51 protein-coding genes and 4 tRNA genes (2 of these 55 cut by a window edge) are annotated in these 57,208 nt (G+C 71.4%); 19 read left to right on the forward strand and 36 right to left on the reverse strand.

What is annotated here, in order from left to right:
• The 8 genes from EV372_RS08180 to EV372_RS08215 all read right to left on the reverse strand — a co-directional run.
• On the reverse strand, positions 1–461 hold the 5' end (the start) of the coding sequence (locus tag EV372_RS08180; RefSeq protein ID WP_130395509.1) for a tetratricopeptide repeat protein. It extends 1,885 nt beyond the left edge of the window; the window shows 461 of its 2,346 coding nt (coding positions 1–461); the start codon lies at positions 459–461; its stop codon lies off the left edge, out of view.
• Entirely contained in the window at positions 458–1,726 is a 1,269-nt protein-coding gene (locus EV372_RS08185; protein WP_130398817.1) for a hypothetical protein, read from the reverse strand. The genes EV372_RS08180 and EV372_RS08185 overlap by 4 nt, the downstream gene beginning before the upstream one ends.
• A 251-nt stretch (positions 1,727–1,977) precedes the next feature.
• The gene (locus EV372_RS08190; RefSeq protein WP_130395510.1) at positions 1,978–2,532 is read right to left on the reverse strand and encodes an AAA family ATPase; all 555 of its coding nucleotides are present in this window, start codon (positions 2,530–2,532) and stop codon (positions 1,978–1,980) included.
• A 209-nt stretch (positions 2,533–2,741) separates the two neighbouring features.
• Positions 2,742–3,911, reverse strand: coding sequence for a macrolide family glycosyltransferase (locus EV372_RS08195; protein ID WP_130395511.1), 1,170 nt, complete (start codon positions 3,909–3,911; stop codon positions 2,742–2,744).
• A gap of 426 nt (positions 3,912–4,337) precedes the next feature.
• Entirely contained in the window at positions 4,338–5,189 is an 852-nt protein-coding gene (locus EV372_RS08200) for an HdeD family acid-resistance protein (RefSeq protein WP_130395512.1), read from the reverse strand.
• A gap of 229 nt (positions 5,190–5,418) precedes the next feature.
• Positions 5,419–6,708 carry a citrate synthase gene (locus tag EV372_RS08205; protein ID WP_130395513.1) on the reverse strand — a complete coding sequence of 430 codons (1,290 nt, stop codon included), beginning with the start codon at positions 6,706–6,708 and terminating at the stop codon, positions 5,419–5,421.
• An 806-nt stretch (positions 6,709–7,514) separates the two neighbouring features.
• On the reverse strand, positions 7,515–9,140 hold the full coding sequence (locus tag EV372_RS08210) for a peptide chain release factor 3 (RefSeq protein WP_130395514.1): 1,626 nt from the start codon (positions 9,138–9,140) through the stop codon (positions 7,515–7,517).
• Between the two features lie 124 nt (positions 9,141–9,264).
• On the reverse strand, positions 9,265–10,023 hold the full coding sequence (locus EV372_RS08215; RefSeq protein ID WP_130395515.1) for a TetR/AcrR family transcriptional regulator: 759 nt from the start codon (positions 10,021–10,023) through the stop codon (positions 9,265–9,267).
• 146 nt (positions 10,024–10,169) lie between these two features.
• On the opposite strand from EV372_RS08215, the gene EV372_RS08220 reads away from it, so the two are divergent.
• Positions 10,170–11,324 carry an acyl-CoA dehydrogenase family protein gene (locus EV372_RS08220; protein ID WP_130395516.1) on the forward strand — a complete coding sequence of 385 codons (1,155 nt, stop codon included), beginning with the start codon at positions 10,170–10,172 and terminating at the stop codon, positions 11,322–11,324.
• 264 nt (positions 11,325–11,588) lie between these two features.
• Here EV372_RS08220 and EV372_RS08225 read toward each other — a convergent pair whose 3' ends face one another.
• The 5 genes from EV372_RS08225 to EV372_RS08245 form a co-directional block, all read right to left on the reverse strand.
• On the reverse strand, positions 11,589–13,055 hold the full coding sequence (locus tag EV372_RS08225) for a hypothetical protein (RefSeq protein WP_130395517.1): 1,467 nt from the start codon (positions 13,053–13,055) through the stop codon (positions 11,589–11,591).
• Positions 13,052–14,413 carry a KGGVGR-motif variant AAA ATPase gene (locus EV372_RS08230; protein ID WP_130395518.1) on the reverse strand — a complete coding sequence of 454 codons (1,362 nt, stop codon included), beginning with the start codon at positions 14,411–14,413 and terminating at the stop codon, positions 13,052–13,054. Before EV372_RS08230 ends, EV372_RS08225 begins: the two co-directional genes overlap by 4 nt.
• Positions 14,410–14,850: a hypothetical protein gene (locus tag EV372_RS08235; protein WP_130395519.1), complete on the reverse strand. Its 441-nt coding sequence runs from the start codon at positions 14,848–14,850 to the stop codon at positions 14,410–14,412. Before EV372_RS08235 ends, EV372_RS08230 begins: the two co-directional genes overlap by 4 nt.
• Positions 14,851–14,936: 86 nt before the next feature.
• Entirely contained in the window at positions 14,937–15,749 is an 813-nt protein-coding gene (locus EV372_RS08240; protein WP_130395520.1) for an NAD-dependent epimerase/dehydratase family protein, read from the reverse strand.
• Between the two features lie 88 nt (positions 15,750–15,837).
• Positions 15,838–16,077, reverse strand: coding sequence for a hypothetical protein (locus EV372_RS08245; RefSeq protein ID WP_130395521.1), 240 nt, complete (start codon positions 16,075–16,077; stop codon positions 15,838–15,840).
• 161 nt (positions 16,078–16,238) lie between these two features.
• Between EV372_RS08245 and EV372_RS08250 the strand changes: the two genes are divergently transcribed.
• The 3 genes from EV372_RS08250 to EV372_RS08260 all read left to right on the forward strand — a co-directional run bounded on the left by EV372_RS08250 (position 16,239) and on the right by EV372_RS08260 (position 19,138).
• Positions 16,239–17,390, forward strand: a complete 1,152-nt coding sequence (locus tag EV372_RS08250; protein ID WP_130398818.1) for a sensor histidine kinase — start codon at positions 16,239–16,241, stop codon at positions 17,388–17,390.
• The gene (locus EV372_RS08255; protein WP_026338057.1) at positions 17,369–18,067 is read left to right on the forward strand and encodes a response regulator transcription factor; all 699 of its coding nucleotides are present in this window, start codon (positions 17,369–17,371) and stop codon (positions 18,065–18,067) included. The genes EV372_RS08250 and EV372_RS08255 overlap by 22 nt, the downstream gene beginning before the upstream one ends.
• A gap of 144 nt (positions 18,068–18,211) precedes the next feature.
• Entirely contained in the window at positions 18,212–19,138 is a 927-nt protein-coding gene (locus EV372_RS08260; RefSeq protein WP_130395522.1) for a glutaminase, read from the forward strand.
• Between the two features lie 13 nt (positions 19,139–19,151).
• Here the strand turns inward: EV372_RS08260 and EV372_RS08265 are convergent, their stop codons facing one another.
• The 11 genes from EV372_RS08265 to EV372_RS08315 form a co-directional block, all read right to left on the reverse strand.
• Positions 19,152–20,840: a serine/threonine-protein kinase gene (locus EV372_RS08265; protein WP_130395523.1), complete on the reverse strand. Its 1,689-nt coding sequence runs from the start codon at positions 20,838–20,840 to the stop codon at positions 19,152–19,154.
• A gap of 330 nt (positions 20,841–21,170) precedes the next feature.
• Positions 21,171–22,433: a cytochrome P450 family protein gene (locus EV372_RS08270; protein ID WP_130398819.1), complete on the reverse strand. Its 1,263-nt coding sequence runs from the start codon at positions 22,431–22,433 to the stop codon at positions 21,171–21,173.
• Positions 22,434–23,004: 571 nt separating this feature from the next.
• Positions 23,005–25,299, reverse strand: coding sequence for a heavy metal translocating P-type ATPase (locus tag EV372_RS08275; protein WP_130395524.1), 2,295 nt, complete (start codon positions 25,297–25,299; stop codon positions 23,005–23,007).
• Between the two features lie 178 nt (positions 25,300–25,477).
• Positions 25,478–25,693: a heavy-metal-associated domain-containing protein gene (locus EV372_RS08280; RefSeq protein ID WP_013155418.1), complete on the reverse strand. Its 216-nt coding sequence runs from the start codon at positions 25,691–25,693 to the stop codon at positions 25,478–25,480.
• 372 nt (positions 25,694–26,065) lie between these two features.
• Positions 26,066–26,665, reverse strand: a complete 600-nt coding sequence (locus EV372_RS08285; protein WP_013155419.1) for a GNAT family N-acetyltransferase — start codon at positions 26,663–26,665, stop codon at positions 26,066–26,068.
• A gap of 255 nt (positions 26,666–26,920) precedes the next feature.
• Positions 26,921–28,414, reverse strand: coding sequence for an alanine/glycine:cation symporter family protein (locus EV372_RS08290; protein ID WP_130395525.1), 1,494 nt, complete (start codon positions 28,412–28,414; stop codon positions 26,921–26,923).
• Between the two features lie 162 nt (positions 28,415–28,576).
• Positions 28,577–28,864, reverse strand: coding sequence for a GNAT family N-acetyltransferase (locus EV372_RS08295; protein WP_013155421.1), 288 nt, complete (start codon positions 28,862–28,864; stop codon positions 28,577–28,579).
• Between the two features lie 202 nt (positions 28,865–29,066).
• On the reverse strand, positions 29,067–29,819 hold the full coding sequence (narI, locus tag EV372_RS08300) for a respiratory nitrate reductase subunit gamma (RefSeq protein WP_130395526.1): 753 nt from the start codon (positions 29,817–29,819) through the stop codon (positions 29,067–29,069).
• Positions 29,816–30,550 carry a nitrate reductase molybdenum cofactor assembly chaperone gene (narJ, locus tag EV372_RS08305; protein ID WP_130395527.1) on the reverse strand — a complete coding sequence of 245 codons (735 nt, stop codon included), beginning with the start codon at positions 30,548–30,550 and terminating at the stop codon, positions 29,816–29,818. The genes narI and narJ overlap by 4 nt, the downstream gene beginning before the upstream one ends.
• The gene (gene narH / locus EV372_RS08310) at positions 30,547–32,319 is read right to left on the reverse strand and encodes a nitrate reductase subunit beta (RefSeq protein ID WP_130395528.1); all 1,773 of its coding nucleotides are present in this window, start codon (positions 32,317–32,319) and stop codon (positions 30,547–30,549) included. The genes narJ and narH overlap by 4 nt, the downstream gene beginning before the upstream one ends.
• Complete coding sequence (locus EV372_RS08315; protein ID WP_130395529.1) at positions 32,319–35,996, reverse strand: nitrate reductase subunit alpha; 3,678 nt, start codon at positions 35,994–35,996, stop codon at positions 32,319–32,321. Before EV372_RS08315 ends, narH begins: the two co-directional genes overlap by 1 nt.
• 162 nt (positions 35,997–36,158) lie before the next feature.
• On the opposite strand from EV372_RS08315, the gene EV372_RS08320 reads away from it, so the two are divergent.
• On the forward strand, positions 36,159–37,355 hold the full coding sequence (locus EV372_RS08320) for an MFS transporter (RefSeq protein WP_130395530.1): 1,197 nt from the start codon (positions 36,159–36,161) through the stop codon (positions 37,353–37,355).
• A 178-nt stretch (positions 37,356–37,533) separates the two neighbouring features.
• Here the strand turns inward: EV372_RS08320 and EV372_RS08325 are convergent, their stop codons facing one another.
• Both EV372_RS08325 and EV372_RS08330 read right to left on the reverse strand, forming a co-directional pair.
• Positions 37,534–38,265 (reverse strand): rRNA methyltransferase, encoded by a 732-nt coding sequence (locus tag EV372_RS08325; RefSeq protein WP_130395531.1) that lies wholly within the window; start codon positions 38,263–38,265, stop codon positions 37,534–37,536.
• Positions 38,266–38,346: 81 nt separating this feature from the next.
• A tRNA-Asp gene (locus tag EV372_RS08330) sits at positions 38,347–38,421 on the reverse strand.
• 96 nt (positions 38,422–38,517) lie between these two features.
• Between EV372_RS08330 and EV372_RS08335 the strand changes: the two genes are divergently transcribed.
• Entirely contained in the window at positions 38,518–38,934 is a 417-nt protein-coding gene (locus EV372_RS08335; RefSeq protein WP_130395532.1) for an RNA-binding S4 domain-containing protein, read from the forward strand.
• Positions 38,935–38,954: 20 nt separating this feature from the next.
• On the opposite strand, the gene EV372_RS08340 is transcribed toward EV372_RS08335, so the two are convergent.
• Both EV372_RS08340 and EV372_RS08345 read right to left on the reverse strand, forming a co-directional pair.
• Positions 38,955–39,752 (reverse strand): alpha/beta fold hydrolase, encoded by a 798-nt coding sequence (locus tag EV372_RS08340; protein WP_130395533.1) that lies wholly within the window; start codon positions 39,750–39,752, stop codon positions 38,955–38,957.
• A gap of 138 nt (positions 39,753–39,890) precedes the next feature.
• Complete coding sequence (locus EV372_RS08345) at positions 39,891–40,286, reverse strand: DUF6188 family protein (RefSeq protein WP_130395534.1); 396 nt, start codon at positions 40,284–40,286, stop codon at positions 39,891–39,893.
• 654 nt (positions 40,287–40,940) lie between these two features.
• Here EV372_RS08345 and EV372_RS08350 point away from each other — a divergent pair.
• Entirely contained in the window at positions 40,941–41,903 is a 963-nt protein-coding gene (locus EV372_RS08350) for a HEPN domain-containing protein (protein ID WP_130395535.1), read from the forward strand.
• A 3-nt stretch (positions 41,904–41,906) separates the two neighbouring features.
• On the opposite strand, the gene EV372_RS08355 is transcribed toward EV372_RS08350, so the two are convergent.
• Positions 41,907–42,326 (reverse strand): ATP-binding protein, encoded by a 420-nt coding sequence (locus EV372_RS08355; RefSeq protein WP_130395536.1) that lies wholly within the window; start codon positions 42,324–42,326, stop codon positions 41,907–41,909.
• A gap of 157 nt (positions 42,327–42,483) precedes the next feature.
• Here EV372_RS08355 and EV372_RS08360 point away from each other — a divergent pair, with 157 nt between their 5' ends.
• The 8 genes from EV372_RS08360 (at position 42,484) to EV372_RS08400 (ending at position 49,679) form a co-directional block, all read left to right on the forward strand.
• Entirely contained in the window at positions 42,484–42,792 is a 309-nt protein-coding gene (locus tag EV372_RS08360; protein ID WP_130395537.1) for a putative quinol monooxygenase, read from the forward strand.
• Positions 42,789–43,997: a helix-turn-helix domain-containing protein gene (locus tag EV372_RS08365; RefSeq protein ID WP_130395538.1), complete on the forward strand. Its 1,209-nt coding sequence runs from the start codon at positions 42,789–42,791 to the stop codon at positions 43,995–43,997. The genes EV372_RS08360 and EV372_RS08365 overlap by 4 nt, the downstream gene beginning before the upstream one ends.
• Positions 43,998–44,137: 140 nt before the next feature.
• Entirely contained in the window at positions 44,138–44,548 is a 411-nt protein-coding gene (locus tag EV372_RS08370) for a plasmid replication, integration and excision activator (RefSeq protein WP_130395539.1), read from the forward strand.
• Between the two features lie 102 nt (positions 44,549–44,650).
• Entirely contained in the window at positions 44,651–44,902 is a 252-nt protein-coding gene (locus EV372_RS08375) for a hypothetical protein (RefSeq protein WP_130395540.1), read from the forward strand.
• Positions 44,902–46,332, forward strand: a complete 1,431-nt coding sequence (locus EV372_RS08380) for an FtsK/SpoIIIE domain-containing protein (RefSeq protein ID WP_130395541.1) — start codon at positions 44,902–44,904, stop codon at positions 46,330–46,332. The genes EV372_RS08375 and EV372_RS08380 overlap by 1 nt, the downstream gene beginning before the upstream one ends.
• A 238-nt stretch (positions 46,333–46,570) precedes the next feature.
• Entirely contained in the window at positions 46,571–48,256 is a 1,686-nt protein-coding gene (locus EV372_RS08390; protein WP_130395543.1) for a replication initiator, read from the forward strand.
• A 2-nt stretch (positions 48,257–48,258) separates the two neighbouring features.
• A complete protein-coding gene (locus EV372_RS08395) occupies positions 48,259–48,435 on the forward strand; it encodes a helix-turn-helix domain-containing protein (RefSeq protein WP_083926642.1) in 177 nt (58 codons plus the stop codon).
• Complete coding sequence (locus EV372_RS08400) at positions 48,432–49,679, forward strand: tyrosine-type recombinase/integrase (RefSeq protein WP_130395544.1); 1,248 nt, start codon at positions 48,432–48,434, stop codon at positions 49,677–49,679. Before EV372_RS08395 ends, EV372_RS08400 begins: the two co-directional genes overlap by 4 nt.
• Positions 49,680–49,755: 76 nt before the next feature.
• Here EV372_RS08400 and EV372_RS08405 read toward each other — a convergent pair.
• The 4 genes from EV372_RS08405 to EV372_RS08420 all read right to left on the reverse strand — a co-directional run bounded on the left by EV372_RS08405 (position 49,756) and on the right by EV372_RS08420 (position 51,731).
• Positions 49,756–49,829: transfer RNA gene (locus tag EV372_RS08405), tRNA-Phe, on the reverse strand.
• A gap of 25 nt (positions 49,830–49,854) precedes the next feature.
• Positions 49,855–49,929 (reverse strand) — tRNA-Asp (locus EV372_RS08410).
• 88 nt (positions 49,930–50,017) lie between these two features.
• A tRNA-Glu gene (locus EV372_RS08415) sits at positions 50,018–50,090 on the reverse strand.
• A gap of 96 nt (positions 50,091–50,186) precedes the next feature.
• Positions 50,187–51,731, reverse strand: coding sequence for a metallophosphoesterase family protein (locus EV372_RS08420; protein ID WP_130398820.1), 1,545 nt, complete (start codon positions 51,729–51,731; stop codon positions 50,187–50,189).
• 97 nt (positions 51,732–51,828) lie between these two features.
• Here EV372_RS08420 and EV372_RS08425 point away from each other — a divergent pair, with 97 nt between their 5' ends.
• Positions 51,829–52,179, forward strand: a complete 351-nt coding sequence (locus EV372_RS08425) for a metallopeptidase family protein (RefSeq protein WP_013155455.1) — start codon at positions 51,829–51,831, stop codon at positions 52,177–52,179.
• A 334-nt stretch (positions 52,180–52,513) separates the two neighbouring features.
• Positions 52,514–53,818, forward strand: a complete 1,305-nt coding sequence (locus tag EV372_RS08430) for an MFS transporter (RefSeq protein WP_130395545.1) — start codon at positions 52,514–52,516, stop codon at positions 53,816–53,818.
• A gap of 137 nt (positions 53,819–53,955) precedes the next feature.
• Here the strand turns inward: EV372_RS08430 and EV372_RS08435 are convergent, their stop codons facing one another.
• The 3 genes from EV372_RS08435 to EV372_RS08445 form a co-directional block, all read right to left on the reverse strand.
• The gene (locus tag EV372_RS08435) at positions 53,956–54,216 is read right to left on the reverse strand and encodes a PspC domain-containing protein (protein ID WP_013155458.1); all 261 of its coding nucleotides are present in this window, start codon (positions 54,214–54,216) and stop codon (positions 53,956–53,958) included.
• A 291-nt stretch (positions 54,217–54,507) separates the two neighbouring features.
• Complete coding sequence (locus EV372_RS08440) at positions 54,508–55,122, reverse strand: TetR/AcrR family transcriptional regulator (protein ID WP_130395546.1); 615 nt, start codon at positions 55,120–55,122, stop codon at positions 54,508–54,510.
• 188 nt (positions 55,123–55,310) lie between these two features.
• Positions 55,311–55,697: a PPOX class F420-dependent oxidoreductase gene (locus EV372_RS08445; protein WP_130395547.1), complete on the reverse strand. Its 387-nt coding sequence runs from the start codon at positions 55,695–55,697 to the stop codon at positions 55,311–55,313.
• Between the two features lie 272 nt (positions 55,698–55,969).
• Between EV372_RS08445 and EV372_RS08450 the strand changes: the two genes are divergently transcribed.
• Both EV372_RS08450 and EV372_RS08455 read left to right on the forward strand, forming a co-directional pair.
• Positions 55,970–56,452, forward strand: a complete 483-nt coding sequence (locus tag EV372_RS08450; protein ID WP_130395548.1) for a helix-turn-helix domain-containing protein — start codon at positions 55,970–55,972, stop codon at positions 56,450–56,452.
• Positions 56,449–57,208 carry the 5' portion of an alpha/beta fold hydrolase gene (locus EV372_RS08455; RefSeq protein ID WP_130395549.1) on the forward strand. Its footprint extends 113 nt past the window's final position, so only the first 760 of its 873 coding nucleotides appear in the window; the start codon lies at positions 56,449–56,451; its stop codon lies beyond the right edge, outside the window. Before EV372_RS08450 ends, EV372_RS08455 begins: the two co-directional genes overlap by 4 nt.

Raw genomic sequence — 57,208 nt, forward strand, 5'->3', positions numbered from 1 at the left:
TGGTCGCCCTGGGTGCGGCCGACCCGCTCCCCGCAGTTGCCGCAGAAGCGGTTCTTCTCCGCGACGACGGGGTTGTCCATGACGGCTTCGGAGGGGTCCCGGTAGGGGACGAGGGGCACCTGGACCATGCCCATGCCGAGCATGCCGCGGGAGGAGCGGCGGCTGCCGCGCCCGGCGCCGCTGACGCTGCTGCCCGAGCTCGCGGAGACACTGCCGGGGCCGGAGCGTCCCGAGAGCCTGACGTTGCCGGAGAGGGGGTGGGAGTGGACGGGGTCGCCGCTGAGGGGGTTGGCGGAGGAGTTCGTGCCGAGGGAGGGCTGCGGGCCGGGGGTCGGCGGCACGGGCCGCTGCTGGGGGGCGGGGCCGCCCGGAGGCCGCACGTCCGCGGGGGCCATGCCGCACACGCCGCAGAAACCGTCCTCGACCCGGCCGGGGCAGCCGGGGACCGTGCACTTCGTCATCTGTTCACACCACCATCGCTCTCGCCCTCTGACGCGTCCGGGCCCGGTGTGGTTCTGTTCACAGCGGAATCGGTTCCGCCGAGTTCCTGGAGCGCGCGCTGGTACGCGGAGAGGGCGACCGTGGCCGCGCGCAGGTCGCAGGGCGCGGTCCACAGCTCCCAGTGCGCCGTGCTGTGGAGACGGGCCAGCCGCGGGTCCTCGGCGACGCCGAGCCGGACCGAGCGGGAGCGGTAGGCGTCCAGGCGTCCGCGCAGTTCGGCGCGGCGCTCCAGGAGCCCGGTGAGGTTGGCCTCGCGCTCCCGGACGCCGTCGGCCGCCTCGCGGACGGCGCGCTGGACCTCGCCCAGGCGGGCGCCGAGTTCGCGCCACCGGCCCCGGGCGCGCAGGGCGTCCATGGCGTCGATGCGCGCCCGCAGCGCGGGGACGGGGTCGGGCACGTCGACCGCGGCGGGCGAGGAGACCTTGGCGACCACCTGTTCGCGCAGCGCGCGGGCGCGCTCCACGGCCTTGCCGACGTCGTCGATGGCGAAGCCGAGCCGATCGACGCTCTCGCCGTAGGAGTCGCGCATGCGCAGGGCGTCGCGGAGCTCGCCGCGCACGCGTTCCAGCCGCAGGCGCAGCCGTTCGAGGGAGGACGTGTCCACACGGCCGTCCTCGACGAGCGCGAGGGGGTCGCGTCGGACGGTGGCGCCGACGGCGGCCAGGTCCACGCGCAGGGACTCGTACTCGTCCTCGGCGAGCTCCACCATGTCGGAGAGGGTGCCGATCTCGTGCCACATGGCGTCGAGTTCGCCCAGGCGCGGGTGGAGGGCGTCCCAGGCCGTCTCGGCGGCCGAGATGACCTCGGTGGCCTCCTCGTAGTCGGCGGACATGCGGGCGACGGCGGCGGCGAGGGTGACCGACTCCCGTCCGGTGTGGAGCAGCCCGCGCTCGTGCGGCGGGACCTCACCGGCGGGCAGGGGCACGGAGTCGCCGTTGAGCAGGGAGGTCAGGGCGACCTGGTCCTCGGGGCCCTCCGCGCGGTCCCGGATCCGGCCCGCCCTGTCGACCACGCGGCGGAAGGCCTCGTAGACCGTCCACAGGCTGCGGATGTGCCCGCTGGCGTGCTCCCAGCGCCGCCGGGTGCGCCCGACGAGGTCGGCCCCCTGGAGCATGCGGTGGCTGACGTGGCCGTCCAGGTCAGCGAGGTTGAGGGAGATCCGGTCGGCCTCACCGCGCACACGGTTGAGCGCGTGGTCGATGCCCTCCCAGCTCATGGGCGGCATACTCGCCCCGGACGCCCTGGCCACCTGCCGCCTTCCTCCCCGGCGTCCACGCACGCTCCCCGCAGCCGTCTGGGGCGTGGACGGTCAATGGTCCTTTACCTAGACAAGAGTCTGGCCCCCGCTTTCGCGAACTACAAGAGAAAGCCCGGTTTACGGCCATGAACGGCCACTGGTGCCCCGTTTGCGGTCCACAGGGCGCATCGCATGACAGACGCTTACTTCCGTCACTTCCGTCGCTCCGTGCGCTCCCGTCACGGTTTCGGAGGCCTGGCCCCGCCCAGGACCTCCAGGACGAAGCGGGCCCGCTCGGCGACCGGCACGCGCGGCAGCTCCACCAGCTCGTAGCCGCACGCCGGGTAGGCCTCGGTCATCGCCCGATGGGTGCGCTCGGCCTCCTCCGGGGACTGGTGGCGCTCGGCGTCGCCGGTGAAGATCTCCGGCCAGGGCGGGGCCACGAAGACCCGGCGGTGGTAGCGGAACCGGCGGGCCGCCTCGGTGACGTGTCCGGGGACCGGCAGGCCGCGCAGGCGGAGGTAGCCCACCAGGTCGGGGACGCCGCGGTCGCAGAAGACGGGGCCGGGCAGGGACGAGGCCTCGCGGTGCGAGCGCATCTCCCACGAGAGCATGAGTTCGGCGAACAGGGCGTCGTCGCGCCAGGCCAGGCCCCGGCCGCCGATCTCGCGCTGGTCGCGGATGACGGCGCGCCCCGCCTCCGGGGTGCGCGCGTACCCGAGCGAGGCCAGGTGGTCGATCAGGGTGGTCTTGCCCGATCCCGGGCCTCCGGTGACGACGACGAGGTGGTCCATGGTGCTCCGTTCGGGGAGGGGGCCGGGCGGTGCCTGCCGTGTCGGCCCCGCCCGGCCCGGTGGTCGCGACGCGTCGCCCGGGGGCGCCGGTCCCCGGGAAGGGGGACCGGCCACGACCGCGGCGTCCGCGCCGCCGAGGCCCGAAGGCGCCGGGCCGGGATGCCCCCCGGCCCGGCGCCCTCGGGGGCCGGGTGTCGGCCGGACCCGGCTCAGGCGGGCAGTTCCGCCTCGACCAGGTCGGCCGCGTAGGAGGTACCGCTGGCCTGGAGCCGGGCGCTGACCTCGGCGAGGCGGCGGGCGACTCCGGGGTCTGCGGTCAGCTCCAGCAGGGCCGCGCGCAGCCGCTCCGCGCTGGCCTCCCCGGTGTCGATCCTCCGGGCGACGCCGAGTTCCACCAGTCGGTCGGCGTTGTCGAACTGGTCGACGGCCTGCGGGACGGCGATCATCGGCACCCCCGTGTAGAGGCCCTCGCTGGCGCCGCCCATACCGGCGTGGGTGACGAAGGCGTCGGCCTGGCGCAGGACGGCCAGCTGCGGCACCCACGTGTGCACCTCGACGTTGCCCGGCACCTCCCCCAGCTCGGCCGGGTCCACGTACTTGCCGATCTGGAGCACCACGTGCCAGCCGGGCAGGCCCCCGAAGGCCTCCAGGCAGGCGCGGTAGAACCCCGGCTGGTTGGTGAACGCCGACCCCAGGGAGACCAGCAGGACGTTGTCGGCGTCCGCCGGACGGGTCCACCCGCCCTGGTCGGCCCGGTCGCCCAGGCACGGCCCCACGAAGGTCACCGTGTCGGCCACGGTGTCGGCGAAGGGCTGCATCTCGCGCGGGATCAGCGCCAGCGCCCGCTCCGGCACTCCGGCGAAGGAGGAGTGGTCGAGGCCGGTGACGCCGTTGTCGGCGAGCCAGGCGTCGAGCTTGGCGTAGTGCTCATCGGCCCCGGGCTGGGCGCGCAGCCACTTCAGGACGGTGTCCTCGTAGTCGGCCCAGGCCACGTAGGTGGGCGAGAGCTGCACGGAGGGGATGTCCCAGTTGACGGACAGGACCCGGGCGGCGAACCCCGAGATGTCGTACAGGAACAGGTCGGGACGGTCTCCGTCGTAGGCGGCGCGCAGGGCGGGCAGCTGGTTGATCGCCTCGTCCAGGAAGATGTCCATGCCCTTGACCGGGTCGTCCGGCCAGGCTTCGTCGCCGGTGGGCAGGATGGTGGAGTAGGGGACGAGTTCGGCCCCGGTCCCGGTGATGGTGTCGGCCAGCAGGGGGTCGTTGGCGTAGGTGACCCGGTGGCCCCGGTCCACCAGCTCGCGGATGACCTCCAGGCTGGGCAGGACGTGGCTCACGGTGGGGGTGCCGACCATGGCGATGTGGGCACGGCGGTTCATGGTGTCTCTCCAGACAGGGGTGTTCACGGGTAGGGCGAGGGGGCACCGGGCCCCGTGGCGGGGCGGGTGCGCCGCGGCGGCGGTGACGCCTGTCGCTAGCCGTAGATCTGGAGGTACATGCGCGCCATGGTAGCCAGGCGGCGGATCCCGCGCACCTGCTTTTCGGCGCGGTCCCGTGGACCCGGCGAAGCACTCCTTTCCAGGCGGTCCCGCGCACCCGGAGAGGCTCCCGTGGCCTTGGGGCGGCCGCCGTCTCCGTCAGCGCCGTCCGCCTCACGGGTGCGGCGCGGAACCGCCCCGGCCGCCGGGAAGCCGTGGCCCGCCCGCGCCCGCGCGGGGTCCCGCTATCCGGGGCGCCGTTAACGCGTTAACGGCTCCGCCCGGACCCGTGCGGGGTCCCGGCGCCCGTCCGGTGGGCCGGGGACCTCAACGCGGCCCGTCGGGGCCGTCCTCGTCACCCGGGGCCCGGTGTCTGCCGCCCGGCCGGTCGTCCCAGCCGTCGCGGTCGTCCCCGTCGTCCCACCGGCCCTGATCCTCCCCCCGGTCCGCGGAGTCGCGCTCGCCCCAGCGGTCCAGGTCGTCGTCGTGGGAGGCGCGGTCGGCCCGGTCGGCGCGGTCCTCCAGGAGGTCGCCGGGACGGGTTCCGCGCTCGTACGGCTCCGCGGGCTCCTCCGGCTCGCCGAGACCGGCGAAGGCGGGCGCGTCCTCCGGGGGCAGGAAGGCCTCGGCCGCGCCCCGGAGGCGGAACCCGGCCACGGCCATGACCGCGCCGAAGATGACCGCGTACATCGCGATCACGAACATGATGGCCTGGGCGCCCTCCAGCGGCCAGAACCACAGCAGGAGCCCGAAGACGACCGAGAGCGCCCCGACGAAGACCAGCAGCCACTCGGAGCTGATGTGCGCGCGCAGGCGGATGGCGGTGACGATCTCGGCCACACCCGTGACCACGGCCCAGACACCGACGACGAACACGAGCGCGACGATCGCCGCGACCGGCCAGAAGAGGGCGATCACCCCCAGGACGGCGCTGAGGACCGCCTGGACGATCAGCGGTAGCCGGGCGCCGACCGACGAGCGGTAGGCCGCGTACCCGAGGGCCGCGGCGTCGACCAGCGCGTAGACGCCGAAGACGATCGCCAGGACCACCAGCGTCTTGCCCGGCCAGACCAGCGCGACCAGACCGAAGAGGACCGCGGCGACCCCCCGTAGGACCACCAGCCACCAGTTCCGGCTCAGCTCACCGAGCAGGTCACCGGCCCACGCGTACCTGACCATCGTCGCCCCCTCCTTCACGCGGCCCCGTCCGGTGACCGCACCCTGCCCCTTCCCCCGACGTCGCACACGGACGACAGCGGTCCGCAAAATACGGGAAAAGGCAGCCCGTACCGGTCATACCCGGGCGTGCGGAGGGCCGAACAGCGCGGACACGGCTGTGGAGAACGCGCGGGAGCGCCCGCCCCGTCTGACGCGGGCGGGCGCTCCTGTGTGCTCCGGGGGTGTGCCTCTACCCCCGGCCGGGGAGCCGGCGCTCGGCGGAGCCGACGTAGTGCTGGCGCGGGCGCGCGATCCGGAAGGCCGGGTCGCGCAGCTGCTCGCGGTAGTGGGCGATCCAGCCGGGCAGGCGGCCGATGGCGAACAACACGGTGAACATGTTGGTCGGGAAGCCCATGGTGCGGTAGATGACGCCGGTGTAGAAGTCGACGTTCGGGTAGAGCTTGCGCTCGGTGAAGTAGGAGTCGGCGAGCGCGGCGGCCTCAAGCTTGAGGGCGAGCGCGAACAGCTCGTCCGGGTTCTCGTCGCGGTCGAGGATCTGGCTGGCCAGAACCTTGATCTCCTTGCTGCGCGGGTCGAAGTTCTTGTAGACCCGGTGCCCGAAGCCCATGAGGCGCATCTCGCGGGCCTTGACCTTCTCCAGGAAGTCCTCGATGGAGATGCCCGAGTCGCGGATCTCCTCCAGCATCTCCAGGACGGCCTGGTTGGCGCCGCCGTGGGACGGGCCGGAGAGGGCGTTGATGCCCGAGGCCACGCTGGCGTAGATGTCGGCCTTCGAGGAGCCGACGACGCGCACGGTGGCGGTGGAGCAGTTGAGCTCGTGGTCGGCGTGCAGCACCAGCAGCATGCCGACGGCCTGGTTGAACAGGTCGCCCAGTTCGCTGTCGGCGTGGATGTCGCCGAAGGTCATCCGGATGAAGTTGTCGACGTAGTCGAGCGAGCTGTCCGGGCCGATCGGCTTCTCGCCGATCGAGTTGCGGTAGATGCGGGCCGCGATCGTCGGCAGCTTGGCCAACAGCCGGATCGTGGCGAGCTCCACCTGGTCCTCGTCGCCGGGGTCGACGCTGTCGTCGTAGTAGGCGGCGAGGGTGTTCACGGCGCTGGCCATGAGGGACATGGGGTGGCCGTTGCGGGGCATCGCGTCGATGAGCGCACCCATGTCGGCCGGGATGTCGGCGTTGTCGCGCAGCTTGTCGGCGAACCCCTTGAGCTGGTCCGCGTCGGGCAGCTCGCCGTAGATCACCAGGTAGGCGACCTCGATGAAGGTCGCGCCCACGGCGAGGTCCTCGATCGGGTACCCGCGATAGCGCAGGATCCCGGCGGCCCCGTCGATGTAGGTGATCTCCGAGCTACACGAAGCGGTGTTGCCGAACCCCGGGTCCAGGGTCGTCATCCCCGTCGACCCCAGCAGGGTCTTCAGCTCGATGGTGCGCTCACCCTCGGTACCGGTGAACACCGGCAGCTTCAGCACGCCGCCCTCGTAGTGGAGCTCCACCGTGCGCTCTTTGTCGTCTTCGCTCATGCCCGAGGTCAACCTTTCCAGGCGGGGGATACGTGAGGTGCGTCATACGCGGGGCGGTCCGCCGCCACGTTCCTGCTTCACTCGTTATTGTTCTGTTTTGTTAAACGACAGTTAAGCAAAAGCATATAAGTTTCACCGATTCACGAACAGGTGACATGCAACACATACCCACACGTGCACCGAATTACCGCCAGGTGAAGATTTACAAACTTTGCCAGCCGTCGATTACTTCGTGATCGCCCTGAGACGTCGCAGACGGAACCGGGAGGTCCTCCCGGCGCCCCGCTGCCTCCTTGTACCGGTCCCCTGGTCGGTCCGACATCCGCCCGAACCCTCCCCCTCCGGCCTGTCCTTCACAGAAGTGGACAGAGCCGGACGAAGCTCGGTGCGGCCGGGTGTCCGAACACGCCCTAGCGGCCTTCCCTCAGGGTACCTTCGCGCTGTTCACGGGGCCTGAGGCGGGGTGCCCGCGAGCTGGTGATCTTGGCCTCTGCCTGGGCCTCGGGGATCACAGCGGCCCCGCCGACCGCGGCGAACCGGGCCCGTCGTGGCAACGGACTGTGCGTGCGCCACGGGAGTTCACACCCGGCGGCGCGCCGCTCCGCCGCACCGCCGGGACGCCCTCCGGGAGACGTTCCGCGGAGCACCCAATTTCCCCGGGAGCCGGACCCCGGTAACGACAGCGGGTAACCGCTATTCACCCGGGGTAAACGGCCCGGGCGCGCTTTGCCGTAAAGGGCGGCGGCCCAGACCGGAGGAACCGGTCCGGGCCGCGGCGCGGCCGAGGGGCCCCGCCGCCCGGGGCCTCACTCGGCCTCGTCGACGCCTCCGGCCAGCAACGGCTCCATGAACAGCGTCGGGTGGTCGCGCTCGATCACCCTCAGGCGCCACTTGTTGTGCACCAGCACCAAAAGTTCGCCGTCGCCCCGTCGCCGCAGCACCTCCGCGCCCGACAGCGCGTGCAGGGCGGGCGCCGACTCGGCGTCGGTGCGCCGCGCCACGGAGTAGTCCAGCGGCGATGCCTCGATCGGGGCCCGGAACTCGTGCTCCATGCGGTGCTTGACCACGTCGAACTGGAGGGGGCCCACCGCCGCGAGCACCGGCGCCTGCTCACCGCGCACGTCCGAGGACAGCACCTGCACCACGCCCTCGGCGTCCATCTGGGCGATGCCGCGCTGGAACTGCTTGTACTTGCTCGCGTCCTTGGCCCGCGCCACCACGAAGTGCTCGGGGGCGAAGCTCGGGATCGGCGGGTAGGACACCTTGGGGCCGTCGTAGAGGGTGTCGCCCACGGCCAGCGCCTGGGCGTTGACCAGCGCGATCACGTCACCGGGGTAGGCCGTCTCGATGGTGGTGCGGTCGGATCCGAACACCGCCTGGGTGTACTTGGTGGCGAACGGACGCCCCGTGGGCGCGTGGGTGAGCACCATGCCGCGGTCGAAGCGGCCCGAGCTGATGCGTACGAAGGCCATCCGGTCCCGGTGGTTCTTGTCCATGTTGGCCTGCATCTTGAACACCTGGCCCGAGAAGGGTTCGGCCACGGCGCGCGGGCGCTCGCGGTCGTCCTCCTTGGGCCCGGGGGCCGGGGCCAGGCCCACCACGGCCTCCAGCAGCTGGCCGACCCCGAAGTTGGGCAGCGCGGCGCCGAAGAGCACCGGGGAGGACTCCCCCGCCAGGAAGGACTCGGCGTCGAAGTCGGCGCCCAGCGCCTCCAGCAGCTCGATCTCCTCCTGGGCCTGGACCCAGGCGTCGGCCTCCACCTCGGCGGCGCGCTCGGGCTCCAGGACCTCCTCGATGGCCTTGTGGGCCCCTCCCGGGGTGCGCGACATCTTCGTGTAGACGCCCTCGCGGCGGTCGATGAGGCCGCGGAAGTCCCCGGCGATGCCCACCGGCCAGTTCATCGGGGTGGGGCGCAGCCCGATGCGCTGCTCGATCTCGTCCAGCAGCTCCAGGGGCTCACGGCCGGGGCGGTCCCACTTGTTGACGAAGGTGATGACCGGCATCTTCCGGGCCCGGCACACGTCGAAGAGCTTGAGCGTCTGCGGCTCCAGGCCCTTGGCCGAGTCCAGCAGCATGATCGCGCAGTCCACCGCGGACAGCACCCGGTAGGTGTCCTCGGAGAAGTCGGCGTGGCCGGGGGTGTCCACCAGGTTGAGTACCCGGTCGTCGTAGTCGATGCGCAGCGCGGCGGAGGTGATGGAGATGCCGCGGTCCTGCTCCATCTCCATCCAGTCCGAGGTCACGCCCTTGCGGTCGCCCTTGCCGTGCACGGCGCCCGCCGAGGAGATCGCGGCGGCGTGCAGCGCCAGGGCCTCGGTCAGGGTGGACTTGCCGGCGTCGGGGTGGGAGATCACCGCGAACGTCCGCCGCCGGGAGGCCTCGCGTACGACCTCAGACTCCTGCTTGGTGGCGCCCGCCGTGTCCACGCTCATTTCCGCTGTCCGATCCGCCTCGTGTGACTACCCGTTTCCCGGCCCACCAGCCTACGCTCGTCGGAGCGCCGCCCCGACCGCGCGGGTCCCGGGGAGGGGCGGTGGCGGTCGGGCCCTCGAACCCCTACGCCCTCGCGGGTCCCTCGGGCCCTTCCACCCTCTCCGGTTCCTCGGGCCCCTCGGCCTCCCGGACGGCCTCGGCGACACGGCGGAGCAGCTCCTCGCGGCTGGTGCCACCGGGGTAGACCGCCACGAGCACCCGGTCGCGCCGCGGCTCCGGCGCGGTGCGCAGCATCGGCGCGGCGGCCCGGCGGACGAACTCCATGGCCTCGTCGAAGCGCGCCCACACCTCGCGGACGTCCTGTTCCGGGCCGCGCAGCCATCCGCGCAGGACGTGGTTGTGCGCCGCGATGAGCGACGCGGCCACCATCCCGGCGGCCAGCGAGCGGTCACCGCCTCCCCCGCGCCGCGCCAGGTAGCGGCTGAAGGCGGCCTGGTAGCGGGCGGTCATCGCCACCTCGCGGTCGCGCAGGCGGGCGTGGGCGCGGACTAGGCGGTAGCGGGGCACGGTGATCTCCGGATCGCCCAGGTACCCCTGGAGCACCAGCCGGGTGGCGGAGAGGACCGACGTCAGCGGATCGTCCGGGGAGGCCTCCAGGAAGCCCTCGACCGTGGCGAACAACTCGTCGTGCTCGGCGAAGAGGATGTCCTCCTTCGAGCCGAAGCGGCGGAACAGGCTGCGTCGGCTCACGCCCGTGGCCGCGGCGATCTGGTCCATCGTCGTGGCCTCGAAGCCGTCCTCGGTGAACAGCCGCACCGCGGCCAGCACCACAGCGCGAGTGTCCCCGCGCGCCTGACCGCCCCGGCCCCCCGAGTTCTCCATGGGCCGCGCCCCCTTCGTCCGGTGTCTGGAAGGCTGTGCGCCCCCATCTGTGTACTTCATCCCTTCCGCCCCCTATCCTGGCACTGAATGCCAAGGGATGGCACGCGGTGCCATCACCCGGGATTGCCGCCAGGGGAGGAATGCAGATGAGCGACTTCGACCTGTTCAGGACCACCGAGGAGCACGAGGAGCTGCGCGAGGCCGTACGCTCCGTCGCCGAGGACAAGATCGCCCCGCACGCGGCGGAGGTGGACGAGAGGAGCGCCTTCCCCCAGGACGCCCTCGACGCGCTGGTGGCCACGGACTTCCACGCCCCGCACATCGCCGAGGAGTACGACGGCGTGGGCGCCGACGCCCTGGCCACCTGCATCGTCATCGAGGAGGTCGCCCGCGCGTGCGCCTCCTCCTCCCTGATCCCCGCCGTCAACAAGCTCGGCACCATGCCGCTGATCCTGGGCGCCTCCGAGGAGGTCAAGCGGCGCTACCTGCCCGAGGTGGCCAGCGGCGAGGCGATGTTCTCCTACGGCCTGTCCGAGCGCGAGGCCGGCTCCGACACCGCGAGCATGCGCACCCAGGCCGTCGCCGACGGCGACGGCTGGATCCTCAACGGCCAGAAGTCCTGGATCACCAACGCCGGGGTCAGCAAGTACTACACGGTGCTGGCGGTGACCGACCCCGAGGGCGCGCGCGGCCGCAACGTCTCCGCCTTCGTACTGCACGCCGACGACGAGGGCTTCACCCTGGGCGAGCCCGAGCGCAAGCTCGGCATCAAGGGCTCCCCCACCCGTGAGCTGTTCTTCGACAACGTGCGCGTCCCCGGCGACCGCATCGTCGGCGCCCCGGGCGAGGGCCTCAAGATCGCGCTGCGCACCCTGGACCACACCCGCGTCACCATCGGCGCGCAGGCCGTCGGCATCGCGCAGGGCGCGCTGGACCAGGCGGTGGCCTACGTCAAGGAGCGCAAGCAGTTCGGCAGGCACATCGCCGACTTCCAGGGCGTGCAGTTCATGCTCGCCGACATGGCGATGAAGCTGGAGACCGCACGGCAGATGGTCTACGTGGCCGCCGCCAAGTCCGAGCGCGGCGACGACGACCTGCCGTTCTACGGCGCCGCCGCCAAGTGCTTCGCCTCCGACGCCGCCATGGAGATCACCACCGACGCCGTACAGCTGCTGGGCGGCGCGGGCTACGTGAAGGACTTCCCCCTGGAGCGCATGATGCGCGACGCCAAGATCACCCAGATCTACGAGGGCACCAACCAGATCCAGCGCATGGTCATGGCCCGCCAGCTGCTCAAGTAGCAGCCGGGGAGCACGAGAAGACCCTGCTCACGGCCGGTCTCCGCGAAGACGCGGGCCGTGGAGCGGGGTCTTTCCACATGGTGCGCCGTACCGTCGCGCAAGCCCTCCGGAGGCGGGCCTTCCCGTCCGTGTTCCGCCGGAAGCGCGCGAGCCCCCGCCCCGGCCGCGCGCCGGTCGCCCGGCGCGCGGCCGGGGCCGCGCGAGGGACCCCGCCCTCAGGGGCGACAGGTAACCACGTTCCGCCCCAAGCCAGGCAGGGCCACGTCAAGAGGCCTTGACCTTCGGCACACCGCCCTTGCGGCCGATGGCGAAGGCGATCCGGTACACATCCGGAAGGTCCAAACGCCCGTCCTTGCGCCTGCGCATGACTCCGAGCTCGATGAGCTCACCGATCAACTCGGGGTAGACATCGGGGTTACGCGGTCCCGTACGAACTCCACCCTCCTCGATGTCGCCGCGCCGGGCCTGCCGCTCCAGCTTCTCGGTCAGGCCCTCTGCCTCCCACAGCCTGATCACGTCAGACTGTTCGATGGGGACCTGTTCACCGTCCAGCGGGCTGATCGCGGTGCGCACCCAGGGAAGGTCCTCTCCGATCTCCTGGACCCGCGTCCGAGAGGCGGCTTGCACACCCCTACGAACTCCCTCGTAGTGGATTGCGTGGTCGTGGTGCGCGTAGTGCTCGAGGGTCTCGTCCACCGCGGTGCGCAACGCGCTGAGGAAACTACGCGGGCTCACCTGTTCGGTACCGTCCATCAGGTGGTTCGGAAGCCAGGTGTACGTGTGCCCCTTGCGGTAGTTCGCCCCCATGTAGGGACCGGCGATCCGGGTGAACTCCTCCTTCTGCGTCTCACCGTTCGAGAGGAGCTCGACCGGAGGAAGGTAACGGCTGTCCGTGTCGTTGCGCCAACCGTCCCGCAGCCGCCTGAACTCGGCGGACAGCCCCGGCGATCCCTGGTTTCCGAGGTAGTGGAAGAACAGGCCGTACAGATTGGTCGTCGACCACGTCAGGTCGGCCGCGTTGGCACTGAGCTTGGAGGCGTCAGCGAACCGCCCGCCCCCGCTCTCGAACATGTCCGGCCGGATGAACACCTTGAAACGCAGGTTCCTGGTGCTCAGGCGCATCTCCAGGGCCAGCCTCAGCAGGCCACTCACGAGCCGGTCCGCCTGCGCGCGCTCCCGGTGCAGGTGCTCCAGGGCGTCGAACAGCACCAGACGGGTGACCCCGTCGCCCCTGGCCTCCTGGTCCGCCCGCGCGACCGCGACATCGCGGGTGCCCGGGTTGTCGCGCGTCCACTCCACACGCTCGGTCCAGGACGACAGCGCGAGAACCTCGGGCACTTCGAGGGCGACCAGAAGCACGCTGTTCCACAGATCCGCCGGGTGCACCCCCGAGTCCAGGAGAGCGTGCATCTGCGAGGGCCCCGGATAGAGGTCCGGCTTCAGCTGAGCCCCGTATCCCGCGGTCACGGTCACCCTGGTCAGACGACTGATCTGGTACTCCTCGGCAGCGATTCGTCGGAGCTTGTCGTCCAGCAGGGAATGGAACCAGAACGTCTTGCCGACACCGCGCCCGCCTCGGACCACCGTCACCTCGGGGTCCAGGGCGAGTCGGTGGCTGGTCGGGGTGAAGAGGGTGTTGGGGCCGGGCTGCTCAGTGTCGGCGTCCTGGGCGCCGGGCAGCGCCTCGCTCAACAGGGTTCGCAGTTCGGCGGCGCTCATGCCCTGGGTCATGGGTTGTCCTCATTCATGACGAGTCGGCCAGCGGCCCGAAGGAAGTCCGCGTAGGCCGTCTGGACGTAGGGCTGATCACACCAGTCGGGTGTCCGCGTGCTGTCGAGCCCGACCAAGTCGGTGGCGAACAGGATCCAGAGCGGCGCGTGGGGCGCGGAGTCGTCCTCCAGGCTGGGATTGAATGCGTCCTGCTCATCACCACCCGCTGTGACGTCGTCATAGAGCAGGGAGAAGACCTGTGCCGCGTGGTCCCTGAAGGACTCCAGGTACTCTTCTCTCCGGTTGGCCGGAACCATCGAGGCGACGACCCGGAGTTTCTCCCTGATCTTCTCCGCCTGACCGGATTCCTGCCATTCCCGGAAGAGGTCCTCGTAGCCTCTCCAGGTCTGTGCGTTGTCAGCACCGAAAAGCAGAGCAAGGTCACACAAGCGTGAGATCGCCACAGCGGCGATGTCGTGAATCCCCGCTCGACTGTCGAGCAGGACGACATCCGGCTGCCTGCTCAGATCCGCGACCCGACGTTCACAGGCGGACACCGCATCCTCGAGGCGGTCGGCGAAACTCATCGGGCCCGCCCCCGCCCTGGGAACATCCGCATAGACCCGGTTGAGCTTGTCCACGTAGGAGTAGGGAGGATCCTGGGAGGCCCTGAGCCCGCCGCCACGTGCGGGAGCCACCCAGAGCTCTCCGTTGCCCTCCAGCGACACGTGCGAGGCCCGGACGACCAGATCCAGGTCATCAACGCTGCCGACGGCGGCCTCCACCAGGTAATCCACCACTCCGTAGGCCGGGATGTGGTCATCGTTCAGCAGGAGGGGCCCGGCCCCGGGGGATTCGAGGTCCAGATCCACGATGAGAACACAGCGGCCCTGCCCAGCGAGATGCCTGCCCAACAGGTATGTTGCCGTGGACCGCCCCACGCCGCCCTTGAAGCCGTACAGCGCCGTACGCGCGGTGGACGTCTCGCCCGATCCGGCCCCCCTAGCGGGTGAAGCGACCTTGGACCAGTCCTCACCGACGACCGTGTTATCCAGGAGATAGACGTTCCCTCCACGTTCGTGGGCCTCCGGTGCGAGCACCCTACGGGGGGACTCCAGGAGAGACTCCGGTGCGAAGAGGTCCGACCCCAACAACAGCGGTTCTTCGGAAGCATAATCGCCGAGGCGCTCTCGGAGTTGAGCACGCCAACTCTCGACCTGTTCGGTGTCCAATGGCGTACCGCGATCGTCGAGAAGCAGCGTGAAGCGTCCCAGGAAGTCGCGGACGGCCACGACCGTAACGCCGGTTTCGGAGATGGATCGGGCCACGGCACGGGCACGCGGTGCCGCTTCGTCGAAACGAACGGGGTCGAGCGTCACCGCAGTCCTCCAGCCACGAGAGCTTGTTGGTGAAGTGAGAGCATCCTGTGGGCGGTTTCCCGCCGTTCTGAGAGCACCTCCGCGTCCACCTGCGGATTCCCACGATAACGATGCGTCACGCTGTATCCGTCGAAGGGATTGTCGGTACCCATGGCGGAGACGAGCCTGGTCGCGGAACGCCCCTGGGCCGCCAGGCGCGCGCGGTTCCACACGCCGGGCAGATGGCCGAGGTTTCCTGAACCGTCCCGGGGTTTGTCCTGTTGGCTCATCGTCGCTCCGAGGTATCTGAGCAGCAGGCTCTTGAGCGCACATTCCACCGCGAAACCGTAGTGGTAGTCGGCGTTGGGCCATCGACTGTTGAATCGGAGAAGTTCCGCGTCGTCGAAGTGACGTCGAGCGGCTCCCGCGAACTCCCGCGCATGATCTGTCCCGGACACGCCGGAATCCTATCGACTGCCCGTCACCGAGGGCCGTCGCTCACAAGAATCCCTAGGCGGAAGATCCATTAGGCACGGACGGGAGGTCAGAGCGTGGCCTCGCGGACGAAGCGGCCCAGCGGGATGGGGTCGCGGCCGAGCGCCGCGCGCACGTCCTCGGTGACCTCGGCCGCCCTGCCCCGGACCGCGGCGGCGAAGCGCTCGTTGAGGGTGTCGATGAAGCGGTCGTTCCACCCCCGGTCCGCGGCGCGGAAGTAGAAGCCCGCCTCGTCGACGGCCTTGAACCGCCACACCGGGCTCTCGGTGCCCCGGGTCTGCTTGACCACCTCGCGGAAGGTGAGCGGCTGCGGGCCCGTGAGCGTGTACTCCCTGCCGCTGTGGTCGTCCAGCAGGGCCGCGACGGCGGCGTCGGCCACGTCGCGGGCGTCCACGAAGCTGACCTCGGTCCTCTTCTTGACCGGCAGTTCGAGGCGGCCGTTGCGCGAGCGCGCCAGACCGGCGAACATCCCCTCGGTGAAGTCCTGGAAGAGCCAGTTGGACCGCAGCACGGTCCACCGGCCGAACAGGTCCCTGGCCCGCAGCTCGGCGGCGCGCTGGTCGGAGTCCGACGGCGCGTACTCGCTGCCCATGGCGGTCAGGACCACGGCGTTGACGACCCCGGCCGCGGCGGCCCTCTCCAGGAACCCGGCGACCCGGTTGCCCAGCGCGCTCCCGACCGGCGTCACCACGAGGACGTTCTTGACGCCGTCGAGGATCTCGTCCCAGTTGGAGGTGTCGGTCCAGTCCAGACGGGTCTTCGAGGTGCGGGACGCGCCCGTCGCGGGCAGGCCGCGGCTCCTCAGCTGGGTGAGGACGCGGCGGCCCACCATTCCGGTGGCTCCGGTGACCAGAGTGCTCATCGTCTACAAGGTACCGACGTGCGGACCGGACACGAACCGTCCTCGCCGCGACGGGCCCGGCGCGGACCCGCGCGGACCGGTCCCGTCCTCAGGCCCGGCTCCGCGGCCGCCGCGCCTCCATCCCCAGGACCAGGGCGGCGCCGACGGCGGCCACGGCCAGGTTGGCGAGTACCTCGTGGCCCTCGAGGGCCGCCACGCGGGGCACGACGAAGCGGTTGAACGAGTTGAGGACCACACCCAGGAACGGCTGGTACCAGAGGTGGTCGACGGCGCCGCTGACGCCGACGAGGAGGAGCAGGACGCCGACGCCCTGGATGACCTTGCGCATACCCCCGACGCTAGGCTCCGGACCGCGCGCGGCGCATCGGCCGACCGTCCAGCCCTGACCGGGCGCGCGTCGGCCGAACGGCCGAGGGCGCGCGTCCCGCGCCCCGCACGCTCCCGCCTCCGGGCGCGGCCCCGAACGTAGACTGCACGTCGATGAACGCTATGGCCGGGCGGTGCGGCGCGCGCGACTGGATCGTGGACTCCTCCATCTTCCTGATCGCCCTCCTCTCCGTGCTGATGAACGCCGCCGAGTTCCCCCACCTGCCCGTCCGGGAACCGGTCCTGCCCGTGTGGCTCAAGGCCGCCGACGGGGCCCTCGCCCTGCTGGCCTGCCTGGCGCTGTGGTGGCGGCGGCGCTGGCCGGTCCAGATCGCCGTCGTGCTCGTCCTGTACTCCGCCGTCTCCGGTCTGGCCTCGGGCGTGATGCTCATCGCCCTGTTCTCCCTGGCCGTGCGCCGTCCGCCCCGCACCAGCCTGGCGGTGTACGGGCTGAGCGTGGGCGCCTCGCTCGTGCACGCCGCGCTGTGGCCCGACCCGCACGCCCCGTTCCTGGTGATCCTCCTGCTGGGGGCCGCCCTCCAGGGCGCCGTGACCGGCTGGGGGCTCACCGTCCAGCACCGGCGCGAGCTGGTGGAGTCGCTGCGCGACCGGGCCGTGCACGCCGAGACGGAGGCGCAGCTGCGCGCCGAGCACGCCCAGCACCAGGTCCGCGAGGCCATGGCCCGCGAGATCCACGACGTGCTCGGGCACCGGTTGTCGCTGCTGAGCGTGCACGCGGGCGCCCTGGAGTACCGGCCCGACGCCCCCGCCGAGGAGGTGGCCCGGTCGGCGAAGGTGATCCGCGAGAGCGCCCACCAGGCCCTCCAGGACCTGCGGGAGGTGATCGGCGTGCTGCGCGCGCCCGTCGGGGAGTTGCCGCAGCCGACCATGGCCGACCTGCGGCAGCTGGTGGAGGAGGCCGACGAGGCCGGGACCCGGGTGGAGTTCGTGCAGGAGTGCGCCGGGACGGTCCCCGAGCGCACCGGGCGCACCGCCTACCGGATCGTCCAGGAGGGGCTGACGAACGTGCGCAAGCACGCCCCGGGCGCCACCACGCGCGTACTGGTCCGGGGAGCCCCGGGCGACGGCCTGCTGGTGGAGGTGGGCAACGACCCCTCCCCCGGCGCCCCTCCCGCGGCGTCGGGCGGGGACGGCGACGGCCAGGGCCTGGTCGGGCTCGCCGAGCGGGTGTCCCTGGCCTCGGGGCGGCTGGAGCACGGCCCGGACGGCCGGGGTGGCTGGCGGCTGGCGGCATGGCTACCGTGGCCGACATGAGCGAGACGGAGCGGGAGATCGGGGTCGTGCTCGTCGATGACGACGCGCTGGTCCGGGTCGGCCTGGTGATGATGATGGGCGGCGCGCCCGACATCCGGGTGCTGGCCGAGGCCGAGGACGGGAGCGCGGTGGTCGACCTGGTGGCGCGCCACTCCCCCGACGTGGTCCTGATGGACATCCGGATGCCGACGGTGGACGGGCTGACCGCCACCGAGCGGCTGCGGGCCCTGGAGAACCCGCCGGAGGTGCTGGTGCTGACCACCTTCGACGCCGACGAGCACGTGCTGCGCGCGCTGCGGGCGGGCGCGGCCGGGTTCCTGCTCAAGGACACCCCTCCGGCGGAGATCGTGGAGTCGGTGCGCCAGGTGTCCCGGGGGATGTCGGTGCTCTCCCCGGCGGTGACGCGGCGGCTGGTCGAGCGGGTGGGCGCCAACGACCGCGGCGAGCGGGCCCTGCGTGCGCGCGAGCGGCTCTCGGCGCTCAACGGCCGGGAGCTGGAGGTGGCCGTGGCGGTCGGCGAGGGCCGGTCCAACGCCGACATCGCCTCGGCCCTGTTCCTGAGCGTGCCGACGGTCAAGACGCACGTGTCGAGCATCCTCACCAAGCTCGGGCTCAACAACCGCGTCCAGGTGGCGCTGCTCGTGCACGACGCCCAGCTCCTGGACGGGAGGGGCTGACCCGCCTTCCGCCGCCTCCGCGGCCGTCCGGCGCCGCCTCCGGTCCCCTTACCGCCCCTCCGCGGCCGTCCCGAGCCATGCCCGGGCCCGTCCTGGGTAGCCGGGGGTGGAGGGACACCGACACGGAAGGGGGCTGCGGCAGAGGTGAGTGACCGCGACGACTACGCAGAGGTGCTCGACGCCGTCATGGAGAGGGTGCGGTCGCACATCGGCGAGGGCCGGGTCGCCGACTACATCCCCGAACTGGCCAACGTGGACCCGGACGAGTTCGGGTTCGCCGTGGCCACGGTGGACGGCGACCTGTACAGCGTCGGCGACCACTCCCGGACGCGCTTCTCCATGCAGAGCATCACCAAGGTGTTCACCCTGGCGCTGGTGATGAGCAGGTCCGGGGACAGCGTGTGGAAGCGGGTCAACCGGGAGCCCTCGGGCAACTCCTTCAACTCCCTGTACCAGCTGGAGTTCGAGAGCGGTGTGCCCCGCAACCCGATGATCAACCCGGGCGCGCTCATCGTCACCGACCAGCTGCTGACCGACACCGGGGACGCCGTCGGCGCCCTGGGGGAGCTGCTGTGCGCGGAGACGGGCGACCCCGACCTGCACACGGACAACCTGGTGGCGCGCTCGGAGGACGAGCACGGCGACCGCAACCGGTCGCTGGCCTACCTCATGTCGAGCTTCGGCAACATGCGCAACCCGGTGCCGGAGGTGCTGGACCACTACTTCCGGCAGTGCGCGATCACCGTCAGCTGTGAGGAGCTGGCCCGGGCGGGGCTGCTGCTGGCGCGCCACGGCAGGCGGGCGGACGGCTCCCAGCTGCTCAGCCGCTCCGACGCGCGCCGCGTCATGGCGGTGATGCTCACCTGCGGCACCTACGACGCCGCGGGCGAGTTCGCCTACCGCGTCGGCCTGCCCTGCAAGAGCGGGGTGGGCGGCGGCATCCTCGCGATCGTGCCGGGGCGCTGCTCCGTGGCGGCGTGGGGGCCGGGTCTGGACGCCAAGGGCAACTCGGTGACGGCGGCGCTGGCCCTGGAGGCCTTCACCGACATCACCAACTGCTCCGTGTTCTGACCGCTCTGACCGCTCAGTCGTCCCGGTCGGCCGGTTCGAAGCCGCGGGACATGTGGTCCAGCAGCGCCCGGTTCTGCTCGGGGTCGTCGTTGTCGGCCACCAGGAACAGGGCGTAGCCGATGTCCTCGGTGTGGAAGCCGCGGTTGATGGCGTGCATGTCGCCGTTGCCGAAGGTGAACTCCCAGTCGGCGGCGCTGACGTAGTCCTCCGCCCAGTCGGCCTCCACGTCCTCGATGCCGATCAGTGCGTAGCCGCTGAAGTTGTTGCTGCCGACGGGCTCGAACTCGCGCCAGTCGTCCCCGGCGTCGGGGTTGGGGTTGTCGGTCTGGTCCACCAGCAGGTAGCCGCCGTCGGGGTTGCGGAAGTAGACCATGTGGCCCTCGCGCTCGACGTTCCAGCCCTCGGGGACGTCCACGGAGAAGCCGCTGGGGTCCTCGTGGCGGGTGAGGGGCCCCCAGACCTCCTCGACGCCGTCCTCGTCCCGCTCGGCCTCCGACTCCCCGTCCGAGGGCTCCGCGGACTCCCGCGGCGTCTCCTCGGCGGCGGACGCGCTCTCCTCGGCGGGGGGATCCGACGCCTCCGCCCCGGGGTCGGCGGCGGCCTCCTGGCCCGAGCCGTCGACCAGCCCGGTGTCGGCCCCGCCCGAACGGTTCATGCTCACCAGGAGGCTGGTGGTGGCGCCCACGACGAGGAGCACGAACACGGCGGCGGCGACCAGCAGCGTCCGCCGGACGGAGCCGGGGCGCCCCTCGCGGCGGGGGGCCGGGCCGGGGACCGGAGGTTCGGCGCGGACGGCCGCCTCCGCGGCTCCCTCCGGCTCCGGCGCGGACACGGTGGCGGCCATCGTGGGGGCGACCGTCTCGGGGGTGTCGTCCGCGTCCCGGATCTCGCGCAGCAGGGCGCGCACCTCGCCGACCGACGGCCGGTCCTCCGGGCGCTTCTCGCACAGGGCCTCCAGGACCGGGCGCAGCGGACCGGCGTTGACCGGCTCGGGCAGGTCCTGGGTGACGATGGCGGTCAGCGTCGCCATCGGGGTCGGCCGCTCGAAGGGCAGGGTGCCCTCGACCGCCTGGTAGAGGGTGACGCCCAGGGCCCACATGTCCGAGGCCGGGGTGGCCGAGTGCCCGTGCGCGACCTCCGGGGCCAGGTAGCTCGGGGAGCCGATCAGCAGCCCGGTGCTGGTCAGGTGGGTGGCTCCGTCCAGGTGGGCGATGCCGAAGTCGGTCAGGACCGCGCGGTCGTTGCCCGCGATGAGCACGTTGCCCGGCTTGATGTCGCGGTGCACGATGCCGCGGGCGTGCGCCTCGGCCAGCCCCGCCGCCATCTGCTCGCCGATCCCGGCGGCCCGCCGGACCGGCAGCGCGCCCTCGTCGCGGACGAGGTCGCCCAGTGAGGGGCCGCGGACCAGCTCCATGACGATCCACGGGCGGCCGTCCTCCTCAGCCACGTCGAACACCGTGATGATGGCGGGGTGGCTGAGCTGCGCCGCGCTGCGCGCCTCGCGCAGCATGCGGGTGCGCAGCACCTCGACCTCGTGCGGGGGCAGGTTCGGCGGTGTGGTCAGCTCCTTGACGGCGACCGGCCGGTCCAGGAGGGTGTCGGTGCCCTGCCAGACCCGCCCCATGCCTCCGGAGCCGATGACCTCGTCCAGACGGTACCGGTTGACCAGGAGGCGACGGGGGTCGGCTTCGGAACTGTTCATGAAGGCGCTGTTCCTCTGTGCGGAGGGGCGGTGCGGGGAGTACGGGGCGCGGCGGAGGAGGAGCCCCTGGGCGTTAGCGAGTCTAGGATCCCCCGGCCACTGTTGGCGCTCCCCGCCACGGTGTCATGTGTCTTCCCCGGGTGCGGGGCATCCGGGCGCACGCCCCTGACATGCGCGGATCGCGCCGGGGGCTCCGAGCCGCCCCGGACCGGCGGGACGGGGATCACCGGGCGTGTCCGTCCGGCCCGCGCCGCACGGACGCGTGCGGGTGCGGCGTCGGCCATCGCCGCCTCCCGGGTCGTCGGGCGGCACGGGCGTGCGGGAGCCGCCTCAGGACCTGCGCAGCAGCCGCGCCAGGAGGTCCGGCAGGGACGACAGGCCGGAGGCCCGCCGACCGGGCCCGGGAGGGTCGGCCGGGAGCGGCGCCGCCTCCTCGGTCCCGCGGGGCGGGGGCTCCTGCGGGGCGAACTCGACGGGGAGCCGGACGGGGGACCAGGACAGGGCCGACAGCCGCCAGCGCAGCTGGTCGGGCGGGACGGCCAGGCGCAGTCCGGGCAGGCGGGTGAGCAGGACGCGCACCGCGACGCCGGCGACGGTGGTCGCCTCCTCGATGGCGGGGCATCGGTGCGGCCCCGCGCCCCAGGCCACGTGCGCCCGGTTGGCGGTCTCCTCCATCCGCTCGGCGTTCTCCCGGGCGAAGAAGTGGTTCGCCGCGGCGAAGGCCATCAGCACGGGGGACCCGGCCCCGATCACCCGGCCGTCGTCCAGGGGCACGTCCACGCGCGGGTAGAGGACGGGGAAGTTGGTGATCGGCGGGTCCCGCCACAGCACGCGGTCGAGGATCTCGGCGAGGGCGGCGTCGGAGGGCGGGACCGTGCCGGGCCCGGAGGGGCCGGTCAGGCAGGCGCGCAGGACCGCGTCGATCAGGTGCGCGGTCGGCTCGTTGGCGGCGGCGGTGACCAGCAGGAGCTGCGTGACCGCCTCCTCGTCGCTGAGGGCGGCCCGGTGCCGGATCATCCGGGTGATGAGGTCGTCGCCGGGTTCGCGGCGCCTGGCCGCGACCGCCTCCGCCAGCACCCGCCCGGCCTCGGCGCCGGACCTGCGCGCGTCCGCGCCGAGCCGCAGGTTGTGTATGGCGGTGGCGAAGCGCGCGCCCTGGTCCCCGTCGAGGCCGAGGAGGTCGTTCATGACCAGCGGCGGCAGCACGCGCGCGTACTCGCCGAGGAGTTCGGCCCGCCCCCGCGCGCGGAACCCGTCGATGAGCCGGTCGGCGTAGCGGCTGGTGGTCCGGCGCAGGTGTTCGGTGTCGACGCCGCCGAGGCCTTCGGTGATGACCTCCCGGTAGCGCTGGTGCTCCGCGCCGTCGACGTACAGGGCGCTCGTGCGCGGGGCCAGCACCGGCACCAGAGCGGAGTCCGGGCCGACCCGCCCCTCGGTGAGGTCGCGCCACAGCCTGGGGTCGTGGCTGAACGTGGTGGTGTCCCGGGACCAGGAGATGAGGGTGGCGTAGTCGGTGACCAGCCACCCGTGCACGCCGGGTTCGAGCTCGACCGGGACCACGGGCCCGTGGTCGGCCCGCATCCTGGCGTACACGGAGTAGGGGTCGGGGTGCGGCTCGCTGCGGTGCAGCGCGGCTCGGGGGCAACCAGAAGACACGGGTACCTCGGCTGGGGGGATCGGGTACGGAGTGGGTCGCGTTCTTCACGTGGGAGGTCGGAGGAGGACTCGGCGGCCGGGGCGGGGCCGCACGCGGGGGCGTACGGGCCCGGCGGAGCCGCACCGTTCGCGCGGGCGCGCCCGGACCGTGCAGCCTCGCGCAACCCTAGCGGCCCGCCCCGGGCGGGCGCGAGGCCCGCCCTCACGTCCTTCCCCGAGGCAGAGGCCCCCTCGGGCCCGTTCCCGTTCCGGCCCCGACACCTCACACAGTTCCCAGACGGACACACATGGTGACCGGCGGGCCGTCTCGCGGGGCCGGGCCCGCAGGGGGGAAGCCCAGGGAGGCGAGCCCAGTGGGGGCAGGCGCGGCGGAGGCGGGCACAGCGGAGGCGGCAGGAGCGGTGGGTGCGGTGGGTGCGGGCGGGGCGGGGCCGAGACGCCTCCCAGAACAGAGGGGGAGGGGCGCGGATGGCCCGCGCCCCTCCCCCGCCGTTCTCCCGTACGCCGGTCAGGAGGACCGGTCGGCGGCCCCGTCCCGCGCCAGCGGGCGGAACCGGCGCAGCCGCTGGCTGTTGCTGACGACGAAGACGCTGGAGAAGGCCATGGCGGCTCCGGCGATCATGGGGTTGAGCAGCCCCGCCGCCGCCAGCGGGATCGCGGCGGCGTTGTAGGCGAAGGCCCAGAACAGGTTGCCCTTGATGGTGCTGAGGGTCCTGCGGGAGAGGCGGATGGCGTCGGCGGCGGCGCGCAGGTCGCCGCGCACCAGGGTCAGGTCGCTGGCCTCGATGGCCACGTCCGTCCCCGTACCCATCGCCAGCCCCAGGTCCGCCTGGGCCAGGGCGGCGGCGTCGTTGACCCCGTCGCCGACCATCGCCACCGTGCGCCCCTCACCCTGCAACCGCTGCACGACCTCGACCTTGTCGCGGGGCAGGACCTCGGCGACCACCTCGTCGATGCCGACCTGGTCGGCCACCGCGCGGGCCGCAGCCCGGTTGTCCCCGGTGAGCAGGATCGGGGTGAGCCCCAGTTCGCGGAACCTGCGGACGGCCTCGGCGCTGGTGGGCTTGACGGTGTCGGCCACCACCAGCACGCCCCGGACTCGGCCCTCCCAGCCCACCGCCACGGCGGTGCGGCCCTCGGCCTCGGCGTCGGCGAGGGCGGCGGCCAGCCGCTCGGGCAGCACGGCGCCGTCCTCCTCCAGCAGCGCGACCCGGCCGACGGCCACGGCGCGGCCCTCGACGGTCCCCCGGACGCCCAGGCCCTCGGCGTTGGCGAAGTCCCCCGGGGACGGGAGCGCGCCCACGCGGTCGGCGGCCCCGGCGGCGACCGCCCGCGCGATGGGGTGCTCGGAGGCGTTCTCCAGGGCCCCGGCCAGGCGCAGGACCTCGTCCTCGTCCTCGTCCTCGGCGGTGGACACGCCGGTCAGGGTCATCCGGCCGGTGGTGACGGTGCCGGTCTTGTCCAGCACGACCGTGTCCACGCGCCGGGTGTCCTCCAGCACCTCCGGGCCCTTGATGAGGATGCCCAACTGGGCGCCGCGCCCGGTGCCCACCATCAGGGCCATGGGCGTGGCCAGGCCCAGGGCGCACGGGCAGGCGATGATGAGCACCGCGACCGCGGCGGTGAAGGCGGTCGGGGCGTCCGCCCCCAGCACGAGCCAGACGACGAGCGTGGCGAGCGCGACGAGGATGGCGATCGGGACGAAGACCCCGGACACCCGGTCGGCCAGGCGCTGGACCTCGGCCTTGCCGTTCTGGGCCTCCTCCACCAGGCGCGCCATCTGGGCGAGCTGGGTGTCCGAGCCGACCCGGGTGGCGCGCACGACGAGGCGTCCGCCCGCGTTGACGGTCGCGCCGACCACGGAGTCGCCGGGCGCGACCTCCACCGGCACCGACTCACCGGTGAGCATGCTCATGTCCACGGCGGAGGTGCCCTCCTCCACCACGCCGTCGGTGGCCACCTTCTCCCCCGGCCGGACGAGGAAGCGGTCGCCGACGACGAGCCGGTCCACGGGCACCGACTCCTGCCGGGAGTCCGCGCCGCGCAGGACGGTGGCCTCCCTGACCCCGAGTTCGAGCAGGGCGCGCAGGGCGGCGCCCGCGCGCCTCTTGGAGCGGGCCTCGAAGTACTTGCCGAGGAGGATGAAGGTGGTGACCCCGGCGGCCACCTCCAGGTAGATGTTGCCCGACCCGTCGCCGCGGGCGACGGTGAACTCGAAGGGGTGGGTCATCCCCGGCATGCCCGCGGTCCCGAGGAACAGCGCGTACAGCGACCACAGGAACGCCGCCGACACCCCGAGGGAGACCAGCGTGTCCATGGTGGCGCTGCCCAGCCTGAGGTTCTTCCAGGCGGCGACGTGGAAGGGCAGCGCGCCCCAGACGACCACCGGCGCCGCCAGGGTCAGCGAGGCCCACTGCCAGTAGGTGAACTGCAGGGCGGGGACCATCGCCATCGCGACGACCGGTACCGACAGGACCGCGCTGACGATCACCCGGTCGCGCAGCGCGCGGGTGGGGTCGGCGGGTTCCGAGGCGTCCTCTGCCGCCTCGGGTTCGGCCCGGGGGACGGTGGCGGTGTAGCCCGCCTTCTCGACCTGGGCGACGAGGTCCTCCACCGGGGTGGGCGTGCCGTCGAAGGAGACGCGGGCCCTCTCGGTGGCGAAGTTGACGGTGGCGGTGACCCCGTCGAGCTTGTTGAGCCGTTTCTCGACCCGGTTGGCGCAGGCGGCACAGGTCATGCCGCCGATGTCCAGTTCGACCGGTGCGGTGTCGGCCCGGCCCGCCGCGGCTGCGCTGCTGCTCATAGCCCTTCCTCGGTCCTGCGTGTCGTCCCCGTGCTCTCGTGGACGGTCCTGCGTTCCAGGGCCGGGCGGCCCCGGAGCCCGGTGCGGGCGGACGTCCCGCCCGCGCGCCGGAACTCCCCCGCGGGCCGGGGTCGGCGGTGCGCCGTTCCCGTCCGGACCGCGGGGTCCGGTGTGCGCGTCAGCCGCGCACCTCGTACCCGGCCTCGTCGATGGCGGCGCGGACCGACGCGTCGTCGACCGGGCCGTCGCTGGTGACGGTCACCTTCTTGCTGTCGAGGTCGACCTTGACGTCGGTGACCCCCGCGACCCCGCTGACCTCCTCGGTGACGGAGTTGACGCAGTGTCCGCAGCTCATGCCGTCAACGGTGTAAACAGCGGTGCTGGTGGCAGCCATTTCGCCTCCTGGGGCATGTGTGCTGTACCAGTCCTCCTGGGACCGGTCTCCGATGCACTCAACATACCCCTTGGGGGTATGGTGCTGTCAAATGTCCGCCGAGCGCGCCGCCCCCGGAAACGACGAAGGCCCCCGCACGCGACGTGCGAGGACCTCGGGCGGCGGCCGCGGGGACCGGGGAGGCGTTCGGCGCCCCGGCGGGCGGTCCGGATACCCTCCCCCCGTTCTCCGGGGGCGGCCCGTGTTCGGACCGGAGAGCGGGGCGGCGGGTGCACCGGACTGCGCGCGGCGGGGCGGCCGGAAGTCGGAAGAGGGGGGCGGGGGGTCGGGGGCGGGACGCGGATCAGGAAAAGGGGAAAGAGGAGACGGGGGCTACTCGGTTTTGAGCTCCAGGCGGGCGACCACGCGTTCGCTCACGTGGTGGTTGTTCAGCGTGAACCCGGCCCTGCGGAACATCTCCACCGTCCCCGTGTAGACCTCGGCGCTGGGCGCCCGCCCTCCGGCGGTGTCCACCGGATAGGCCTCCAGGACGCGCGCGCCGTTGGCCCGGGCGTACTCGATCGCCCCGTCCAGCAGGCGGCTGCCCAGGCCGCGCCTGCGCCGACGGGGCGGGAGCCAGAAGCAGACCAGCGACCACACTCCGGGCTCGCGGGGATCGGCCGGGCGCAGGGACCGCGACCGCGACAACCGGATGAAGTCCTCCCGGGGCGCCACGGACACCCACCCGCAGGGGCCGTCCTCGTCGTAGGCGAGCAGGCCGGGCACCCGCCCGTCCAGGGTCAGGCGCCGCAGCTCCTCCTTGTTGTCCACACCGCGCTGGGAGCGGTCGCAGGAGGTGCTCGCCGTGTGGTCCTTGGCCCGCCTCCGGAAGAAGGTGCACCAGCAGTGCCCGTAGGCTCCGGTCGGTCCGAACAGGTTCTCCAGGTCTTCCCACCGCTCGGCGGTGGCGGGCTCGATTGAGACGATGGACATCGGACTCCCTCGACGAGACACACGGGCCGCCACAACTGTGATCCAGCACACTAGCGATTATTCGCCGTGACCGAAAGAACACAGATGCACTGAAAAGCCTTACCTGGTGGGTTCTGTCATCTAATGACCCGTTGAAGACGCCGGCGGGGCTGGGGATGTGTACTCCCCCGCCCCGCCGGCGGACGGATCAGAACCCCGTCCGGAGCACGGGACGGCTCGGGGCCCCGGTGCGGCGCGGGCCCCGTCCGGCGGCCCTCAGACCCGGTCGGCCTCGGCCGTCGTCTCCCTCTCCCTGGGCTCCCAGCACTCCACGCCCCGCAGGTCGGGCAGCCGGTCCCGCGTGAACACGGGGTCGATGCCCTGGCGCCGCTGGTCGTTGTAGTCCTTGAGCACCCGCGCCGCGATCGCGGCCAGCGGTGCGATGGCCACGAGGTTGATCAGCGCCATCATGCCCATGGTCGTGTCCGCCAGCGTCCAGACCAGGTCGATCGAGCCCAGGGAGCCGAGGAAGCTGGCCACGAGGAAGACGATCTTGTAGCCGAGCATGACGCGCCGGTCGGCGGTCAGGTACTCCAGGTTCGACTCACCGTAGTAGTAGTTGCCCAGCACCGACGTGAACGCGACCAGGAGGATGATCAGCGTCATCAGGTGCAGCGCCCAGGGGCCGAGCGCCTCGGTGACCGCGATCTGGGTGAGGTCGCCCTCCAGCTCGCGCTCGGAGCCGCCCTCGTAGCCGATGAGGATGATGAAGGCCGTGATGGAGCAGACCACGAGGGTGTCGAAGTAGACGCCGAGGGTCTGCACCAGGCCCTGCTTGGCGGGGTGGGTGACGGCGGCGCTGGCCGCGGCGTTGGGGGCCGATCCCAGTCCCGCCTCGTTGGAGAACATGCCCCGGCGCACGCCCTGGATGATCACCGTGCCCAGACCGGCTGCGGCGAACTCGCGGATGCCGAAGGCGTGCTCGAAGATGAGCGCGAACATCCCGGGGACGCGCTCGAAGTTCATCCCCACGATGATGACGCCCATGATCAGGTAGATCAGCGCGAAGGTCGGGATCAGCGCCTGCGCGGTGTTGGCGATCCTGCGCACGCCGCCGAAGATCACCATCGCGGTGACCGCGACGAGCACGACCCCGACCGCGGCCGACAGCCCCAGGCCCGCGTCCACGTTCATGTTCTGGGCGGAGTTGGTGACGGCCCCGGCGATGGTGTTGCTCTGCACGGCGTTGAAGACCATCGGGAAGGTCAGGATGAGGACGATGGCGAAGAGCACGCCCATCCAGCGCTGACCCAGGCCCTTCTCCATGTAGTAGGCCGGTCCGCCCCGGTAGCCGGTGGAGTCCCTGACCTTGTAGAGCTGGGCCAGGGTGGACTCGACGAAGCTGGCCGCGCACACCACGATCGCCATCGTCCACATCCAGAAGACGGCGCCCGGGCCGCCCAGGGAGATGGCGACGGCCACGCCGACGATGTTGCCCGTGCCGATGCGGGCCGCGGCCGAGATCATGAACGCCTGGAGCGAGGAGACGGCCTTGCCCCCGTCGGGAGCGACCTCGGGCTTGCTCTTGAGCACCCGGAACATCTCCGGCAGCATCCGGAACTGGACGGCGCCCGTCCGGACGGTGAGGTAGAGGCTCACCACCACCAGCAGCGGGATCAGGATCCAGGACCAGAAGAAGTCGTTGTTGAACGCGGCTATCGCGTCGGTGAGGCGTGCGTCCAGGGTGGGCGCTTGGTCGGCAGGCAACACGGGGCGGGGCTCCTTCGTTCCATGAGAGGACAACCGCTCCCACATACCCCTGAAGTTCGCGTAATCACCATCCGGGACACGCCGTGCCCGGATGGTGATGTCCCCGTTATCCGCCTCCGGTCCGCGGGGCCGCCCCGGAGGGCCCCGCGCGCGGCCGCGGGCTCAGCCCTCGTGGACCAGGTCCGCGTAGGACGGGTTCTTCTTGAGGTAGGCCCGCGCGAACGGGCAGATCGGCACGATCTTGAGCCCCCGCGACCGGATGTGGTCCAGGGAGTCGCGCATGAGGCGGCTCGCCACACCCTTGCCCTCGAAGGAGGGGTCGACCTCCACGTGCGGCAGGGCGTACACGCCCTTGTCGATCAGGTGGTAGGCGGAGAACCCCACCACCGCCCCGTCCGCGCTCACCTCGTAGCGCGAGCGTTCCGGAACGTCGACGACCGTCAGGTCCATGGCACTCTCTCCCACTCCCCGTGTTCGCGCACGCGGTGTGCGCGGGCCAATGACCACGTTCCCACACATAACCGCCGCGCACACCCCGGTCACGCGGTCACCGTCCGTGACCGGGGCGGGCCGCACGGACGGCCTGGGCGTCATGGGAGGCCGGGCCGCACGAGGGACCGGGCCGCGCTGGCGGGCCACACGGGAGGCCGGGTCACCAGCCCCGGCGGGCGGGCCGCTCCGCCTGCCCCGCGGCGGTCGGGTACCGGTCCCGCGTGCGGTAGACGACGTAGGGACGGAAGAGGTAGCCGATCGGCGCGCTGAACGCGTGCACCAGACGGGTGAAGGGCAGCAGGGCGAACAGTCCCAGGCCGACGAGGGCGTGCAGCTTGTACGGGGCCTCGGCGGCGGACATCGCCGCGACGTCGGGCTGGAGCACCCAGATGGAGCGGAACCACGGCGACACCGTCCGCCGGTAGTCCTGGGTGTGCCCGCCCGCCACCTCCACCCCGGCGAAGTAGGCGGTCATGCCCAGCCCGGTGACGATGGCCAGGACCAGCACCAGGTACATGAGCTTGTCGTTGCGCGTGGTGGCGCTGAACACCGGCCCCGTCGTGCGGCGGCGCCAGATCAGCAGGACGATCCCGCCGAGCGTGCACACCCCCGCCACGAGCCCGAGCGACAGGGCGGTGACGTGGTAGACGGTGTCGGACACCCCGAGCGCCCGGGTCCAGCCCTCGGGCACGAGCAGCCCCACCGCGTGGCCGCCGATCACCAGGAGCAGGCCGATGTGGAACAGCGGGCTGCCGATCCGCAGCAGCCTGGACTCGTACAGCTCCGACGAGCGGGTGGTCCAGCCGAACCGGTCGTACCGGTACCGCCAGAGGAGGCCGCCCACCACCAGGACGAGGACCGCGTAGGGCAGGACACCCCACAGCAGCAGGTCGAGCGCGCCGTACCCGTTCACCGCTCCTCCCGGTCGTACCCGGGGGCCTCGGTCCGCGGCAGCGGCGCCCGCACCCCGTACGGTTCCAGGCCCACGTCCTCGGCGGGCGGCCCCTGGGCCGCGAGCTTGCGCACGGCCTCCAGGTCCCCGCGCTCCTGGGCGGGCAGGGTCATGCGGACCGCGTCCACGATCCGCGCGTAGGGCGTGCCGTGGTCGTGCAGGGTCCGGGCCATCAGCTCCAGGCCCGGCCGGAAGCGCAGCAGCAGGGCCTCGCCCGCGCGCGCGTCGCCCCTGGCCGCGAACTCCAGGACCACCGCCAGGTGGTCGGGCAGCTCGCGGTTCTCCACCCGCCACCCGGCCTCGGCGTAGACGCGCTTGATCTCGGCCAGGGCGTGCCCCCTGCGGCGGGTGTCGCCGTCGGTGTAGTAGGTCATGTGCAGGGTCCTGCGCCTGCGCAGGTCGAACACGTCCACGTAGTGCTCGCACAGCTCCAGTTCGGAGACGGTGGAGGCGTGGTCGCAGAACTCCTGGAGCGCCGTGCGCACCCCTCCCCTCGGCAGCTCGGCGACCGCGCGGGCCACCAGCGGCAGGCGTTCGAAGAAGGCCTGGTCGGGGTAGCCGAGCAGGACCGAGGCGGCCTGGTGGGTGACCGCCACGCGGTGCGCCCGGCGGATGGCGCGCGCCTCCCCCAGCCACCCGGTGCCGCTCCGTACCGTCCCGTCCGCTCCCCCTGCGTCAGCGGTGGTGCTCATCCTCTCCCCCTCCTCGGCGGCGCGGTCTCGCCGCCACCGCCGCCGTCGTCGTCACCACCCCGTCGGGGTGGGAAGAGCCCTGCGGGTCGGCCGTTGCCGTCCCAGTTGAGGAGGTTGACCCGGCCGCTCGTGTCCGCCTGGGAGTCGCTGGTCTGGCGGGTGCGCAGGGCGTGGAAGTTCTCCACGGTCGCCGCCTGGGGCTGCCCGGAGGCCTCGCCGAAGGGCACGCCCCCGCCCATGCCGCCCATGCCCGGCCCGCCCTCGAAGTCGAGGCTGCACCCGACCTCGTCGATGACCCCGCGGTCGGCCTCGTCCACCCCGTAGGCGGTGGGGATGACGTAGCGCTCGTCGTACTTGGCCAGGGCCAGGAGCCGGTACATGTCCTCGATCTCGGTGCCGGTCATCCCGACGGAGGCGGCGATGGAGTCGTCGCGCTCCCGGCCCAGGTTGATCCGGCGCATGTGGGAGCGCATGGCCGCGAGCCGCCGCAGGACCAGGTCCACGGGGCCGGTGTCGCCCGCGGTGAACAGCTCGGCCAGGTACTCCACGGGGATGCGCAGGGTGTCGATGGCGGCGAAGAGGTTGTCGGCGTCCTCACCGTCGTGCCCGGTGGAGGAGAGCGCGTCCACCACCGGCGACAGCGGCGGGATGTACCAGACCATGGGCATCGTGCGGTACTCCGGGTGCAGCGGCAGCGCCACCCGGAAGCGCTTGGCCAGCGCGTAGACCGGGGAGCGGGCGGCCGACTCCACCCAGCGGTCGGGGATGCCGTCGCGTCGGGCCGCGGCGCGCACGGCCGGGTCGGAGGGGTCGAGGAACACGTCGAGCTGGGCGCGGTACAGGTCCCTCTCGTCCGCCACCGACGCCGCCTCGCGGACCCGGTCGGCGTCGTACAGGACCACGCCCAGGTAGCGCAGCCGCCCCACGCACGTCTCGGAGCAGACGGTGGGCATGCCCACCTCCACCCGCGGGTAGCAGAACGTGCACTTCTCGGCCTTGCCCGTCTTGTGGTTGAAGTAGACCTTCTTGTACGGGCAGCCGGTGACGCACATGCGCCAGCCCCGGCAGCGGTCCTGGTCGACCAGGACGATGCCGTCCTCGACCCGCTTGTACAGGGCGCCGCTGGGGCAGGCGGCCACGCACGACGGGTTGAGGCAGTGCTCGCAGATGCGCGGCAGGTAGAACATGAAGGTCTCCTCGAAGGAGAACCGCACCCTGTCGCCGAGCCTGCGCACGATCGGGTCCCGCCGGGTCAGCTCGGGTCCGCCGCCGAGGTCGTCGTCCCAGTTGGCGCTCCAGCTGACCTTCATGGGCTCGCCGGTGAGCGCCGACCGGGGCTCGGCCACCGGGAAGTCGTCGCCCAGGGGCGCGTTGGTCAGCGTCTCGTAGTCGTAGGTCCAGGGCTCGTAGTAGTCCTGGAGGGAGGGCATCACCGGGTTGGCGAAGATGGTGGCCAGCCGTTTGAGCCGCCCGCCCGCGCGGGGCCTGAGCCGCCCCCTGGAGTCGAGGACCCAGCCGCCCTTCCAGCGCTCCTGGTCCTGGTAGGTGCGCGGGTAGCCCTGCCCGGGCCGCGTCTCGACGTTGTTGAACCACACGTACTCGACGCCGCTGCGGTTGGTCCAGGCCTGTTTGCAGGTGACCGAGCACGTGTGGCAGCCGATGCACTTGTCCAGGTTCATCACCATGGCGACCTGCGCCATGACCCTGCCGACCGGCCGGTCCCCTCCGGAGCCGCCGGTCCCGCCCCCGCCGCCGTGGGCCTGTGCCATCAGTAACGCACCTCCGTGGTCCGCTTGCGCACGACGGTGACCTCGTCGCGCTGGTTGCCGGTCGGGCCGAGGTAGTTGAAGGCGTAGGAGAGCTGCGCGTAGCCGCCGATGAGGTGGGTGGGCTTGACCAGCAGGCGCGTGAGCGAGTTGTGGATGCCGCCGCGCCTGCCGGTGGTCTCGGACTTGGGCACGTCGATGGTGCGCTCCTGGACGTGGTACATGTACACGGTTCCGGCGGGCATCCGGTGCGAGACCACCAGCCGCGCCACCACCACGCCGTTGCGGTTGACCGCCTCCACCCAGTCGTTGTCGGCGGCGCCGATCGCCTCGGCGTCGGCCGGGCTCATCCAGATCGTGGGGCCGCCGCGGGAGAGGGTCTGGAGCAGCAGGTTGTCCTGGTACTCGGAGTGGATCGACCACTTGGAGTGCGGGGTCAGGTAGCGCACGACCACCTCGCGCTGGCCGGTCGGGCCGAGGCGGGGCTCGCCGAACAGGCGGCTGATGTCGAGCGGCGGCCGGTAGACGGGCAGGGCCTCGCCGAACTCGTGCATCCAGTCGTGGTCGAGGTAGAAGTGCTGGCGACCGGTGAGGGTGTGCCAGGGCTTGTCGTGCTCGACGTTGATGGTGAACGGCGAGTACCGGCGGTCGGGGGCCTCCTTGCCCGACCACTCCGGGCTGGAGCCCACCGCCGTGGGCCCCCGGCTCGCGTCGGAGAAGACCACCCGGCGCTCGGCGGCCTGGTGGATCAGCTCGTCCATGTCGGTGCCGGTGCGCTCGGCCAGGAGGCGGAAGCCCTGCGCGGCCAGGCGGCCGTTGCTGGTGCCGGACAGCGCCAGGATCATCTCGCAGGCCTTGACGTCGGTGTCCAGGGAGGGACGGCCGTCGGCGACCCCGCCCCGGACGGCGCCGTTGCGCTGGCGCAGCCACCCCACCTCCTGGTCCGGGGTGAAGGACACGCCCTTGACCGGCAGCCCCCGGGACTCGGCCAGCGGCCCCAGGGCGGCCAGCTTCTGCGCGACCTCGGAGTAGTTGCGGCGCACGGGCACGATCGCGGGCATGGTCCGGCCGGGGACGGGCCGCGCGCCCTCCGCCTTCCAGTCCGGCGGGACGCCGTGCGGCTGGGCCAGTTCGCCGGGGGTGTCGTGCTGGTGGGGTACGGCCACCAGGTCGGTGACCTCGTCCAGGTGGTCGGCGGCCAGCGCGCTGAACGCCCTGGCCAGGGCGTGGAAGGCGTCGAAGTCGGTGCGGGTCTCCCAGGGCGGGTCGATGGCCGGGTTGAACGAGTGCACGTAGGGGTGCATGTCCGTGGTGGACAGGTCGTGCTTCTCGTACCAGGTCGCGGCGGGCAGCACGATGTCGGACAGCAGGGTCGTGCTGGTCATCCGGAAGTCGATGGACAGCAGCAGGTCGAGCTTGCCCTCGGGGACCTCCTCGCGCCAGGTGACGTCGGCGGGCCGGTCCGCGGGCCCGGCGGGCTCGGCCAGCAGGTTGGAGCGGGTGCCGAGCAGGTGCTTGAGGAAGTACTCGTTGCCCTTGGCCGAGGAGCCGAACAGGTTGGACCGCCACACGGTGAGGACCCGGGGCCAGTTGGCGGGGGCGTCGGGGTCCTCGGCGGCGAAGCGCAGGTCGCCGCTGTGGAGCTGGTCGGCGACGTACTCCGCGGGGTCCTGCCCGCGCTCGCGCGCCTCGCGCCCCAGGTCGATCGGGTTGCGGTCGAAGGTCGGGTAGGAGGGCATCCACCCCATGCGGGCCGAGGCGGCGACCAGGTCGGCGGTGTGCTGGCCGCGCACCCGCCCCGGGCCGAGCGGCGAGGCGAGGGCGTCGGCGCGGTAGGTGTCGTAGCGCCACTGGTCGGTGTGCAGGTACCAGTAGGAGGTTCCGGCCATGAAGCGCTGCGGCCGGGTCCAGTCCGCGGCGGAGGCGAACGCGGCCCACCCGGCGGAGGTGCGGCACTTCTCCTGGCCGACGTAGTGGGCCCAGCCGCCGCCGTTGACGCCCTGGCAACCGGTGAGCAGCAGCAGGGACAGGAAGGCGCGGTAGGCGTTCTCGCCGTGGAACCACTGGTTGGTGCCCGCGCCGAGGATGATCATGGCCCGGCCGCCGGACTCCTCGGCGGTGGCGGCGAACTCGCGGGCGATGCGGGCCGCCCGGTCGGCGGGGACCCCGGTGAGTTCGGCCTGCCAGGCGGGCGTGCAGGGCTCGGCGGCGTCGTCGTAGCCGGTGGGCCAGGTGCCGGGCAGGTCGTGCCGGTGCACCCCGTACTGGGCCAGGACCAGGTCGAAGACGGTGGTGACGAGGCGTCCGCCGACCCTGCGGACCGGGACGCCGCGGGTGAGGACCCCGGCCGTGCCGCCGGGGGTGTCGAAGCGGTTCAGGGCGACCTCGGCGGCCTCCCCGCCCTCCGCGTAGAGGGTGAGGGCGGGGACGCGGCCCTCCAGGTCCAGGTTCCACCGTCCTGTCCCGGCCTCGCCCCAGCGGTGGCCGACGGTGCCGTTGGGCGCGACGGGGGCGTCCTCGCCCTCCGGCCAGAACACCGGTTTCCACTCGGCGTTCTCCCCCGTGTCCCCCAGGTCGGCGGCGGTGAGGAACTTGCCGGGGACGAGGCGGCCGTCGCGGCTGTCCAGGGACACCAGGAACGGCAGGTCGGTGTAGCGGCGCACGTAGTCGTCGAAGCGCGGCGTGGTGCGGTCGACGAACCGCTCCTTGAGGATCACGTGCCCCATGGCCATCGCCAGGGCCCCGTCCGTGCCCGGGTGGGGCGCCAGCCACTCGTCGGCGAACTTGGTGGCGTCGCTGTAGTCCGGGGAGACGACGACCACCTTCTGGCCCCGGTAGCGGGCCTCGGCCATCCAGTGGGCGTCGGGGGTGCGGGTGACGGGGACGTTGGAGCCCCACAGCACCAGGTAGGCCGCGTCCCACCAGTCACCGGACTCGGGGACGTCGGTCTGGTCGCCGAACACCTGCGGCGAGGCCACGGGCAGGTCGGCGTACCAGTCGTAGAAGGACAGCATGGAGCCGCCGAGCAGGTTCACGAAGCGCGCGCCCACGCCGTGGGAGACCATCGACATCGCGGGGATCGGCGAGAACCCGGCGACGCGGTCCGGCCCGTACCTTCGGATGGTGAGCACGTGCGCGGCGGCGGCGATCTCCAGGGCCTCGTCCCAGGTGATCCGGACCAGCCCGCCCTTGCCCCGGGCCCGCTGGTAGCGGGCGCGCCGGTCGGGGTCGGTGGTGATCTCCTCCCAGGCCGCCACCGGGTCGCCCAGACGGGCGCGCGCCTCGCGGTACATCCGCACGAGGACGCCGCGCGCGTAGGGATAGCGGACGCGCGTGGGCGAATAGGTGTACCAGGAGAAGGCGGCGCCGCGCGGACATCCGCGCGGTTCGTATTCGGGGCGGTCCGGGCCGACCGAGGGGTAGTCGGTGGCCTGCGTTTCCCAGGTGATGATTCCGTCCTTGACGTAGACGTCCCAGGAACACGAACCCGTGCAGTTCACGCCGTGCGTGGAACGGACCACGCGGTCGTGGCTCCACCGGTCGCGGTAGAAGGAGTCGCCCTGGCGGCCACCCTTCCTGACCTGCGCACGGTCGCCGTCCAGCGGCTCGGAGCGGGTGAGGTGGTTGCCCAGCGCCAGAAGGGCGTTCCCCGCGCCGCCTTTTTTGCTTTCCGCCGCCATACGGACAACACCCCGTTTACCATTCCTTGGCCCCCAGCGGGGACGCCGGGCCAGAACCCACTGCATTCCGCCAACAAATATGCCTTCTCCGGCGTGAAAAAGGCGCATCCCACACCGGATCGGGTGACAATCGCCTGGAACGGCGGAGGAAGGAATGCGCATATGCGTACGGAATCGGGAAAAAGGGTGTCGCGCCGCGGCACGGCGGGCGGCAACCTCGCGCTGGCCACGGCGGCGTTCACGCTCACCTTCTGGGCGTGGAACCTCATCGGCCCCCTGTCGCGCACCTACACCGAGAACCTGGGGCTGACGCCCACGCAGACCTCGATCCTGGTGGCCTTCCCGGTGCTGGTGGGGGCGTTGGGGCGCATCCCCGTGGGCGCGCTGACCGACCGCTACGGCGGGCGGCTGATGTTCACGGCCCTGTGCTTCGCGAGCATCGTGCCGACGTTCCTGGTGGGGGTCTCGGGCGACTCCTACGGGATGCTGCTGCTGTGGGGATTCGTCCTCGGTGTCGCCGGGACGTCGTTCGCGGTCGGCATCCCGTTCGTGAACGCCTGGTACCCGGCGAACCGGCGCGGGTTCGCGACGGGCGTGTTCGGCGCGGGGATGGGCGGCACCGCCCTGTCGTCCTTCCTCACCCCCTGGCTGGTGGACTCGGTGGGGCTGTTCACCACCCACCTGCTGCTGTGCGCGGCGCTGGCGGTCATGGGCGTGGTGATGTGGCTGATGTGCCGGGACTCGCCGGAGTGGCGGCCGCGCACGGAGCCCGCGCTGCCGCGCATGGGGGAGGCCGTGCGGCTGCGGGCGACCTGGCAGGCGTCGCTGCTGTACGCGGTCGCCTTCGGCGGCTTCGTGGCCTTCTCGACCTACCTGCCGACGCTGCTGACGCTGGCCTACGACTACGCGCAGACCGCCGCGGGACTGCGCACCGCCGGGTTCGCGGTGGCGGCCGTGGCCGCCCGGCCGGTCGGCGGCGTCCTGTCGGACCGGATCGGCCCGGTGCGGGTGTGCCTGATCTCGTTCCTCGGCACCTGCGTGTTCGCGGTCGTGCTGGCCCTGCACCCGCCCGCGGAGTTCCCCGCCGGTGCCGCGTTCGTGCTGATCGCGGTGTCGCTGGGGCTGGGCACCGGGGCCGTGTTCGCGCTGGTGGCCAAGCTGGTGGAGCCGTCGAGGGTGGGCACGGTCACGGGCCTGGTGGGCGCGGCCGGCGGGCTCGGCGGCTACTTCCCGCCGCTGCTCATGGGGGCGGTGTACCAGGCGACCGGGGCCTACACGCTGGGCTTCGTACTGCTGGCGGCGGTCGCCCTGGCAGTGGCCCTGTACGCCTGGCGGGCCTTCGCCCACGTGCGGGGATGAGGCTGCCGGGGACGGGACCGGTCACCGGGACGTCCGGTGCCGCGCCGGGGAGTCGCCCACGGGATCGGGAAGCGGAGGCCGCGCGTGGAAGCGGGTGGGCGCCGCACGGCCGTCCACAGCCTGTGGACAACCGTGAGCACGTGGACGGCGCCGCGGCCGGAAACCGCGGGACGGTTGTCTAGGGCGCGATGTCGCGGGCGCGCACCAGCACCGCGGCCCGGTTTCCCACCTTCACCCGCTCCAGCGCGCGCACGCCCTCGGGCAGGGCGACCCGCCGGGTGCGGGCGGTCACCACCACGACGGCGTGCTCGGGCAGCACCCGGCCCAGGGAGGCCAGCAGCCCCCGCATCGGCTCACCGGCGCCGCCGGGAACGTTCCCCTCCCACCGCGTCATCTCGCCGTAGGGCACGTCCGTCACGACCAGGTCGGCTTCCACGCCCTCCTCCAGGGAGAACACGTCGGCCACGGCCGCCTCGTGGGGCAGGTCGCCGCCCTGCGCGGCCAGCCCCGCCGCCAGGTCGCGGGCGGCCTCGGCGCGCTCCACGAAGGCCACGCGGCCGAAGTCCCGGGCGGAACGGCGCAGCTCCTCCTCGCGTTCCGCGAGCCCCTCGGCGGTCAGCAGCCTCAGATTGCGCGCGGCCAGGGCGACCGCTTCGGCGTCCACGTCGGTGGCGCGGACGCCGGTGAGCAGGTCGCGGTGCAGCAGGCCCAGCACCGTCGCCAGGTACCCGCTGCCGCAGCACGGGTCCCACAGGCGGACGGGTTCCCCTCCGGTGTGCACCATCGCGCGCTGGAACAGCTCACTGGCCAGCCGCACCGGGAAGCCCGGAAACCCCGGCGCGGACCGCAGCACGTGTCCGCTCGCCAGGGCCGAATGGTCGGTCCGCTCGACGGCGTACCGGTAACCCAAGGTCCCTCATGCCCTTCTGTGTCCGTGTCCGCCGCAGAACGCCGAAGGCCCGGTGTCTGTCGACACCGGGCCTCCATCATGCGGTCCTGACGGGATTTGAACCCGCGGCCTCCACCTTGACAGGGTGGCGAGCACTCCTAACTGCTCCACAGGACCTCGCTGCATGAACAACTCTAGCGCGACTTCGGAGTACTTCGTACCGGCGGCCGCCTAGAGTGGCGGGAAACGCCCCGGAGAGTGGAAGGAACCGGCGTGAACGAGTTCTCGGCGCCCCTGCCGTCGGGCCCGGAGAGCACCCGGGTCGACCGCTGGCTGTGGGCGGTACGCCTGACGAAGACGCGCTCGGACGCGGCCCAGGCATGCCGGGGCGGGCACGTGCGCGTCAACGACCGCCCGGCCAAACCCGCCACCACGGTCAAGGTCGGCGACGAGGTGCGCGTCCGGCTGCACGGGACCACGCGCACGGTCGATGTGGGCCATGTCATCGAGAAGCGCGTGAGCGCGCCGATCGCCGCACGCTGCTACACCGACAGGACACCGACGCCTCCGCCCCAGGCGACCACGCCCGTCATCAGGCGCGACCGGGGAGCCGGACGGCCGACCAAGCGCGACCGCCGCATGCTGGACAGGCTGCGCAGCGACTTCCCGCCGGGCCCGCCCGCTCCGTAGCGCACGGTCGGCGGCCCCGGTCAGCCCCGCGCGGGAAGCGGGTGCTCCGCCAGGAAGTCCAGCACCTCGCGCGTGGCCTTGGCCGCGTCCTCGTGCAGGTAGCCGTGGCGCATGCCGGGCAGGACCAGCAGCCGGGCGTCGGGGACGCGCTCCGCCAGCAGGGCGGCGTTGCCGACCGGGGTGAGGACGTCGTCCTCACCGTGCACGACCAGTGTCGGCGCCTGGACGGAGGGCAGCAGGTCCCAGCCGTCGTAGCCCGAGCTGGCGCCGAAGTGCAGGCGCTGGGCGCGCAGCGGCCCGCGCGGCAGGACGCGGGTGACCGTGTCGGGGTGGGCGGCGGCCCACTCGGGACCGTAGAAGAGTTCGGCGATCAGGTCGCGCCCCTCGGCCGTGCTGGCCCGGCGCAGCGCGAGGGTGGCCGACCGCGGGCGCTCCACCTCGTTGCTCCCGCCCGGCGCGGTGGAGCCCAGCACGAGCGCGCCGAGGCGTCCGGGCTGGGTCGCCGCGAAGGTCTGGGCGACCTTCCCTCCCATGGAGAACCCGTAGACGTGCGTGCGGGAGATGTCCAGGGCGTCCAGGACGGTGAGGGCGTCGTCCACGAACAGACCGAAGGTGTAGGGCTCGTCCAGGGGCGCGTCGCTGCCGCCGGTCCCCCGGAAGTCCATCCGCACGACCCGGTGGCGCCGGGCCAGGTCGGCGTGCACCCCGTCCCACATCTCGTGGTCGAGGGACTGCCCGTTGAGGAGCAGGAGCGGGTCGCCCTGCCCGAGGACGTCGTACCAGATCCGGGTTCCGTCAGCTGCGGTCACGTGGCTCACGGGTCCGGACACTACCCGAGGAGCCCCGCGCACGCCGTGGTCGGCGTCACCCCGCCGCCCGGAGCGGCCCGGGGATCGCGGCACGGCGTCCGGGAAAGTCCGCCCCTCGGACGGGACGCGGACCGGGGCCGCTGACGGTCAGCGCCGCCAGCCGGCCTCTCCACCAGGACCCACGAGGACGGGATCGAACCCGAAGCCGGTCAGCCCCCACGACTCGTGGACGGGATCCGGGTCCACCCCCAACCCCGTGCCGTCGTCGAAGCCGAGGCTCAGGGTTCCGCGTCCCGTGACCTCGACCGCGGTGACGATCCTGGTGAACAGGCCGAGCAGCGGTGCCAGCCGGGTACCGGTTCCAGGTGTCAGGAGGGCTCGGCTGTCGTCCGGGCCCGTCAGGGACAACGCTGTTTCGATGACGAGTTCGGCCTCAAGGCGGACACGGCCGTCGGGGCCGTGACCGGTGAAGAGGATCCGGACCTGGTGGTCGAAGGCGGTCCGTGCGACCCGGGCACCGACCAGCTCCACGGGGACCCTCACCGCACCTCCCACCGTGAGCCCGCTGACAACCGCCGGGCAACGCAAAAACCCCGCCGTCTGCTTGCGCAGGTGGCGGGGCCTTTGTGCATGTCTGCCTGGAGTGGCTAGGGGCGGGGTCGAACCGCCGACCTTCCGCTTTTCAGGCGGGGTAGGTGGTGGGTCGCGGTGCTGGCCTGCGGGATGGATGTCCGCTCGGGTCCGGGTGGGTCCATCCCCGGTTGCTGTCGTTGCTGTCACCGCTGCTGTCACTTCGAGGTGTCTCCGGCCTGCCTCGACGTAGGGGAAGGCGGTCCGCCAGAGCAGTGCCGCGCGTGCGCTCCTCCGCCTGCCCCCGCTCCCCCGGCCACGAGACTTCGGCAACCACGGTTCCGGGCCGAGGTGCCCGATAGCGCCGGGGTCGGTCACTCCAGACAGTCGCACTCCGCTATCGGGTGCCTCGGGATCTGAGCACGTCAGAAGGCGATTTCTCCGGAACGGCAACCGTTCGTCTGCGGGCCGCGTCAAGATGCCAACCAGGACGGCCGTCGGCCGCGCTCGGGACCGGGCGGCAGCCCGCAGCCCGAGCGGCGGCCGGAGGCCGCTGCGACGGCGCTCGCGCCGTCGCCTTGATCACATAAAGCTTAATTCAGCAAAGCCTAACAGAGGGATGAAAAATTGGAAGAAGACGAAGGAATATTTGTTCCAGACGACAGAGGGGTGTACTACTCACCTGCAACAAACCTCCTGCCACCAGAAGAAGGGGAGCCCATATGGGAGGGAAGATTTGGAGTAATACCAAGGAAATGGAACGTCAGCATATTCGATTGGGCAGAACTTGCAACGCAGCATAGAGTTCACCTGCCATGGGCAGCTGCGGAATCAATGCTCAAAAGCTGCAACCTAGAGTTTGCAGTCAAAGGCGTCAGCCTGGAATCCACAACAGAAGAATTCTCCAGCCTGAAGACCTTGCTTTACTCAAATGGCCTGACCCCTTTTTCTTTGCAGCTGACTTCAAACTACTCGATTAACGAATATGCTGGAATCAGCGGAAGGAAGTCGGAATATTCAAGAGAGCACATGCATGAAGGACTCCGCGAAGGGATAACGAACAAAACATCCAAAGTCGGAGTATGGTCTTCCGCAAACGCCTTTCCATCCCTCTCAGCAAGCGGACCCCTCAAAAGAACGATAACCTCGGAAATTTTTACAGCCTCAGCTAGAGACGTGGACAAGTGGCGCCACATAAAAATCCGCAACCCCGTCTGCAGCTTCATCGAGCGAGTAGCAGAGACCGCACCATCTCTCCCTGAAAGGAATCAATCTCTACTGCATATCTGGACTGGACTAGAGGCACTATTCCCCAGGGTACAGAGCGAAGTCAGCTTCAGGATTGCACTTTACCTTGCCCAACTTCAATACGGAGATTATTCAAAAATGGAGGTCTTCGAAAAGGCAAGGAGATCTTATGGCGATCGCTCCAAAATATCCCACGGCGGGAACATCAAAGAGCGAGACGACAGAGACCCCTGGCATATAGCCTGGACGCTACTAATGGATTCAATTAAATCGATCATGCAAAGAGGGAAAGTCCCATCAGAAGAGGAACTCATCGAGGAGCTATTGAGGGAATCCGAATAAAAGTCACCCATACAAACAGAGAAACCAGGTCTTGCGGCCAGAGAGGGTGGCATGACTGCCCCATGAGGCTGCAAGGGCGTCAACGAGGAACAGGCCGCGTCCGTGTTCGGCGTCGGGTTCGGGCTGCGCCACATACGGGGCGTCGAAATACGAACCGCCGTCGTGGACGGTAACGCGCACACTACGGCCGTGCTCGTGCTCGATGAGGACGCCGAACCCCGCCCCCGGAAGATTGGACGGCGTGTGTTGGACGGCGTTGGTCGCCAGCTCGCTTGTGAGTAGTACCGCGTCGTCCGCCACCGGGCAGTCCGCCAGACGCTCGGCGACGAACGCCCGCACTGCGGCGATCTGGTCGGGGCGGCCGTAGAACCACCCGTGGTGGACACTCACCGTGCGGTTGGGCCTGTCTGCGTGGAGGGACATGGGGTTTCACCTCGTGCTCTGGGTGCAGGGGGGCAGACACTGAGCTGCATGACTAGTACTATTAGTACGGCTACCGTACATTGAATGCGTGTGTAGCGCACTGGTTTGCGCGCACAATAAGTACGGGTCTTGTAGTCGAAGTGAGGGAGAGTGCCCCATGTTCGGACTGTCTGTGCGGTTCACGCTCAAGGACGAGGCCGCCGTCGACGGCTTCGACGCCCTGGTGGCGGAGACGCTTCCGCACATCCGCCGGAGCGAGCCGGGCACGCTCGTGTACGCGGTCCACACGGTGGAGGGCAAGCCGCTGGAGCGGATCTTCTACGAGCTGTACGCCGACCGCACCGCCTTCGAGGCGCACGAGGAGCAGCCGCACGTGAAGCGCTTCCTCGACGCTCGCGGCGCGTTCCTGGCCTCGGTGGACGTGGACTTCCTGGACCTGGTGGACGCCAAGGGTGTGCAGGAGTGAGCACCGACTACCAGAAGGCGCTCGGTCGCAAGGTGGCCAAGCACCGCAGACAGCGCGGACTCTCCCAACGGGAGTTCGCCGGACTCGTGGGACGCTCCGAGACCTGGGTGTCCCAGGTCGAACGCGGGGTGCGCAAGGTCGACCGAATGGTGGTCCTCGAAAAGCTGGCCGAGGTCCTGGAGATCCCCGTCTCCGAGCTGGCCGCCGAGGCGCCCATCGTGGCCGCCTCCAACGAGGAGCCTCCGGGCAGTAGCCGCCTGCGCCTCATCCTGAGCGGGTCGCACGCCCTGGCCGCGCTGCTGCGGCGCAATCCCGCGTCGGTCGACATGGACGGCCTTCGACAGCGGGTGGACCGCGCCTGGGAGCTGACGCACGCCAGTGCCTACATGGAGCTGACCGAGGTCCTGGAGTCGCTGATCCCCGATCTGGAGTCGGCCGCGCGTTCGGTCCCCAACGGTGAGCGCCTGGAGCTGTTCCGGCTCCTCAACGCCGCCTACCGGGCCTGCTCCTCCACGCTGTCCCGCCTGGGCGAGTACGAAGCGGCGTGGATAGCCGCCGACCGCGCCATCACGGCGGCCGAACGGGCGGAGGACCCGCTCCTCATGGCGGCGGGTGAGTTCCGCCTGTGCCTGACCTTCCAGGGGGCACGCCACTACGACCAGGTGGAGGCCACCGCGCAGACCGCCTGTGAGGCTCTGGGTGGCCTGGTGGAGGAGGGCAACCCCGAAGCGATGTCCGTCTACGGCGCGCTGACCCTGCAACGGGCGGTCGCCGCCGCACGGCGCAACAACGCCACGGTCGCCTACCGGCACGTGGCCGAGGCCAAGCGGATCGCGGACGCCATCGGCGCAGAGCGCAACGACTTCAACACCGAGTTCGGTCCGGCGAACGTGGGCCTGCACGAGGTGTCCGTGGCGGTGGACCTGGGCGACGCTGGCGTGGCCCTGCGGGCTGCGGACGGCGTGGACGTGTCCATCCTGTCCCCGGAGCGCCGGGGCCGCTTCCTCATCGACGTGGCACGCGCCCAGCTCCAACGACGCAACGCCGACGCCGCCGTGTCCACCCTGGAGGAAGCGGAGCGGATCACGCCCGAACAGGTCCACTCGCACCCGATCGTGCGGCAGGTCGTCGGTGACCTCCTGGCGATCCAGGACCCCGCCGGAACAGCGCTGACCGGCCTAGCGAGGAGGGTGGGCGCACTCTGAGTTCTAGCTAGTACTTCACGTACTAGACAAAACAAAAAGTGCGGATTAGTGTGTGGTGGGTCGCACAGTCCTTCCTGCTGTGGGAGGCGCGACCGACCACACACTTTCGTTTGCGCCGACAGGCGCGGTGAGGAGTCCGCATGGCTATCCAGGGTGCGTTGCCGGTCGAGTTCGGCACAGTGTTCCCGCACGGTGCCTTCGCCCTCGGGGTGGAGGCGATCACCGACTTCGAGACCAAGCGCCCCCAGCTCGACAAGGACACGGGGCTTCCGCTGTGGGCGGTGGACGTGATCGACGCCGACCCCGAAGCGCGTGGCAAGGCCAAGTCGGTCAAGGTCAAGGTCGCCGCCGAGGTCTGCCCCACCCTGCCCGACGAGGTTCCGGGGCTGCCGTTCCGGCCGGTCGAGTTCGAGTCCATGGCGGTCATGCCCTACGTGGACGACTCCGGCCGTCGCCCCCGGGTGGCGTACTCCCTGCGCGCCCGTGGCGTGAAGGCTCCCGGCGGTGCCGCTGGCGGTCGTCGCGCTCCGGCGGCCAAGGAAGCCGCCTGACCCGCCACAAGACATGAGACGGGGCGGCCTGGTGCTGCAACACCTAGCCGCCCCTACAACCCTCCCGGAAGCTTCCCAACTTTCAGAAGAGGTGTCTTCAGTATGTCCGAAAACCGACCCGACCCGTCCGAGCTGACCGGCCCCCAACTGGTCCGGGCCTTCCTGTCCGAGTTCGACAAGCCGCGCACGACCAAGGCCGAGCGGGCCGCGTTCTTCGACTTCAAGGCCCGGGTGTTCGCCGCCATCGCGGACCGGGACGGCAACCCCGACGCCGCCCGTGCCGCCGAACGCGCCCGGGTCGCCCGTGACCGGCTCCTGTCCGAGGCCGAGAACGCGAACGGCGGTGGGGCGTGATGCTGCGTCAGCCCAAGGTGGGTGCCGCCCAGACCTCCCCGACCCTTCCCACACCCGCCCAGAGGGTGCGGTTCACGACTCCGATCGTGGAGACCCCAGGCATCGTCGTCCTGGCCTCCTGGATCTGGCGGTTGGCCCGGTTCCTGGTCGCGCTGCCGTTCCGGTTCCCCGTCATGGTCTCCGGGCTGTCCGCCTCCGTCGCCGCCTGGTGGTGGCTGGGCTGGCCGGGTCTCGCCGGGCTCTGGGCCGCTGCCTCCGTGGTCTCGCTGGTGTGGTGGCGTGCCTGGCCCGACTCGCACCGGCGCTGGGTCATCCTGCGCGTTCTGGCGTGGTGGCGGCACGTCACCGTCTACCGGCGCCACTGGCAACCGGTCCTGGTCATCGCCGGGCTGGCCGAGTCCTACCAGGAACGCCGCTACCTGCCCCGCATCCGCCGTGTCACCTGTGACACCTGGGCGGACCGGGTGCGGGTCTCCCTGGTGGCCGGCACCGCTCCGGCCGACTTCGAGCACAGGGTGTCCGAGCTGGCGCACGGGTTCGCCGCCCCGTCCTGCCGGGTGACCGTCAACGGCCCCCGTGACATCACCTTGGAGTTCCCCCGGCGCGACACCCTGGCCGAACCCCTCGACGCCTTTCCGATGACGCACCACGTGGACCTCGACGCCCTTCCCGTGGGGCGGCGTGAGGACGGCTCGTCCTGGCTGCTCAAGCTCCACGGCACACACGTGCTGGTGGTCGGCGTGACCGGCTCCGGGAAGGGCTCGGTGATCTGGTCGGCCGTTCGGGCAATGCTCCCGGCCGTGGCGAACGGGACGGCACAGGTGTGGGCGATCGACCCCAAGCGTATGGAGCTGTCCTACGGGCGGGATTTGTTCGCCCACTACGCCGACGACGGCGAATCCGCGGTGGCGCTGCTCGAACGAGCCGTGGCCGACATGCAGGACAGGGCCGAACGCTACGCGGGGAAACTGCGTTCCCACGTGCCCACGACCGATGACCCCTTCGTGATCGTGGTCCTGGACGAGGTCGCCTTCCTGACGGCCTACCACCCCGACCGGGACGTGCGCCGGCGCGCGGAGAACGCGATAGCCACCCTCACCTCCCAGGGCCGCTCTGTCGGTTTCGCCGTCCTGGCCGCACTCCAGGACCCGCGCAAGGAGGTCATGAACCTGCGCAACCTCTTCCCCGACAAGGTCGCCCTGCGCCTGGACGAGGCGTCTCAGGTGGACATGGTCCTCGGAGAGGGTGCCCGGGAACGCGGCGCTGAGGCGCACCTGATCGACCCCACGCTTCCCGGTGTGGCCTACGTCCACCTGGAGGGCTCACCGGCTCCGGTGCGGGTCCGGGCCGCGTACGTGGCCGACGAGGACATCACCGCCATGGCCGACGGCTACGGGGTGGGTTCTTCCTCGGGTTCGGGGGCGGCCTGATGTGTGCTGTGGATGGATCGTGCCTTCCGGTACTCGTGTGTGGCCAACCCGAGACAGACCAGCCATGTGATCAGTACGTCCCAGGCCGCAAAGGCCAGCCAACCACTCGGGCGGCCGAACACGAGCCACGCTCCGGAGCTGATCACGATGATGACGCTGCTGACCAGGAACCACGGCTTGGGTGGTCGTGGGTGCATGGGGTGGGGGCTCCCGCTCTGTGGTTGTGGGGGGTGGGCTGATGCCGACGCCTACCGGTAAGTCCACCCGGGCCGAACGCCTCGCGCAACCCCTGGCGCTTGAGGTGGCCGAACAGGTCGCCGCCGACCACGGCGTGTGCATCCGACCCGTGTCCCTTCGACGCACGGACATCGCCACCGGTGAGACGACGGTGATCGACGTGCCATGCGGTTCCACCCTGGAATCGCGCTGCCCCGCCTGCGCGAAACGGAAGCGGTCGCTGCGGCGGACCCAGTGCGAAGAGGGCTGGCACCTGGACACCGAACCCGTGGTGCAACCCGACCCGCCCACCGACGCCCAGCGGGCCTGGGTGGAACAGCGGGCCATGGTGACAGCCGAACGGGACCGCCTCGCCGCCACGGGGGCGGCCTCGGTGGAGGACCTGGCCGCGCTGGACGCAGCGATAGCCGACCTGGACGAGGAAATCACCGCTTCCGGCCTCCGGGGATCGGTCACCCGCTCCTCGGACACCGCCACGGCCAAGCCCCGGCGGGTGCGCTCCACCAAACGCCGCCAGGATGCCCCCGACCTGCCCAAGCGACCCATGACAAGGAAGACGGTAGGGCGGGCCTACACCGACCCGGCCTCGGGCAAGGTGTTCCGGCCCTCGCTCTTCATCACCCTCACGCTCGACTCCTACGGGCGGGTCCGCTCCGACGGCACCCCGGTGGACTTCTCCACCTACGACTACCGGCGCTCGGCCCGGGACGCCCTGCACTTCTCCAAGCTCGTGGACCGGTTCGTGCAGAACCTGCGCCGGGTCGCCGGGTTCGATGTCCAGTACTTCGCCGCCGTCGAGCCCCAACGCCGCCTGGCCCCGCACCTGCACATGGCCACACGCGGCACACTTCCACGGGCCGAGCTGCGCCAGATCGCCGCCGCCACCTACCACCAGGTGTGGTGGCCCAACGCCGACACGGTCCGCTTCGATGGCGACCGCCTTCCCGAATGGAACGCATCCGCAGGGACCTTCTTCGACCCGGCCACGGGCGAACTGCTCCCCACGTGGGACGAGGCGTTGGACGCCCTGGATGAGGACCCCGACGCCGAACCCCATCACGTGGTGCGGTTCGGCCGACAGGTCGACGCCAAAGGGGTCGTGGCCGGGTCCGCCGACGCAGACCGGTGCGTCCGCTACCTGGCGAAGTACCTGACCAAGGACATCGCCGACTGCCACGCCGCCGAGACCACCCGGCAGGAACAGCACGTGGACCGGCTCCTCGACGCGCTCCGCTTCGAGCCGTGCTCGCCCCGCTGCTCCAACTGGCTCCGCTACGGCATCCAGCCCGAGGGGGCCAAGCCGGGGATGCGACCGGGGTTCTGCCGCTCCAAGGCCCACCGCCGCGAACACCTCGGCTACGCGGGCCGCCGCGTCCTGGTCTCCCGCAAGTGGTCCGGCAAAACCCTCGCCGACCACAAAGCCGACCGCCTCACCTGGGTCCTGAACGCCCTCGGCGTCACCCCCGGCAACGACGGCCAGGGCGACGAGGACACCCCGCGCCCCGCGCTGCTGACGGTGGCCTCGGGCTCCTACGCCTGGGAACTCGCCCGACCCACCGACCCCGACGTCGCCCCCCGCGAACGCCGCCTACTCCGAGCGGTCGGTGAATCGCTCAAGCGCCGGGCACAGCTCGCCGCCGCCCTGGACCCCGAACATTCGGCAACCCCCGAAAAGGAAGCAGCGTGACCATGACAGAACTCCTGCTGACCGTCGAAGAGGCCGCCGAGCGCCTGCGCGTGAGCCGCTGGATGGTCTACAACCTCATCCGCTCCCGCACGCTCCGCACGGTCAAGATCGGACGCCGCCGCCTGGTCCCCGTCGCCGCGCTCCCGGAGTGCCTGGAAGCCCTGGAGGACGCCGCGTGAGCGCCGCAGAGGGCAAGGGCCGCCGCAGGGGCCGCCGACGTGCCGCCAACGGCGAGGGAAGCGTCTGGCAGCGCAAGGACGGCCGGTGGGCCTTCGCCGGGTACGCGCTGACCACTGACGGCACGTACAAGCGCGTCCAGGGCTACGGCCGCGACCAGGCCGACGCACGGTCCAAGCTGAACCGGCTCCTGGCCGACTCCGACCGGGGCATCCCGGTCGCCTCCGAGAACTGGACGGTGGCCGAGTACCTGGCCTACTGGTTGGAACACGTGGTGCGGGCCGAGCGCCGCCCCAAGACGGTGCAGGGGTACGAGGGCGTCATTCGCCGCTACCTCGTCCCGGCCCTGGGGAAGAAGCGGCTGGCCAAGCTCACGGCCCGGGACGTGCGGACCTTCGTCACGAACATTCGGCAGCTGTGCCAGTGCTGCCGCAACGGCACCGACGCCGCCCGGAGGCACCCCCGGTGCTGCGCGCTCCCCGTGCCCGAGTGCTGCGGGCACCGGCTGTCGCCGCGCATGGTGCAGTCCGTCCACGCTGTGCTGCGCAACGCGCTCCAGACGGCGGTGCGGGAGGAGGTCATCCCGCGCAACGTGGCGTCCCTCGTGAAGGTCGCTCCCCCGCGCTACGCGGTGAACCGGGGTCTGGACGTGGCGCAGTCCCGGCAGCTGCTCAAGGAGGCCGAGGGCGACCGGTTCCACGCGCTCTACGTCCTGGCGCTGTGCCTGGGCCTGCGGCGCGGGGAACTGCTCGGGCTGCGCTGGCGTGACATCGACCTGGAGGCCGGCCGCCTGGAGGTGGTCCACACCCTTCAACGGGTCGGCGGGAAGCTGTCGCTGGTGCCGCCCAAGACGGAGGAGTCGGCGCGCACGGTGCCCCTGCCGGGGTTCTGCGTGGACGCGCTCAAGGCCCATCGCAAGCGGCAGTTCGCCGAGCGCTCGGACGCCTTCCCCGACTGGGAGGAACAGGGCCTGGTGTTCCCCTCGCGCCGGGGCACTCCCCTGGAGCCGGACAACCTGCGCCGGAGCTGGGAACCGCTGCGCCGGGCGGCGGGCCTGGAGGGGATGCGCTTCCACGACCTGCGGCACACGTGCGTGACGCTGCTGCTGAACCTGGAGGTGCCGCCGCAGGTGGTCCGGGAGATCGTGGGGCACAGCGACATCGGGGTCACGATGACGATCTACGCGCACGCCTCGCTGGACGACAAGCGGCGGGCGCTGGGGAAGCTCGGGGACGCGCTCGGATGACCGGGTTGCTGTCGCGTAGCTGTCAAAAACGCCCGGAGCCGTGTGGCTTCCGGGCGTTGGTGCTGCTCAGTGTGAGTGGCTAGGGGCGGGGTCGAACCGCCGACCTTCCGCTTTTCAGGCGGACGCTCGTACCAACTGAGCTACCTAGCCGCACTCGCCGATCTCTCGGCGACGGCGGTCCTGACGGGATTTGAACCCGCGGCCTCCACCTTGACAGGGTGGCGAGCACTCCTAACTGCTCCACAGGACCTTGTTCAGTTGTCGCACCGGGCCTGGGCCCCGTGCTCTCGCTGCGGTTCTCATTCTGCCAGATGTCCGGGAGTGCTCGAACCGCTTCGTACCCCCAACGGGATTCGAACCCGCGCTACCGCCTTGAAAGGGCGGCGTCCTAGGCCGCTAGACGATGGGGGCCCGTGTGACACGTCAAGCATAGGGGAGATTCGCAACCAACACCAAAGTGATAAGCACGGCCAGTCGGCACCTCCTCCACCTGCGCTGACGCGCGGGTCAGGGAGTCCGCTGCCCGTCGCGGGCCTCCTCCGCGGGTTCCTCCTCCGGTTCCTCGGAGGGTTCGCCCACCGGGCGCTGCGGGTCGGTCTCGATGTGCCGCTCGACCTGTGCCGACGTCAGCCCGATGCCGCCCAGGTCGATGTCGTCGCGGGCCTGGAGGCGCCCGGTCTCGGCGTCGAAGTACAGCACCGACGCCTGGTAGGGGGTCGGGCGGCCGGGGCCGTGATCCAGCCCGCGCAGACCGGCCCCTCCGGTGGACCCCTGCACGAGGAACCTGGTGCCCAGGTCGGTCAGCTCGGTGGACCTCAGGTGGTCGTCGCCCGTCAGCACCAGCGGCACCACCCCGTCGAAGGCCTCCGCCTGCGTGCGCGTGTGCATGACGACCACGTCCACGTCCTCGCGGGAGTCGACCACCTTCTCGGCCTCCTCCTCGCCCCGGGCGGCCACCTCGGAGGCGTCGGGGTTGAGCCGGGTCGCGTCCGGGACGTAGCGGGGGTCCCCCGACCCGTAGAAGGTCAGGCCGCCCACCTCCTGGACCTCGCCGTCCAGCACGACGGCGTTCTCCTGCGCCGCGACCGCGCGCTGCGTCCCCATGGAGTCGTGCCGGCCGCGCACCCACACGTACGGCACGTCCAGCTCGCCGATCTCGTCGGCGAAGGCGTCCTCGGCCGCGCTCCCCCGGTCTGTGAGATCGCCCGAGTCCACCACCATGTCCGCCCCGTACTGCTCCCGGAGCGTGCGGATGATGCTCCACGAGGCCGGGTTCAGCTGGATGTCGGACACGTGCAGCACGGTGATGACCGACTCGTCCTTCTCGTACACGGGGAGGGTGGAGGTCGCCTCGTAGATCATCGCGACGTTGCCGACCAGCCCGGCCAGCTGTTCCTGGTACTGGCTGAACCGGCCCACGACCTCCTCCGCGCTGCCCACCACCTGCGGGGCGCCCGCGATCAGCCCGGTGTAGCGGGGCTCGGCGATGGCGCTGGGGTTGAAGGTGTTGGCGGCCACGGCCCCGGAGGCCACCAGCACGCCCAGAGACACCAGGGCGCTGGCCAGGGCCCGCCACACGTCGCGGAAGAGCAGCAGCCCCACCACGGCGGCCCCCAGGGCCGCGGCGAGCACCGCGCGCACCAGCAGGCCGATCACACCGGCGCGCAGGTCGGAACCGATCCCCGCGGCCATGCGGTTGATCGCCTCGGGGTCGGCGAACACCTCCTCGGCCGCGGACAGCCGGATGTTGGAGATCCTCGCCTCCAGCTTGATCGGGGCGCTGTGGGTGTCGAAGGCCAGCTGCCCCAGCGGGGCCACGTCGACGACCGTCTCACCCCGCCACTGGGGGCTCAGGCTCATCGTGACGTCCGCGGGACCGATGGGGGTGACCACCTGGCCGCCCAGGGCCAGACCCAGCCAGCCGCCGACCAGGCCCGCGACGACGACGCACCCCCACCGCCACGCGCGGCCGGAGCGCAGCCGGTCGAAGGTGCCGCGGAGCCGTCGGAGGGCTCCGCGAAGGTCGTATCCGCGGATCGCTTCCCAAGACAACACACCCCCATCATGCCCCTCCCGGGGAGGCGTTCCCGTGTTTCATCCCCTTCGAGAGTGTTATGTCGCTTCCGGCGCGTCGCGGGGAGGCAGCACAATGGCAGGTGTGGTGGAACTGACGCGCAGGGACTTCGAGGAACTGGTCGCCGACGCCCTCGACCAGATCCCGCCCGAGCTGGCACAGCTCATGGACAACGTGGTGATCACCGTCGAGGACGAGTCGCCGGAGGGGCTGCTCGGCCTCTACGAGGGCATCCCGCTGACCGAGCGGGGCGACTCCTACTTCGGTGTGCTCCCGGACCAGATCTTCATCTACCGGCGCAACATCTGCGCCTTCTGCGAGACCCCCGAGCAGGTGGTGGAGGAGGTGCTCGTGACCGTGGTGCACGAGATCGCACACCACTTCGGGATCGACGACTCCCGTCTGACCGAGCTCGGCTGGGGCTGAGCCCGGCACTCCCCCGGTCCCTCGCCCCCGGATCGCGGTCTCCTTCGGATCACGCTTTTCGTCACTCTTCGCACATATAAATCCACATCATGCTCATCAACACCGTTCCAGAACAGGAGCACGGCTCCGCGCACACGCGCCGCGAGCAGCGAAAACAATCCGCCCAAGGCGACCTGACAACACGGACGAATCCACCCGGCATTCCTTACCCACAGCAACGAATCAGACACGAATTTCCCGGAACGGCTTGCGACGAAGCTCACCTTCCGGAACTGTTGGTTATTGGGACACGACACAGCGTGATTACAACCCTGTAACAGTAAGGGAGTGCCGGGTGGCCAATCCGCGCCTCGACAACACACCTGACAACGGAGACCACGAGTCTTCGAGCGCCCCCAACAACGACGACTGGCGGAGCAGCTACCGCGACGTCATGGCGATCGCCGAGTTCCGGTCCGTCTGGCTCGCCCACGCGCTCTCGGTGATCGGCACGAACCTGCTGAACATCGCCACCAGCGTGCTCGTCTTCCAGATCACCGGCTCCGCGCTGGCCGCGGGCGTCACCCTCGCCCTGACCTTCCTGCCGCCGGTCATCAGCCCCCTCATCTCCGGACTCGCCGACCTCCTGCCGCGCCGCCGCGTCATGATCGCCTGCGACCTCGCGCGCGCGGCCGTGATCGTGCTCATCGGCATCCCCGGCATGCCGATCTGGGCCGTCTGGATACTGCTCTTCTGCTCGGTGGTGCCGTCGGTCCCCTTCGCCGCGGCCCGCGCCGCGATGATGGCCGAGATCGTCCATGGCGAGCGCTACGTCGCCAGCACGGCCATCATCCAGCTCACCTCGCAGCTGGGCATGCTCGCCGGGCTGGTCGCCGGCGGCCTGATCGTCGCCGCCATCGGCCCCAACATCGCCGTGATGTCGACCGGCGTCCTCTTCGTGCTGTCCGCGCTCGTCGTGCTGCTGGGTGTGGCCGCGCGCCCGGCTCCCCGGGGGGAACGGTCGGACCGTCCGGGGTTCGTCGCGATGACCCGCGACGGGGCCAAGCTGGTCTTCGCCGACCGCAGGCTGCGCACCCTGGCGCTGCTCGCCTGGCTCGCCGGCCTGTACGGCATCCCCTACGGGCTCGCCAACCCGATGGCCGAGGAGATCGGCGCCGGAGCGGCGGCGGCCGGGTTCATCATGGCGGGCTCGGCGATCGGCGGGTTCGTCGGCGGATTCGTCCTGACCCGGTTCGTCCCGCCGCCCATCCGCATGCGCCTGCTCGGCCCGCTGGCCGTCCTCGCCTCGGCGCCGCTGCTGCTGTGGCTGACCGAACCGCCGCTGTGGCTGATGGTGACCGCCCTCGCGCTCTGCGGCGTCGCGGGCTCTTACCAGTTCGTGGCCAACGCGGCGTTCGTGCTGTGCGTGCCCAGGGAGGGCCGCAGTCTGGCCTTCGGGCTGGTCGCGGCCGGACTCCAGGCCGCGCAGGGCGTGGGCATCCTGGTCGCCGGGTTCTTCGCGGAGAGGTTCGGCACCGGCGTCGTCATCGCCGCGGCCGGTGCCCTCGGCGTGGTCTGCGCGGTGCTCCTGGCGCTGCCGTGGTCGCGGATGGCCGGTGAGACCATCGACCGGATGAACGCGACCGGGGACGGTGCCTAGGCCCCCCAGCGCACCGTGTCCCTAGCGCTCCTTGCCGCACTCCGCGGGGGTTTCGCAGGTCTGCTCGACCTCGCGCTCCTCCCGCGGGGTGCGCAGCTCGCGTCGTTTCCAGCCCGGTTGTGCTCTGAGGGTCCACATCAGCTCTGGCTCGGCTTTCCCTGGAAGTTGCGGATGATCTGCTCCAGCAAGGAGCGCTTCTCGTTCTCGGCCGGCATGATCAGCCAGGCCAGGATGTAGACGAAGACGCCGCTGAACCCGAGGACCGTCAGGACCACGAAGACCAGGCGGACCAGCGTGGAGTCGACGTTGAGGAACTCGGCGATCCCCCCGCAGACGCCGGCGAGGTAGCGGTCGCTCCCACTGCGTCGGAAGCGCTTGCTCTGGAAGTTCTGGTTCATGTCTCCACCCTGCCCCCTCCTGACGACGATTCCCATCCGGGACAGCCCTGGGCGTCCCCTGACATCCCCCCGAGCCCCCGGAGGGGCCGGGCCCGGGGTGCTTGACCCGTCCCGCAGGGGTTGGACGCGGACCGGGGCGCACGGCGTTCCGGCCGGGCGCTGAGGCGTGGGGCACACCGGAGGCGCGGACCGTGCCGCCGGAGGGGCCGGGGCCTGGAACCCGGGCCGGGGTCCGGGCCCCGGGATCCGGGCGCGGAGCCGGGCGGCGCGGGGTCCGGGCGAGGGCCTCGGTCAGTCAGCGGTCCCGGACCGCCCGTAGGCCTCGCCCAGGAAGCGGAAGTCGGTGCGGAGGCTGGCGCGGACGTCCGACGCCTCCTCGTTCTCCGAGAAGCGCAGACGCCTCATGGTGTGGCGCATCACCGCCATGGCCGCCGCCGCGACCACGACCGAGCGGTCGTCCTCGGCGGGGACGCCGGTCCGCTCGGCGATGGTGGCGGCGAGCTCCGTCTCCACGGTGTGGAAGCGGGCGAGCATCCTGGGGACGAGCTGGGGCTCGCGGTCCATGAGCTGTTTGCGCAGGCGCATGTCGTCGCGCTGGGTGTCGAGGTCGTCGGTGCTGACCAGGAACGCGATCAGCATGGTGATGAGGTCCTCGACGAAGTCACCGGTGGGGCCGCCCTCCGCGAACTGCCTGCGCACGTCCTCGTCGGGGCACCGCGGGACCTCGCCCAGGAGGGCGTCCTCCTTGGTGGCGAAGTAGTTGAAGAACGTCCGGGTGGAGACGTCGGCCTCGGCCGCGATCTCCTCGACGGTCACGTTCTCCAGACCGCGCTCCAGCGTGAGGCGGACGGCCGCGTCCTGGAGGGCACGGCGCGTGGCCTGCTTCTTGCGTTCGCGAAGCCCCAATGGTCCTCTCCCGCACAAGGTCGATCCTTGCAGTCCATGCAAAGTTTCCCACAAGTATCCCCCAGGAACGGCGAACACGCGCACCGGAGGGCGCGACCCCGCCGGAAGGCGGGGCCGCGCCCGTGTCCGAGGGCGTGTTCGGGGACGCCGCCCGCCGCGCGGCAGGGCCTGCGTCCGCCGAACGCGCCCTAGCGACCGACGAAGCGTTCCGGCCGGACGTAGACGATGACACGCTCCTCGTCGGGGCTGTCCCACGGATAGGGGGTCCCGAGGTACTTCTGCGCCATCTCGTTGATGAAGGCCTTGTCCGGGTCCTCCTCCACCCGGTCGACCACGCCGCGGACCTCCACGTACATGTAGGGGTCGTCGGGGTCGGTGGCCGAGACCGCGATCCGGCCGTCGCGCCTGAGGTTCTGGAGCTTCTGCCGCGTCGTGGTCTGGCTGAACCTGAGGAACTCGCCGTCCCAGTCGATCCACACGGGGCTGGACTGGGGGGAGCCGTCCGGGCCGAGCGTGGCCACGTGTCCGAACGCCGGTTTGCGCAGGACCGCCTGCTGCTTCTCCGAGAACGCCATGTCACTCCTTGTCGTCGGTTGACGCCGATGGTCTTGAGTACACCAACAGGTCCCGCGGCGGACGCGGAAGACGCGCCCGAGTCGGACGGACCGCGTCGGGGAACGCCCCGGGGCCGGGGACCGACCGGTGTCCCGACGCCTCGGGACCGCCGGGGGCCCGCGCTCCCGGCCGCCTCCGCGCTCCCCCGGGGGCCGGGTCCGCCGTGGCCGTGGACCTCTCCCGCGACATCTCTTTATTGCAGTCATTACTGCAACGACTGTAATCTCAGCGCATGAGCGAACCCCCAGAGGACGAACTGGCCTTCGTCGACGAGGTCGCCGTGTTCTTCGAGCGCGAGGGCCTCCCCCTGATCGCAGGGCGCGTCATCGGCTGGCTGCTGATCTGCGATCCACCGGAACAGAGCGCGGCCCAGCTCGCAGAGGCCCTCCAGGTCAGCCGCAGCTCCATCAGCAGCGCCACGCGCCTGCTCACCCCCAGCGGCCTGGTCGAGGGAGTGCGCAGGCGCGGGCAGCGCCAGGAGTACTTCCGCATCGCCGCGGACGGCTGGAGCCGGATGCTGGAGCGCCGGTACGCCCAGACGGCCGCTTTTCGCGAGGTCACCGAGCGCGGGCTCAGCATGCTCCGGGAGGCCCCGGACGAGCGCCGCGAACGCCTGGCCAACGTCCACGAACTCTACGGATTCCTGGAGTCCGAGCTGCCCCCGCTCTTCTCGCGGTGGCGGAGCGAACGCGAGAGGAGCGATCGGTACCCGTGAGCCCTCCCCCGTCGGACCCCTTCCCCCGCGTCAGCGTCGAGCAACCCGAGGGCGCCCTCAGCGTCATCACCGCGGGGCAGGGCACGAGCACGGTCCTGCTGCTGAGCGGAGCCGGCCTGGACAACGCCCTGCTGAGCTGGCGCCACATGATCCCGGCCCTGGCCCCCGACCACAGGGTCCTCGCCCTGGACTGGCCCAAGCAGGGGCACAGCAGGCCCTGGAACGGCACCGCCGACCACGCCCGGATGCTCGCATGCGTCACCGCGGTCCTGGACCGCTTCGAGGTCGAACGAGCCTCCCTGGTGGGCCTGTCGCAGGGCGGCGCGATCGCCCTGGCCTACGCCGTCGACCACCCCGACCGGATGGACCGGCTCGTCGCCCTGGCTCCGGCCGGGATCATCTCGTTCCCTCCCCTGGTGCACCAGCTGCTGTGGCTGACCGCCAGGAGCCGCCTGCTCAACCGCACACTGCCCACGCGGCTGTTCCGCAGCCGCGAGGGGGTGGCCCGGTTCGCGCGCACCAGCCTGTTCGCGGGTCCGGTCGACGACTTCGACGACATCGTCGAGGAGATCGTGCCCGAGGTCCGGGCCAACGGCGCGGGCTCCTCCGACTGGCAGAACGCCTCCATCGGCCCGTGGCGGATGAACGTGGACCTGCGCCCCCGCCTGGGCGAGATCCGCTGCCCCACCCTGTTCGTCCAGGGGGACCGGGACGCCGGCGTGCACCCCCGGCACACGGTGGCCGCCGCGCAACGGG

It is taken from the genome of Nocardiopsis sp. CNZ308 (genome assembly GCF_004217075.1).

Coding starts and splice junctions, on each gene's coding strand:
- EV372_RS08375 (WP_130395540.1), top strand. CDS start 44,651: ATGTCCGAAAACCGACCCGACCCGTCCGAGCTGACCGGCCCCCAACTG.
- EV372_RS08190 (WP_130395510.1), bottom strand. CDS start 2,532: ATGGACCACCTCGTCGTCGTCACCGGAGGCCCGGGATCGGGCAAGACC.
- EV372_RS08240 (WP_130395520.1), bottom strand. CDS start 15,749: ATGAGCACTCTGGTCACCGGAGCCACCGGAATGGTGGGCCGCCGCGTC.
- EV372_RS08320 (WP_130395530.1), top strand. CDS start 36,159: ATGCGTACGGAATCGGGAAAAAGGGTGTCGCGCCGCGGCACGGCGGGC.
- EV372_RS08245 (WP_130395521.1), bottom strand. CDS start 16,077: ATGCGCAAGGTCATCCAGGGCGTCGGCGTCCTGCTCCTCCTCGTCGGC.
- EV372_RS08250 (WP_130398818.1), top strand. CDS start 16,239: ATGGCCGGGCGGTGCGGCGCGCGCGACTGGATCGTGGACTCCTCCATC.
- narH (WP_130395528.1), bottom strand. CDS start 32,319: ATGGCACAGGCCCACGGCGGCGGGGGCGGGACCGGCGGCTCCGGAGGG.
- EV372_RS08185 (WP_130398817.1), bottom strand. CDS start 1,726: ATGCCGCCCATGAGCTGGGAGGGCATCGACCACGCGCTCAACCGTGTG.
- EV372_RS08280 (WP_013155418.1), bottom strand. CDS start 25,693: ATGGCTGCCACCAGCACCGCTGTTTACACCGTTGACGGCATGAGCTGC.
- EV372_RS08380 (WP_130395541.1), top strand. CDS start 44,902: ATGCTGCGTCAGCCCAAGGTGGGTGCCGCCCAGACCTCCCCGACCCTT.
- EV372_RS08210 (WP_130395514.1), bottom strand. CDS start 9,140: ATGAGCGTGGACACGGCGGGCGCCACCAAGCAGGAGTCTGAGGTCGTA.
- EV372_RS08445 (WP_130395547.1), bottom strand. CDS start 55,697: ATGGCGTTCTCGGAGAAGCAGCAGGCGGTCCTGCGCAAACCGGCGTTC.
- EV372_RS08360 (WP_130395537.1), top strand. CDS start 42,484: ATGTTCGGACTGTCTGTGCGGTTCACGCTCAAGGACGAGGCCGCCGTC.
- EV372_RS08370 (WP_130395539.1), top strand. CDS start 44,138: ATGGCTATCCAGGGTGCGTTGCCGGTCGAGTTCGGCACAGTGTTCCCG.
- EV372_RS08205 (WP_130395513.1), bottom strand. CDS start 6,708: ATGAGCGAAGACGACAAAGAGCGCACGGTGGAGCTCCACTACGAGGGC.
- EV372_RS08435 (WP_013155458.1), bottom strand. CDS start 54,216: ATGAACCAGAACTTCCAGAGCAAGCGCTTCCGACGCAGTGGGAGCGAC.
- EV372_RS08355 (WP_130395536.1), bottom strand. CDS start 42,326: ATGTCCCTCCACGCAGACAGGCCCAACCGCACGGTGAGTGTCCACCAC.
- EV372_RS08195 (WP_130395511.1), bottom strand. CDS start 3,911: ATGAACCGCCGTGCCCACATCGCCATGGTCGGCACCCCCACCGTGAGC.
- EV372_RS08225 (WP_130395517.1), bottom strand. CDS start 13,055: ATGACCCAGGGCATGAGCGCCGCCGAACTGCGAACCCTGTTGAGCGAG.
- EV372_RS08395 (WP_083926642.1), top strand. CDS start 48,259: ATGACAGAACTCCTGCTGACCGTCGAAGAGGCCGCCGAGCGCCTGCGC.
- EV372_RS08275 (WP_130395524.1), bottom strand. CDS start 25,299: ATGAGCAGCAGCGCAGCCGCGGCGGGCCGGGCCGACACCGCACCGGTC.
- EV372_RS08450 (WP_130395548.1), top strand. CDS start 55,970: ATGAGCGAACCCCCAGAGGACGAACTGGCCTTCGTCGACGAGGTCGCC.
- EV372_RS08265 (WP_130395523.1), bottom strand. CDS start 20,840: ATGAACAGTTCCGAAGCCGACCCCCGTCGCCTCCTGGTCAACCGGTAC.
- EV372_RS08425 (WP_013155455.1), top strand. CDS start 51,829: ATGGCAGGTGTGGTGGAACTGACGCGCAGGGACTTCGAGGAACTGGTC.
- EV372_RS08220 (WP_130395516.1), top strand. CDS start 10,170: ATGAGCGACTTCGACCTGTTCAGGACCACCGAGGAGCACGAGGAGCTG.
- EV372_RS08295 (WP_013155421.1), bottom strand. CDS start 28,864: ATGGACCTGACGGTCGTCGACGTTCCGGAACGCTCGCGCTACGAGGTG.
- EV372_RS08285 (WP_013155419.1), bottom strand. CDS start 26,665: ATGTCCATCGTCTCAATCGAGCCCGCCACCGCCGAGCGGTGGGAAGAC.
- EV372_RS08255 (WP_026338057.1), top strand. CDS start 17,369: ATGGCTACCGTGGCCGACATGAGCGAGACGGAGCGGGAGATCGGGGTC.
- narJ (WP_130395527.1), bottom strand. CDS start 30,550: ATGAGCACCACCGCTGACGCAGGGGGAGCGGACGGGACGGTACGGAGC.
- EV372_RS08200 (WP_130395512.1), bottom strand. CDS start 5,189: ATGGTCAGGTACGCGTGGGCCGGTGACCTGCTCGGTGAGCTGAGCCGG.
- EV372_RS08215 (WP_130395515.1), bottom strand. CDS start 10,023: ATGGAGAACTCGGGGGGCCGGGGCGGTCAGGCGCGCGGGGACACTCGC.
- EV372_RS08390 (WP_130395543.1), top strand. CDS start 46,571: ATGCCGACGCCTACCGGTAAGTCCACCCGGGCCGAACGCCTCGCGCAA.
- EV372_RS08315 (WP_130395529.1), bottom strand. CDS start 35,996: ATGGCGGCGGAAAGCAAAAAAGGCGGCGCGGGGAACGCCCTTCTGGCG.